Source organism: Bradyrhizobium sp. BR 10289 (genome assembly GCF_019455385.1).
Lineage (GTDB): Bacteria > Pseudomonadota > Alphaproteobacteria > Rhizobiales > Xanthobacteraceae > Bradyrhizobium.
Genome location: NZ_JACOFR010000006.1, coordinates 54,975 through 111,603, shown reverse-complemented (window position 1 = coordinate 111,603; position 56,629 = coordinate 54,975). Strand labels below are relative to the sequence as shown.

Here is a 56,629-nt window from a genome sequence, read left to right as displayed (position 1 = left end):
GACGATTTCTTCGCGCGCGTGCCCGTGGTGATGATCTCGCCGTCGCCGCGCACCACCTTCAGCGCCAGCACGCTGTCGCGCATGGTGCCGTAGCGCACCGCGTTGGTGCCGGAGGCGCGGGTCGAAGCCATGCCGCCGAGCGAGGCGTCCGCGCCGGGATCGATCGGGAAGAACAGGCCCTGGTCGCGCAGATGCTCGTTGAGCGCCTTGCGAGTGACGCCGGGCTGGATCACGCAGTCGAGGTCCTCGGCGTGCACCGCCAGCACCTTGTTCATGTCGCGCAGATCGATCGAGATGCCGCCGGCGGGCGCGTTGACCTGGCCCTCGAGCGAGGTGCCGGTGCCGAAGGGAATGACGGGCACGCCGTTCCTGGCGCAGATCCGCACCACATCCTGGATGTCGGCGGTCTCCTGCGCCATCACCACGCCGTCGGGCGGCTGGTTGACGATCCACGTGGTGGTATGGCCGTGCTGCTCGCGGACGGCCTGCGAGGTGATCAGGCGGTTGCCGAAGCGTGCGGCAAGCTGCTCCAGCGCGCTTGCCAGGGCTTTCGGCGCCGGCCGCGGCGGATTATTGGTGATGGTCGTACCCACGGAAAATTCCTCCCGACGAGAAGAGACCGTGGCAAAGGACATCTAACCGGTCAAGTCAAGCGACCGGACGCATAGCAGGGAATGAAACATGCCGGAGAGTGCCGCCACAGCCCCGAACGCCGAACCATTCCGCAGCTCGATCATGCAGATCGAGCCGCAATGGATCGACTATAACGGCCATCTCAACATGGCCTATTACAACGTGATGTTCGATCGGGCGATCGACGAGCTCTGGCTCGAGCTCGGCATGGGGCCCACCTACAAGAAGGAACGCCACGGCTCGACCTTCACCGCCGAATGCCATGTGCGCTATCTGCGCGAGATCCACCTCGGCGATCCCGTCCAGATCCTGGTGTGGCTGCTGGAGGCCGACGACAAGCGGCTGCATACGTTCGAAGAGATGCGGCATGCGACCGAAGGCTGGCTGTCGGCCACCTCGGAGAACATGTCGCTGCACATGGACATGACGGCCCGGCGGGTAGGGCCGTTTCCGCCCGATGTTCGGGAGCGCGTCGTCGCGGTCACCAATGCCCACCGCGCCGTTGCACGGCCCGAGGGCATCGGCCGCAGCGTGGCGATGCCCTCGAAGAAGTCGTAGGTCAGGTCTGGTTGGTTGCTCGTGGTTCACCTCTCCCCGACGGGGAGAGGTCGGATTGCGGAAGCAATCCGGGTGAGGGGCCGCAGCGCTCACTGAGACTGTAACCCCTCACCCGGATCGCATCTTGCGATGCGATCCGACCTCTCCCTGCGGAAGAGGTGGACAGCGCTAGATCCTGCGGCCGCGGGCAAGGCCGACCACGGCCGAGACTAGGAACAGGACGATCGCGATGAAGAAGATGATCTTGGCGATTTCGATCGACGCGCCGGCGATGCCGCCGAAGCCCAGGATACCCGCGATCAATGCGATAACCAGAAACGTCACAACCCAGCTCAGCATGGCGAAACCTCTGTCTTGATGTCTGTCTGCGATCGACGCGGCTGGCGCGCCTCACTTGCCCAAACAATCCTCTGGCCGGAACATTGGTTCCGGCCAGCTGCGGCCGGAAATTCGCCTGTTCGACAGGAACAAATCGCCCCGTCGCGCACGTGGAAAACCCCTCGCCGCCGCCCCATATAGGCAGTAATCCCTGTTAAGAAGGCTCCCTTCCGCCACCCCGCGGTGCCATCGTGGGGCCAATGATTCGCATGACCGAGCCGAGCAAGATCACAGCCGTCCCCGACCACCAGCCCGCAGCCGGCGGCATCGCCGCGCGTGCGCGCGCCTCGGTGGGCCCGAAATACCTCACCGGGCTCAATCCCGAGCAGCGCGAGGCGGTCGAGACGCTGGACGGCCCGGTCCTGGTGCTGGCCGGCGCCGGCACCGGCAAGACGCGCGTGCTGACCACGCGCATCGCCCACATTTTGAGCCAGGGCCGCGCCCGCCCGGCCGAAATCCTGTCGGTGACCTTCACCAACAAGGCCGCGCGCGAGATGAAGCACCGGCTCGGCCAGATGCTCGGTCACGCCGTTGAAGGCATGCCGTGGCTCGGCACCTTCCACTCCATCGGCGGCCGCATCCTGCGTTTCCATGCCGAACTGGCGCAGCTCAAGTCGAACTTCACGGTGCTCGATACCGATGATCAGGTGCGCCTGCTCAAGCAGCTGCTGCAGGCCGAGAACATCGATGACAAGCGCTGGCCCGCGCGCATGCTGGCGGGCCTGATCGACGGTTGGAAGAACCGCGGCCTGGCACCGTCACAGGTGCCGTCCGGCGAAGCCGCGATGTTTGCCAACGGCAAGGGCGGCAAGCTCTATGCGAGCTACCAGGAGCGGCTGAAGATTCTCAACGCCGCCGATTTCGGCGACCTGCTGTTGGAGAACATCCGCATCTTCCGCGAGCACCCCGATATTTTGCGGCAGTACCAGCAGCGCTTCAAATACATCCTGGTGGACGAATATCAGGACACCAACGTCGCGCAATATCTGTGGCTGCGGCTGCTGTCGCAGGCGCCGTCCTTCGCCTCTCCCCGCGTGCGGGGAGAGGCCGCATCGCAAAGCGATGCGGGTGAGGGGGACTCTCCAAGCACCGAACTCGTGGAGAGTCCCCCTCATCCCGACCTTCTCCCCGCAAGCGGGGAGAAGGAGAAGACACCCCACGTCAAGAACATCTGCTGCGTCGGCGACGACGACCAGTCGATCTATGGCTGGCGCGGCGCCGAGGTCGACAACATCCTGCGCTTCGAGCACGACTTTCCCGGCGCGAAGGTCATCCGCCTCGAGCGCAACTATCGCTCGACCGGCCATATCCTCGCCGCCGCCTCGCACCTGATCGCGCACAATGAAGGCCGGCTCGGCAAGACGCTGCGCACCGAGGACCATGACGGCGAGAAGGTCACGGTCACGGGCTCGTGGGATTCCGAAGAGGAAGCCCGCGGCATCGGCGAGGAGATCGAGCAGCTGCAGCGCCAGGGCGAGAAGCTCAATGAGATCGCCATTCTGGTGCGTGCCTCCTACCAGATGCGCGAATTCGAAGACCGTTTCGTCACGCTCGGCCTGCCCTATCGCGTCATCGGCGGCCCGCGCTTCTACGAGCGCGCCGAAATCCGCGACGCGCTGGCCTATCTGCGCGTGATCAATTCACCGGCCGACGACCTCGCCTTCGAGCGCATCGTCAACACGCCCAAGCGCGGCCTGGGCGATGCCACCGTACAGATGCTGCACGACCACGCCCGCAAGCGCCGCATTCCGCTGTTCGAGGCGGCGCGTGCCGTGGTCGAGACCGACGAGCTGAAGCCGAAGGCGCGCGGCTCCTTGCGCGATCTCGTCGCGCAGTTCGACCGCTGGCGCGCCCAGCGCGAGGTCACCGCGCATACGGATCTCGCCCAGATCGTGCTCGACGAGAGCGGCTACACCGAGATGTGGCAGAAGGACCGTTCGGCCGACGCTGCGGGCCGGCTGGAGAACCTGAAAGAACTCGTGCGCTCGATGGAGGAGTTCGAGAACCTGCAGGGTTTCCTGGAACACATTTCCCTCGTGATGGACCGCGAGGGCGGCGCCGAGGACGACGCGGTGTCGCTGATGACGCTGCATTCGGCCAAGGGCCTCGAATTCGACAACGTGTTCCTGCCCGGCTGGGAGGAAGGCCTGTTTCCGAGCCAGCGCACGCTGGACGAACAGGGCCGCGCCGGCCTTGAGGAAGAGCGCCGGCTCGGCCATGTCGGCCTGACCCGCGCCCGCCGCCGCGCCATGATCTATTTTGCGACCAACCGGCGCATCCACGGCACCTGGTCGACCACGATCCCGTCGCGCTTCCTTGACGAATTGCCGGCGGCCAATGTCGAGATCACGGAATCCAAGGGCGGCTCCGCCTGGGGCGGCACCGGCGGCTACGGCGCCTCGCGCTTCGACGACATGGAGGCGTTCGGCTCGACCTATTCGACGCCGGGCTGGCAGCGCGCCCAGGCAAGCCGAGAAGCCAACCGCAACCGCGGCGGCGGCCGCAACGGTGGTGGCAGCGGCGGCTTCGAGGAAGAGGCCGCGACGTTCTCCTCATCATCCGGGCCCGATTTCGGCAGCTTCTCCTCGCGCCGGCGCGGCCCGCTGACGATCGAAGGTGAGCTGGTCGCCAAATCGACCGGCACCACCTCGGAATTCTCGCTCGAAGACCGCGTATTCCACCAGAAATTCGGCTACGGCCACGTCACCAAGGTCGACGGCAATAAGCTCACCATCCATTTCGACAAGGCCGGTGAGAAGAAGGTCGTGGATAGCTTCGTGCAGCGGGCGTGACGGCGGCCTATGCCTCAATACGTTGCCATCATCGAGGACACGGACCCGGACGCCGTCAGTCTGTGGTTTCCGGATCTGCCCGGCTGCATCTCCGGCGGTGACGACATCGACGAGGCGCTGGAGAGCGCGCCCGATGCACTCGAATTCTACGCGCAGGAGCTGGCCGAGGACGGCCGGCAGCTTCCCCCGCCCCGGACACTGGACGAACTCAAGGCCAATCCGGAATTTGCCGACGACCTCCGGAAGCACACCGCCGTCCTGATCGAATGGCCGCCCCGCGAAGACGGCGAGGAGTGAGGACTGTTCGCCGCACTCGGCGGACCATCGACGGTTCTGGCCCGAACAGCCCTTGACCACCGCGAACTTCCCCGTATCAGATGCAGCCATGGTCCGGGGCATCACACTGATCTTGCTGGCATTGGTCATGCCGTCGCTTGCGGCGGCGGAGACCATGAGCTTTGGCGATTCGATCGGAAAGCTCGCGGCGAGTTGCGGCGCGGAAATCGTCGCCAATTGCCGCGGCGTCAATCCGGACTCCACCCGCCTGAAGGAGTGCCTGTCGCGCAACCGCGACGTGCTGTCGCCGCAATGCGCGAGCGACTATCTCGGCGTCTTCGACGCCATCCAGAAGCGCGTCGCCGCGCGCGTCACGGTGGCGAACGCCTGCCAGCGTGAGATCGTCAAGGTCTGCGGCGGCTCGACCAAGGAGACCAGCAAGTCGATCCCCTGTCTGGTCTCGACGCCCAAGGGCATCAGCAACAACTGCCTCAAGGCCGTCGACGACGCGGGGTATCGCTGATGCGGGCGACCAGAATTGCCATCACGCTTGGCCTTGTGCTGCTCGCGGGCGCGGCCGGCGCGCAGACGGCGGCGCCGACCCGCGACGACATCGTCGGCAAGCTCAACCATTTCGAACAGGCCGCCGAGATCGACCTTCCCGCGCTGAAGACGCAGGTGATGGAGCGCGCCAAGGCCAGGATCAAGAACGATCCGGGTCCCGTGAATCGTCCGCTGATCGCGCCTGATCTCGCGAACCTGCCCGCCTTCACCGCGCAGATCCAGTTCGACGCCGACACCCCGATCATCCAGCCGGCCTCCTACCAGACCGTCGGCCGCATCGCCGACGCACTGGTTCATTCCTCGCTGCTGCCCTACACGTTCCTGATCGTCGGCCATGTCGAATCCAATTCGAAGACGCGCGAGGCCAATGCGATCCTGAGCCAGCGCCGGGCCGACGCCATCCGCGACGTGCTGGTGAACACCTTCAAGATCTCGACCAAGCGGCTGCATCCGATCGGCCTCGGCGAGGAGCAGTTTCTCGACCGCGCGAAGCCGACCTCGGCCGTCAACGGCCAGCTGCAGATCCTGACCTATGCCAAGGTGCCCGAGGAAGCACCTGCGCATCCGGCTGCCGCCCCTGCGCCTGCGACGAAAAAGCCTGCCAGGAAGCGGTGAGCATCCGCCCCTCGGCGTCGGGCGGAACCCTTTGAAGTTCTGACCGTTTTGTGACCTTGTCTCACAGCGCGACAGCACGGTTTCGCGCGACACTCGCGCCGGTTTGTGCACTGCCCTGTCCGGTGCTATAGCCACTGTTCGTCGTCCCCGAACGCAATGCACGAGACCGAGATGGGTGGCTATTTTCAACGCCAACTAGCTGTTTATGTTGAATACCATCGCGATCCCCGGAACACGGCGATGCATGTGATCGGTATCCTCCTGCTCTTTACCGGGGCCGTCCTGCCGCTGACGCTGGTGAAGGTGCCGTTGTTCGGATTCGAGTTCAGCCTGGCCGTGCTGCTGGCCTTGCCGGTGCTGGTCTATTGGCTGCTGCTGGACGTGCCGCTCGGGATCGGCATTCTGGCGGTCTCCATCGTGCTGTTCTCGATCGCGACGACCATTGCCGCAGAGGTCAGCACCGTCATGTTGTGGGCGATTTTCGCCGCATTGGTCGCGCTCGGCGTCGCCGCGCAGACCATCGGCCACAAGGTTTTTGAGGGGCGCGAAGCCTCGTTGTTCACCTTTCCGTCGCACCTTTTGCTCGGACCGATGTTTGTCATGGCGAAATTGTTCATTGCGCTGGGTTTCCGCCGCGACCTTGCCGTGATTCTCGCGCCTCTTCCGACCAATTCCCTTTCAACCCGATAGCTCCAGAAGCGAAACAGCAAACCTTCTTCATGGCTCTCGTACTGGTTACCGGTGGCAGCGGTTTCATCGGACATCACCTCGTAGAAGCGCTCCGCGCCCGTGGGCAGCGGGTACGCGTTCTCGATGTGCGTCCGCCGGCTGCGGCCAATGCCGACGTCGAATATGTCCATGGCTCGGTGCTGGACAGCGCCGCGGTCGATGCTGCGATTGCGGGTGTCGATCAGGTCTATCATCTCGCCGGCCTGCCCGGCATGTGGGTGGCCAACAAGCAGGACTTTCACGAGGTCAATTGCCGCGGCACCGAAATCGTGCTCGGCGCCGCGATGACGCGCGGCGTGTCGCGCTTCCTGCATTGCTCGACGGAATCGATCCTGTTCCCCTATTCCGACCTGGGCGGCGTTCCCGCCGAGGAGGCGCTCCAGCCGGCCGATGCGATGCCCGGCGCCTATACACGCTCGAAATCACTGGCCGAGCATCATGCCGCGAAGGCGGCGGCCGCGGGCTTCCCGCTCGTGATCGGCACGCCGACCATGCCGATCGGCGCCGCCGACCATAATCTGACGCCGCCGACCGCGATGCTCTGGTACTTCCTCCAGAAGAAGGTGCAGCCGCATCTCAACTTCCTGGTCAACCTCGTCGACGTCCGCGACGTCGCGATGGGCCTCGTGCTGACCATGGAGCGCGGCCGCCTCGGCCAGCGCTACATCCTCGGCGGCGACTGCGTTCCGCTCGGCGACATCCTGCGGATGATGTCGGCGATGAGCGGCCGCCGCCAGTTCCCGGTCGTGGTGCCCGGCCGGATCGCGGAGCTCTCCGCGATCATGCTCGAATACATCTCCGACCACGTCACGCACCGGCCGCCGAACGGCACCGCCGAAGGCGTGCGCATCGCGCTCGCCGCGAGCGACCTTTCGATCGGCAAGGCCCGCAACGAGCTCGGCTACGCACCGCGTCCGATCGAGCCGGTCTTGCGCGAAACCATCACCCATCTGCTCGCCCGCAACGGCCAGCAGCCCTCTGGCGCCATCGAGCAGCACGCGCTGTCCTCGCGCGCGAGCTGACGCCGCCGCCCAACGCAAAGAACCTTCATGTCCTTCGATTTCAGCAAGCTTCTCTCCGTCGCCTGGGGCGGCTGGACCACGACGTGGCCGACCGAACTGCTGGCCCTGATCTGGCTCGCCTTCCTCGCCAGCTGGGTCGGCGCCTCGTTCTGGCAGGGACGGACCAAGAAGCAGGTCATGACGCTGGAGTCGCAGCGCTATCGCCTGCCGATCCTGGTTGGCGGCATCCTGTACACGCCGTTCATTGCGGAGATCCTGGGCTGGAAGCCACTCTGGGTGCTCGGCAACACCGGCATCGCCGTTGCTGCCGTCCTCTCCATCGCCGGCATCGCCTTCGCCTGGTGGGGCAGGCTGCATCTCGGAAAGTTCTGGTCCAACACCATTACCCACAAGGAAGACCACCGCGTCATCGACACCGGCCCCTATGGCATCGTGCGGCACCCGATCTACACCGGGCTGATCTTCGGCATGCTCGTGACCGGCGTTGCGATCGGCCTGGTGACGACGATCCTCGGCGCCATCCTGATCTCGCTCGGCATGTGGCAGAAGGGACGGATGGAAGAGGTGTTCCTGTCCAAGGAGCTCGGCGAGGACGCCTACGGCGCCTATTGCCGCCGCGTGCCGATGATCATCCCGTTCACCTCGCCGCGGTGACTGTGTAGCTCTTCGCCTCACGGGTGTCCCGGACGCGCTGCAGCGTGCAACGCTGCTGCGCAGAGCCGGGACCCAGAGACAAAGCATTGCATCGCTGTGAGATGGGCCCCGGCTCTGCGGCGCACCGGGAAGACGCGCTGCGCCGCGTCTGGGGCATGAGAGCGTGGTTTGACGCGCCCAGGAACCACCGCTCCGCTCGTCCGTTAGCCACCCGACACCTGCATCGACCGCAGAGCATCGAGCCATGTCGGACGCCTACGATTATTTCCGCGCGCATGCGATCGCCGCCATCCGCAAGGCACGGGCACTGCCGCCCGGTCGGCCGAAGCAGAAGCAGCGGACCGTGGCGCGGGTCTATCATCTGCTGTCGAGGGAGGCCGCGCTGGCGCCGAACGTCCATCATCTCGACGATTTTCGCGCGGCGCGGCGGCTGGAGCGGCAGATCGGCCGCTGATCTCCTCTCCATGCAAATTTGGTCGGGTGCCATTCCCGCGGAATAGGCCCTCGCGGCACACCACGCAGGTTGACGTCTGCCTCGTCAGCCAGTTGGATGCGCGCGCAAACAGGGGCCCTTCATGACGTTTTCCAGCATCTTCGCGCAGTTCGTCGCATTCATCGGCGGCATCGCGCTGCAATGGCGCAAGTTGACGGGCACCGAGTTCGCGCCCGCCTGGGGCCAGACCCCCGCCATCCCCGAAGCCAAGCCGCAAGGCGCCATTCCGACGCTGAAGATGCCGACCGCGCGCGGCTGGAGCGCGGGCCACAAGCCGACCACGGCGCCCGGGCTCAAGGTCAATGCATTCGCAACCGGCCTCGACCATCCGCGCTGGATCGAGGTGCTGCCGAATGGCGACGTGCTGATCGCGGAGGCGACGCAGATCGCAGGTGCCCCGCGCAGCGTGTTTCACTACGCCATGCAGGCGACGATGCGCCGCGCCGCCGCGCTCGGCGTCTCCGCCAATCGCATCACGCTGTTGCGAGACAAGGACGGTGACGGCGTCGCCGAAGTGCGCGGCGCCTTCATGGAGAATCTCAACCAGCCATTCGGCATGGCGCTGGTTGGCGACACGTTTTACGTCGGCAACACCGACGGCGTGATGGCCTTCCCTTACAGCGCGGGCGCCGACCGCATCACCGCGCCGGGCAAGCGGCTGACGACGTTCAAGCCGGCCGGCCACTGGACGCGCAGCCTGCTCGCGAGCCCCGACGGCAACAAGCTCTATGCCGGCGTCGGCTCGCTCAGCAACATCGCCGAGATGGGCATGGAGGTCGAGGAAGGCCGCGCCGCGGTGTACGAGCTCGATCTTGTCGCGGGCACGCATCGCATTTTCGGCGCCGGCCTGCGCAATCCGGTCGGGCTTGCGTGGGAGCCAACGACGGGTGTGCTCTGGACCGTCGTCAACGAGCGCGACGGGCTCGGCGACGAGACGCCGCCGGACTATCTCACCTCGGTGCGCGACGGCGGCTTCTACGGCTGGCCCTATTGCTACTGGGGCAAGACGGTGGACGACCGCGTGCCGCAGGATCCGGCAATGGTCGCCAAGGCGATTCAACCGGACTACGCGCTCGGCGGCCATACCGCCTCGCTCGGCCTGTGCTGGATGCCCGCAGGCACCCTGCCCGGCTTCGGCGATGGCATGGTGATCGGCCAGCACGGGTCGTGGAATCGCAGCAAGCTGTCGGGCTACAAGCTGGTGTTCATCCCGTTCGCGAACGGCAAGCCGTCCGGCCCCGGTCGCGACATTCTGTCGGGCTTCCTGTCCCCGGACGAGAAGGAATCCTACGGCCGCCCCGTCGGCGTCGTGATCGGCCCCGACAAGAAGTCGCTGCTGATGGCCGACGACGTCGGCAACGTGATCTGGCGCGTGACGGGGGCGTAAGACGAGATAGCGCCACGACGGGCGATCGCATACGTAATCCGTCATCCTGAGGTGCGAGTGATGGGGCGCAGAGCGCCCCATCGGAAGCCTCGAAGGATGTGCGGCCCCGATGCAGCCGGGCCCTCGCCCTTCGAGGCTCGCCGAAGAGGCGAGCGCCTCCAGCGACAACGGCTTCGCCGTTGCGCGGGGGTGACGGTGATAGAGCGCCTCCGCCCATCACGTCCCCACACACAGCGTGGCGCGCTGCTTCTTCAGCAGCGCGATCACCGACAGCGCCGTGATCAGGCCGGTCTTGGGATTTTCCGACGGGATGTTCTCGATCGACATCGAGAAGCGGGCCGAATCCGCCTCGACCTCGATGCGGTGAACGTTGCGCGTCACGGTCGGGTCGGCCCAGATCTGCACCATGGTGCGGTCTGGCCCGACGCCGGCCAGCGACAGCGCGACGGCAACGTTCAGATTTGCCGGAAAGCCTTTCGCCGCCTCACGCGCCGTGCCCTCGAACAATTTGAGCGGCTCGCGCAGACTGTCGATGTCGATCCCGTTCTGGACAATGAACGGCGCGCCCTTGAGCCCGTCGATCGGCTTGCGCGTCACCATCTTCACAGAATGGATGGTCCCGACCGCTGCGGCGTTGACGGCGTCGAGCCCGATCAGTGCGCCCGTGGGCACGAGGATGCGCCCGCCATTGGCGCGGGCGAGATCGACCAGATCGAAATTGTCGAGCAGGCCGCCGACGCTGACCACCACGGCAGCCTTGCCACGCTTCACCGCAGGCTCGACAATCGCGCGCAGCTGGCTGGTCGGCGCGCACTCGACCACGATGTCGGCGGCATCGCCGAGCTGGTCGAGCGGCAGGATCTTCGGCTGATGGCGCAGGCCGTTGATGAAGCCCTGATGCTTGACGGGATCGCGCATGGCCACGGCCGAGAGCTTCAGTCCCTCGATGCCCTGATCGAGCGCGGTCGCGATCTTGGCGCCGATCGAGCCCAGCCCGGCGATGGCCACCCGCAATTCACCCGAAGCATTCCGATCGGTCATCATCTTCCACCTTCTGTCCAGACCAGTGTCATAGCCGCTCACGCCTCCCGCGCATAGCTGCGCAGGCGCGCCTCCAGCACCGCCAGCATGGCATCGCGGGCCGGATCACGCGAGCCGCGCAGCCAGGCCGCCGCCAGCGGCAATCGCCCGACGGGCCCGCTCTGTTTCGGCCGCAGCGGCACGAAGTGCACACCCGTCACCGCCATCCGCGTGGTCCAGCGCGGCACGATGGCAACGCCGAGCTTGGTTGCGACGAGGTTGATGATGGTCTGCTTCTCGTCGGCGACCTGCACGATGCGCGGCGTGAAGCCGGCCTGCTCGAACAGTTTCATCGTGAGATCGTGGCTGTGCGGCCGCGAGCGGCGGTCCGGCACCAGCATCGCCTCCTCCGCAATCTGCGCCAATGTGATCGACCTGCGCTCGGCCAGCGCGTGCCCCCGCGGAAAGGCCACAATAGCGGTCTCCTGCAGCAGGTCGCGGAATTCGAGCCGCTTGTCCGGCTGCACCGGCGGGCGAACGAAAGCGAGATCGAGCGCGCCGGTCAAGATCTTCGGCAGCAGCCGGACCGTCTTGTCCTCGAGCAGTTGCACCGCGATGTCGGGATGCCTGTCGCGGAAATCGCGCAGCAGCGGCGGCAACAGACCGGCCGCCGCGCTGTCGATGGCGCCGACCCGGAGCCGCCGCGCGGCGCCCGCACGCGAGCGATTACGTAAGTTGTTCTCGACCGCCTCGACCCTGGCGAGGATGGCGCGGGCATCGCGCAGCAGCGTCGTGCCGTCGTCGGTGAGCGACACCGCGCGCGTCGTTCGCGCGAACAGCCGCGTGCCCAGATCCTCCTCCAGCAGCCTGATCTGCCGCCCGAGCGCGGACGGCAGCATCTGGAGCTGCTGCGCCGCATGGCCGAAATGCAGCTGCTCGGCCGCCGCTACGAAGCATCTGAGCTGATGCAATTCCATTTGCCATTCTCTCGTCTTTCGCGTCCGTGATTATATCATTTTTTTGTATAAACCAGCACCAATTGAGTATGCCTCCCGCCTAGGCCTAGGCTTGCCGCCTCACAACAACAAACCGGTGCTTTGGGGAGGCGAGGATGGCGAGCGAGATTCAGACGCGCGTGCTGCGCAAGATCACTTGGCGCATCGTTCCCTTCATCATGCTGCTGTACTTCGTGGCCTTCATCGACCGCGTCAATATCGGCTTCGCCTCGCTGACGATGAACAAGGACATCGGCTTGTCGCCCACGGTCTATGGTTTTGGCGCCGGCATCTTCTTCTGGGGCTATTTCCTGTTCGAGGTGCCCTCCAACATCATCCTGCACAAGGTCGGGGCGCGGATCTGGATCGCGCGGGTGATGATCACCTGGGGCATCGTCTCTGCCGCGATGGCATTCGTGCAGGGCGCGACCAGCTTCTACGCCCTGCGTTTCCTGCTCGGCGTCGCCGAAGCCGGCTTCTTTCCCGGCGTCATCCTCTACCTCTCCTACTGGTTCCCGGCACGCCAGCGCGCGGCGGTGACCGCATTGTTCATGGCGGCAGCCCCGCTCTCGACCGTGCTGGGCTCGCCGATCTCGGGCGCTCTGCTGGAGATGGACGGCCTGTTCGGCTTCAAGGGCTGGCAATGGCTGTTCATGCTGGAAGCGCTGCCGGCCGTGCTGCTCGGATTCGTCGTGCTCGTCTTCCTCACCGATCGCCCGGAAAAAGCAAAATGGCTTGCGGACGACGAGCGCCGCTGGCTGGTCGAGACCATGAACATCGAGACCACCAGCAAGGCTGCGACCGCGAGCCACAGCATCTGGCGCGGGCTTGCCGATCCGCGTGTGCTGGCACTGTCGCTGATCTATTTCGGCACCTCGGCCGGCCTCTACACGCTCGGCGTCTGGGCACCGCAGATCATCAAGCAGTTCGGCCTGTCCTCGCTTCAGGTCGGCTTCCTCAACGCGCTGCCGGCAACCGCCGCGGTCGTCGCCATGATCCTGTGGGCGCGCCATTCGGACCGCACCGGCGAGCGCACCTGGCACGTCGTCTGGGCCTGCCTGATCGCCGCCGCGGGCCTCGCCTATGCCGGCCTTGCAACCGGCGTGGTCGCGGTACTGGTCGCCCTCGCGCTGGTCAATATCGGCATCTCCTCGGCAAAGCCGCCGCTGTGGAGCATGCCGACGCTGTTCCTGTCAGGCCCCGCGGCGGCGGCCGGCATCGCCACCATCAACTCGATCGGCAATCTCGGCGGCTTCGTCGGTCCCGCCATCATCGGCTGGATCAAGGACCAGACCGGCAGCTTCGTCGGCGGTCTCTATTTCGTCAGCGGGCTCTTGGTTCTCTCCGCGATGCTGACCCTGCTATTGTCCCGCGCGAAAATCGCGCCCGTCGAACCCATCCCGCAATCCCGCTGATCTCTCACACGGAGCCTTCCCATGCGTACCCACTCGATCGCAGCCATTCCCGCCGACGGCATCGGCCCTGAGGTGATCTCGGCCGGTGTCCGCGTGCTGGAGGCGCTGGCCAAGCGCAGCGGCGACATCGCGTTCAATGTCAAGACCTTCGACTGGGGCTCGGACTATTACAAGAAGCACGGCGTGATGATGCCGGCGGACGGCCTCGCCGAGCTCAAGAAATTCGACGCGATCTATTTCGGCGCCGTCGGCGCGCCTGACGTGCCCGACCACATCACGCTGTGGGGCCTGCGCCTGCCGATCTGCCAGGGTTTTGACCAATACGCCAATGTGCGGCCGACCAAGATCCTGCCGGGCGTCGCCTCGCCGCTGCGCAATGTCGGCGTCGGCGATCTCGACTGGGTGATCGTGCGCGAGAATTCGGAAGGCGAATATGCCGGCATGGGCGGCCGCGCGCACAAGGGCCTGCCGGAAGAGGTCGGCACCGAAGTCGCGGTGTTTACCCGGGTCGGCGTCACCCGCATCATGCGCTATGCGTTCCAGCTCGCGCAGTCGCGCCCGCGAAAATTCCTGACCGTGGTGACCAAGTCGAACGCGCAGCGCCACGGCATGGTGATGTGGGACGAGATCGCCGCCGAAGTCGCGACCGAATTCCCCGACGTGACCTGGGACAAGATGCTGGTCGACGCCATGACCGTGCGCATGACGCTGCACCCGAACAGCCTCGACACCATCGTTGCGACGAACCTGCACGCCGACATCCTCTCGGATCTCGCCGGCGCGCTGGCCGGCAGCCTCGGCGTGGCGCCGACCGGCAATATCGATCCGCAGCGCCGCTTCCCCTCGATGTTCGAGCCGATCCACGGCTCGGCCTTCGACATCACCGGCAAGGGCATCGCCAACCCGGTCGCGACCTTCTGGACCGGCGCGCAGATGCTGGAGCATCTCGGCGAGAAGGACGCAGCGGTGCGGCTGATGAAGGCCGTCGAACGGGTCTGTGCCGCTGGCGTGCTGACGCCCGATGTCGGCGGCAAGGCGACGACGAAGGAAGTCACCGATGCCGTGATCGACGCGATCCACGGATCGAATGTTTAGGGGCTGAATGATTCCGGCACCGCGAACGCGAGCATCGTTCGCCGGGTTTACCACGGCGGGGCTCAGAAAAATTTCAGCCCCCCTCTTGAAACCAGAATCGTGTTTTTTTATTTTTTCGTGGCTGCCGAGAGGTGGCATTCCCCACGCCTGACGGGTCGGGAAAACATTGAGACGGGCACCGGTCGTGTCCGGTGCCGCTCGTATCCATTTTGCTCCTTGGAGGATTTGGCTATGCGCACTTACGATTTCTCTCCGCTCTGGCGTTCGACCATCGGCTTCGATCGCCTCTTCGACCTCGTTGAGACGGCACAGCGTGCCGGCGAGGACAATTATCCCCCCTACAACATCGAGCGTGTCAGCGACGATCGCTACCAGATTTCGCTGGCGATTGCAGGCTTTTCGCCCGACGAGATATCGGTGACGGCCGAGCAGAACGCTGTGACCGTCGAGGGGCACAAGGCCGACAAAACCGAGCGCGAATATCTCTATCGGGGCATTTCCGCGCGTCCGTTCAAGCGGCAGTTCAACCTCGCCGACTATGTCCAGGTGAAGAGCGCCGCGTTCGAGAACGGCCTGCTGAAGATCGAGCTGATCCGGGAAATCCCCGATGCCATGAAGCCGCGGCGAATCCCCATCAACCATGGCGCGCCTGCCGGCAGCGTGCATCAGCTCGAGAGCAAGGCCGCCTGAACTTCGTTGATCGGAGGGCTCGGTACTCCCGCCCGGTCGCCGGGCGGGATCTGTCCTGGCCGTCCATGTCGTGCCGTATTGCGAACCAGAGGTTTAGCGAAAGGAGAAGGGGACCTCTCATGATCGATCATGCCGACAACATCATCGACCTGAACGCGATATTGCATCCCGGCTCCGTCTACGATCATCCGCGCGACGTCGTGGCGGAGCCGGATTTGTCGATCGGCGAGAAGCGCGCGATCCTGGCATCCTGGGCCTCGGACGCAGCCAGAATCGCCTCAAACCCGGCGTCGAGAGAACTCCCCGGTTCGGACAAGGCGGTCACCATCGACGAAGTTCTCGAAGCCCTCGCTTTGCTCGATCACCATCCGAAGGGACCGCCCGGTGGCAAGCCGGTCCGCATCAGATCCGTCTCGCGAACCAGCCTCGCAGCCTAGCCAATCACTCAGCCGGTCACGACGATGATTGACGACCAACTCGCCCTGTTGTGCGCGCACCGCAGCAATATCGGCCGCTACCGGCGCTTGCTCAAGACCGAACTGACCAAGTTCGAGCGGCGGTTCATCGAGCGGCGCCTGTCGGAAGAGCGCGCCGCGATCGAAAAACTCTCGGCCTCCACCTTTCCGCTCGCCTTCAAAACTCCGAACACGGCGATCGGGAATACAACTGCGCTCCAGACCGCGAGCGCCCAGGGCTGACTGAGATGTCAGATAGCTTCCCCACATTCGAAGTGTTTTTGAAAAGGTGCGGGCGAAGGACATGGCGGTGGCGTGTTTGCTCGACGGAAGGACGCCTCGTTATGCAAGGGTCCGAAAATGGCCGGCCCGCTGCCAAATACGCCGCTGAGAGGGCCTTGTTTCTGACGCTTCTCACTGCGCCCTATCAACCTGCGGGCCAAGCCTCTGCGGCTCGATCCACCCCGGTGGCATCTGCATCGAGATGGTTGCCGCGGCATCCGTAAGGCCAGCCAGGCATGGGAGGCGTCTTATCGTCGCCCCTGCGGCACCGCCATCGCGGCCGCCGGCTCGGGCGGGGTCAGATGGCGCGGAACGATGATGGACTGGCCGGGGGTGAGCGGCGCGTTCTCCGCGAGCGAGTTGCTCTGCGCGAGCGTCCACAGCGGCACGCGGTTGGCTGCGGCAATGCTCTCCATGGTGTCGCCGCGGCGCACCGGCACCCGCACGCCGCTGTCCCACAATTCGACCAGCGTATCGCCGGGCACGAGATAGCGCAGCGGCACGGCATCGTCCTGGCTCTGCGCGGGGATGCGCGGCAGCTGCGTCACCATCTCGACAATCTGGCGGTGGATGTCGTCGGACTTCTCGATGTTGATGTGCGAGACGCGGCTGTTCTCCTTCAGGTCGTAGCTCGCGTAATGGCCGCGAAAGCCCGGCACGGCCACGACATCGCCGCCGCCGAGCACGCTGTCGGACAGGAAGATGTTGATGAAGCGTTCGACATTGAGCGGCACGTCACCGGTCGCATGCGCGGGGTCGATCGCGATGACGAGGCTGATCGGGATGTTCTCCTTCGCTGCCATCTCGGAGATGACGATCGAGCACAACCCGCCCATGGAATGGCCGATCAGCACGATCGGCGCCGGGCTTTCCTTGTAGCTGGCGATGGCACGATCACCGATCCACCGGCAGATGGTGAATTCATAGACGTTGGCCGAGAAGCCCGCTTTCGTCAGCTTCTCTTCGAGCCGGTCCATGCCGGTCGAGAAGATCGGTCCCATGGCGCCGCGGAACAGGTAGATCTTTGGCGGCGGCAGCGGCTCGACTGGAGCAGCAGGCGGCGGCGCAGGGGTCGCGACCGCCGTGCGCTTGGACTTGGCAGGTGAGGCAACGGCCATGCCGGGGCCCAGGGCGAGCAGCACAAGCGCTGCCAGCGCGACGACTCGCCTCAAATCAAGCATCAGTCCAGCAGTCCCATCACGGGAGAAAAAGGTCCCCTCGGGGCTTAGTGACCGCCGATTGGGTGGATTTTGGGGCACGGAACCGGGCCCGCGCCGCCCATCGAGCCATTGCATCCGGCATCAACTGAACGGAACCCACGACTGGGCTTCGCAGGCCTCGACGATCACCGAGCCCTGGATCCCCTTGTAGGCATCATCGTCGAAGAACACCGAATAGGCAGGGGCTGAGGGCCGAGCTTGCCTCACGCAGGCGAAATATGACCCCGGCCCGTGGTCGGTCGGACGGACGGCTGTCGTCTCGAGTGCTCCGGTCAGCTTGGCCTCAGCGGCTCCTTTCTTGATGCCGTCTTGCACCGCCTTCGCGCTCGGCGCGTGCGTAGGCTGATAGGCAGGTGGCGGATCCCCGCTCAATGCACATCCCGCGAGCAGGAGCGTCAGGACGACAGCCAGAGACCGGCCGAAGGCGGACCTTCGGTGCCCATACCGCGCCAGCTCATATCGTGGAGACATCGACTTGTCTTTCGGCGCCGGGCGCCTCACCCCAAGGTCAGAAAGACGCGGACGCAGCCCGCGACGGTGGCCAGCAACACGCCTACAGCCGTCATCCCCAATCCAGGCTCAAGCATTCCGTCCTTCTCGACCATCTCACCCCGCAACGGCGGATTATCACATAGGTCGGTCTAATAATCACTTTCACACCGGGACGTCACATCAAGCCTGCGTGGCTCCCACACGGCGATGTGAACACCCCGCTCGCGGGGCCAACAAAGCAGGCGTTGATTGAGGAGCACATACACCGACTGAAGCAAGTTCAGCGGCATCTCCCGCGGCTGCTCGGCGCGGATCTCCCTCACTGCCTGCTCTTGAGCCTCTCGCGATGCGCCGCCTGCTTGGCGCGGTTGCCGCAGATCGCCATGACGCACCATCGGCGCGCGCGCCTGCGGGTGTGGTCGGCGAAGAGCATGGTGCAGTTGTGGCCCTCGCAGGCCTTCACGTCCGTAAAATCTTCCTCGCAGACGAATTTCGCCATCGCCTCGCCGACTGGCAGCAGCAATGCTTCGGGCGATCGCCACCGCCGCTTCCTTTGCAGTGACAGGGGGCGGCGATCGCCGGGGCCGGCTTCGATCCGACCGAAGGTGTCGTCGCATTCCAACAAACTGTTCAATGGACCGAGCTCGCTGAGAGCCGCCGCCGAGAGCGGATGGCCAGCATGCTTGCGAACGAAGCCCCTGAACCATTCGCGCAAGCGGCGCGCCTGATCGGCGACCGCATCCAGCTCGGCCGGCGTCGCGCGCGCCTTCAATGCGTGCAGCTCCTCCGCGGGCACCAGCTTCGCCTGGGCCAGCCAGTCGATCAGGCCATCGCCATCGGCGAGCCAATCGACGGGCGTGTCGACCGGCGTCGCCACCGAATTGAGGAAATCGAGGCCGGGGGCATCGGCGATGAACATGGCGGGCGGGCGATCCATGAGCGGTCCCTTGGGAACTGACGCGGTTTTAGTAACCTGTAAACCGGCTATTGACAAGTTACCTTGCGGCCGCATAACCTGATTATCGGATTTAACAGGTTACATCCAGATGGAGACGAACATGGCGCCCGCCACCTATCGCACTGCAGACGCCGATGGCTTCAAGGTGTTCTATCGGGAGGCTGGCCTTGCCGGCGCGCCAAAGCTCCTGCTGCTGCACGGCTTCCCGAGTGCCGGCCACATGTTCCGTGACCTGATCCCGCTGCTGGCCGACAGGTTTCACATCGTGGCGCCGGACCTGCCCGGCTTCGGCCAGTCCGACATGCCTTCGCGCGAAACCTTCCGTTACACTTTCGATAATATCGCACGCGTGATCGAGCGCTTCACCGAAGTGATCGGCTTCGACCGCTTCGCGATCTACGTCTTCGACTACGGCGCCCCGACCGGTTTCCGGCTCGCGCTCAACCACCCCGAGCGGATCACGGCGATCATCTCGCAGAACGGCAACGCCTATGAGGATGGCCTCAGCGACGGCTGGACTCCGATCAAGGCCTATTGGCAGGACCCGTCACCGGCCAATCGCGAGGCGCTGCGCGGCTTCCTCACGCCGGAGGCGACACGCTGGCAGTACACGCATGGCGTCCCCGATCCGACGACGGTGTCACCGGACGGCCAGAACCTCGACAATTTCTATCTGGCGCGTCCGGGCTCGGACGACGTGCAGCTCGACCTGTTCGGCGACTACAAGAGCAACGTCGCGCTCTATCCCGCCTTCCAGGACTATTTCCGCAAGCACAAGCCGCCGTTCCTCGCGGCTTGGGGCAAGAACGACCCGTTCTTCATCCCGCCAGGCGCCGAAGCCTTCAAGCGCGACAATCCCAATGCGGTGGTGCAGTTCTTCGACACCGGCCATTTCGCGCTGGAGACGCATGCACGTGAAATCGCGGATGCCATTCGCGCATTCTTGAGGTGACCTATGCCACCGGCTCGCAAACGCCGGTAGCATCCGCTCTCATTGTCTGCCGGTGCTCGCGGAAGGCGCTGATCGCCATGTGCACGAGATGCAGCTTGCCCTTCACCGCGGGTGATATGTCGAACGGATAAGCGTCGCTCATCCCGAGGGAGCGGTTGAGTTCGTTGATGCCGCGAGAGAGCGGCGCCCACAGGGACAGCAGCGCTTCGAAGTCGCTCTCGAGATAAGGATCGGTCAGGGTCTGCCGGGCGCGCTCATCGAGGGAGAGCGGAAGACCCGCAACTGAATCGAGCGCGGAGACGATGTGAAGAAAATGCGCAAATGTCTCGGCCCAATCCTCCCAAGGATGGGACGTCGCGTATTCGCTGATGAATCCGGTCCGATCATAGGAGCGATCGACGCGGCCATGGTAGCTCCTGAGCGCAGCCTGGTAGTCATCCGTCTCGTCCCCGAAGATCAGCCTGAACGGTGCCTGCAACGTCGTCCCATGAACGAGAACGTCCCAATAAAAGTGACCGATCTCGTGCCGGAAATGCCCCAGCAGGGTGCGGTAAGGTTCGCGAAAGGCCACGCGGCGCTGCTCGCGTTCGACGTCGTCCGCTTCGGCAAGGTTCAGCGTGATGAGGCCGAAAAGATGGCCGGTCAGAATGGGACTGACCTCATCTGACAGGATATCAAAGGCCAGAAGCGAACCCGCTGGCGAAACCAGCGGCAAGCGCAGCCGGGCGAGATCGTAGACGAGGCGACGCTTGGCTTGCTCTACGCGGCGCCAGAGCATGACGTTTCTGGCACTGTCGAGGTTCGGTATGGTTCGGGTCAAACGGCAGGAGCGGCAATAGCCGTTCGGCCCCTCCGCAATCCAGTTGCAGCCGATGATCTCACGATTCCAGCAGGGTTGCGGGGCAGAAAGGCGCTCTTCCATCTTCAGATGGGAAGCATCAAAAATCAACTCGTGACCGCAACGAGCGCAGGCAACATGCTCAAACAATACGGCATGCCTGCATAAGGGGCAGAGAAATTCTCGCATGTTTGCAGTCCTACCGTCGTCTCGCAGCCGCGCGTGCTGGAGCACAGGTCACGCCACAACGAAATGTTAACCGCGCAGTTCCGCAAGACCCGATGCGCGGAACCTTTTACCGCTTGTTCCCGTTGCAAGCGCGCTAACTGGTTGAGGAGGACCAAACATGAAGAAGTTTGTATTGGCATGCACGCTCGCGGTAGCCGCGGTTACCGCCGCCCATGCTGCTACCACTACGGTGAAGTCAGCGCCGGCCGAAAGCTGGACCGTCACCAACTACTACAAACAGGCGGTTTATGATCCCAAGGAAAACAAGATCGGCGACGTCGACGATGTGCTCGTCGACAAGTCCGGCAAGATCACGGGCCTGGTCCTCGGGGTCGGCGGCTTCCTGGGCGCCGGAGAGAAGGACGTTATCGTTCCCTTTACGGCCGTGAAGACGGCGAAGAAGAACGACAAATGGTGGCTTACGATCGACGAGACGAAGGACACGCTCAAGGAAGCGCCGGGCTTCAAGTACGACAAGGCAAGCACCACCTGGGTGCCCGAGAAGAAGTAAGACCCCACAACAAGCAATGCCGCCGCCGACTATCTACTCGGCGGCGGCATGATGAGCGAGATGAAAAATCTCAGTTGCGCGGAGCCGTCGCCGCCGCGGAGCGCGCCGGACGCGGTGCCGCGCCGGATTCGGCGACGGGTGCCACTGGGGCGCGCGAACGCATGATGGCGGCGTCGATCTCGCCGATCACGCGGCGCTGGATCGCCTCGTTCTTGTCGATCGAGATGTGGCCGACGCCGGTGCCGCGCACGTCGACGTTGTCGAGCTTGCCGCGCAGGCCCGCTGCGGCGCGCACCGGCTCGCCGGGACCATCGCCGATATAGATGTTGATGTAACGCTCTGCGCCGCTCGAGAGCTTGGTCTTGAACACCGAGTCGAGGCCGATCGCGAGCTTCACGGGTACGCCGAGCTGGTTGAGCTTGGCGATCATGTCGGGCAGCGCGGTCGCACCGGAGGAATGACCGACCAGGATGATGGTCTTGACGCGACCGGCCCGGTAGTTGGCGGCCGCCTCATCCGCGAGCGAAGACCACGACACGAAGTTCGCGACCGTCACCGGAATGCCCTGTGCCTCGAGGCGCGCACCGATGGTGTCGAGGCCGAGCGAGAAGATGTTGAGCACGCCGCGCAGCAGGTAGACATGCGTGGTCTGAGCCGCCGTCTGGCTCGGCGCCGCCTTCGCGGTCGTCGGGCTGATGGCAACAGCTGACAGCAGCAGCAGGCAGGCCGCCCACAAACGGAGGGCGGACAATTGGCTGGTGCCGGCGGTGTGACGGCCGTTCGGTCTCATCGATCTTTTCCCTGGGGACATACGCATCGCGATTGGCCGGAATCGTAGCCACGGCCTGCTCGCAGACGCAACAAAGAGGCGCGTGAACGACAATCTTAGCCACAGCCCGTGACCATCGCGCAACACCTGCCCGAAACCTGCCACCGAAGAGCCGGTTTTGAGGCCATTTTTCTCCGGCCGATTGCGACCGGGCAAGGGCATTCCTATGTCAGGGCTCCGCTGACCTGCCCCCCGGCTGGTTCCAGCCTTCCCTTCCCCAGCCATTTCAGCCCGCGGCCACTATGTCCCCGATCATTTCCGTCGCCAATCTGTCGAAGACCTATGGGTCCGGCTTCAAGGCGCTCAAGAACGTCAATCTCGACATCAAGCGGGGCGAGATCTTCGCGCTGCTCGGCCCCAACGGCGCCGGCAAGACCACGCTGATCTCGATCATCTGCGGCATCGCCAATCCGAGCGAGGGCAAGGTTCTCGTCGGCGGCGAGGACATCCAGACCTCCTACCGCAAGGCGCGCTCGCTGATCGGCCTCGTACCGCAGGAGCTCCATACCGACGCGTTCGAGAGCGTCTGGGCGACCGTGAGCTTTTCCCGCGGCCTGTTCGGCAAACCGAAGAACCCTGCGCATATCGAGAAGGTCCTGAAGGACCTCTCGCTGTGGGACAAGAAGGACAACAAGATCATCACGCTCTCCGGCGGCATGAAGCGCCGCGTGATGATCGCGAAAGCGCTGTCGCACGAGCCGCAGATCCTGTTCCTGGACGAGCCGACCGCCGGCGTCGACGTCGAGCTGCGCAAGGGCATGTGGGAGGTGGTGCGCGCACTGCAGCAATCCGGCGTCACCATCATCCTGACCACGCACTACATCGAGGAAGCCGAGGAGATGGCCGACCGCATCGGCGTCATCAACAAGGGCGAGATCGTGCTGGTCGAGGACAAGGCGACCTTGATGCAGAAGCTCGGCAAGAAGCGGCTGACGCTGCATCTGCAGGGCAAGGTCGCGACGCTGCCGGAAAGTCTCGCGCACTACGAACTCGACCTCTGCGACAGCGGCGCGACGCTGGTCTACGACTACGACACCAAGGGCGAACGCACCGGCATCACCAGCCTGCTCAGCGACCTCCGCAACGCCGGCATCCGCTTCAACGATCTCGACACGACCCAATCGTCGCTCGAGGACATTTTCGTCGACCTCGTGAGGACGTCATGAATCACCGCGCCATCCGCGCCATCTATCTGTTCGAAATGGCGCGCACCTGGCGCACGCTGCTGCAAAGCATCGTCTCGCCGGTGGTTTCGACCTCGCTCTATTTCGTGGTGTTCGGCGCCGCGATCGGCTCGCGCATCAGCCAGGTCGAGGGCGTCAGCTACGGCACCTTCATCGTGCCGGGCCTGATCATGCTCTCGGTGCTGACGCAGAGCATCGCCAACGCCTCGTTCGGCATCTACTTCCCGAAATTCACCGGCACGATCTACGAGATCCTGTCGGCGCCGATTTCCTACTTCGAGATCGTCATCGGCTATGTCGGCGCGGCCGCGACCAAGTCGATCATTTTGGGGCTCATCATCCTGGCGACCGCCGGACTGTTCGTGCCGCTGCACATCCACCATCCGGTCTGGATGCTGGCCTTCCTAGTGCTGACGGCGGTGACGTTCAGCCTGTTCGGCTTCATCATCGGCATCTGGGCCGACGGCTTCGAGAAGCTGCAGATGATCCCGATGCTGGTGGTGACGCCGCTGACCTTCCTCGGCGGCAGCTTCTATTCCATCGACATGCTGCCGCCGACCTGGCGCACGGTCGCGCTGCTCAACCCGGTGGTCTATCTAATCTCGGGCTTCCGCTGGAGCTTCTACGAGATCGCGGATGTCAGCGTCGCCGTCAGCATCGGCATGACAACGGCGTTCCTGGTGATCTGCCTCGCCGTGATCTGGTGGATTTTCCGGACCGGGTACCGGCTGAAGAACTGATGTCGGCCGTCATTCCGGGACGTGCGAAGCACGAGCCCGGAATCCATTGTGCCGCAGTGTTGGTGGATGAATGGATTCCGGGCTCGCCCTTCGGGCGCCCCGGAAGGACACCTCACCTGTAGCAGTGGAAACGATGGTAGCCGTCATAGTAGCCGCGGCAGCGGTAATGGCGGTGATGGGGAATGCCGAACACGCCCTCCACCGCGCCTACGGCGCCGCCCACACCGGCGCCGACCGCGCCGCCAACGACGCCGCCGACAGGCCCGGCGATCCGGTTACCTTCATACGAGCCTTCCTGCGCGCCGCGCACGATGCCCTGGGCATGACCAGCTTTCGGCAAGGCCAGGAGAGCAAGAAGGACGGCGGCGGCTGCGAACAGCAGGCGGACAGGCAAGCCGGCCGGAGCGGCGGCGGCGGTAGCACGGACTTTGTTCATGTTCGGTCCTGGGACGTAGATGGCGGCGGACGCCGCCTTTTGCGGTAGGCCAGCATCAACGTCCGCGGCGGCCAAATGGTTGCGCCTTTGTGACGAATTGTCGGCGTTGTGAACGGATCGCCGCTCGCGAAAATGTCAGCACCGCTGCAAACGGCGCGGCACAAAGCGCCCTTGCTTACATCAGGTATCACGTTAACGATGGGCGTGCAGGCCGCTGGAACGGAAACCGGATTGCAGGCATATTGCAGGCCGGGGACGGAGAGCCGCGGCGCCTTGCACGAACAGGCCGGAGGCCAGAACTCACATGGGTTTCCCTCAAATGCGTTTCCAGATGCGTTCATATTTCATCGCTTTCACCTCCCTGATGCTTTTGAGCGCGGGCACCGCGCAGGCCAAGGTCGAGATCACCGTCGACAAGGACAATCAGCAGATGACCGTCGCCGTCGACGGCGTCGCGCGCTATCACTGGCCAGTGTCGACCGGCATCCCATCGCGCGAAACGCCGAACGGCTCGTTCCGCACCTTCCGCATGGAGGAGGACCACTACTCCAAGGAATTCGACGACGCCCCGATGCCGCACGCGATCTTCTTCACCAAGGTCGGCCACGCCATCCACGGCACGGACTCGGTCGGCCGGCTCGGCACGCCCGCCTCGCACGGCTGCGTGCGGCTGTCGCGGCAGAACGCTTCGACGCTTTACGCCCTGGTGCAACAGCAGGGTGTGCTCAATACCACGGTGACGCTGACCGGCTCGGCGCAGGTGGCGCTGGCACGCAATCCGCGCGGCCGCGCCAACACGGCTGTTGCCCGCGCCCCGCAGCAGCCTGCCGAGGAGCAATACGCCACGTCAGGCGATCCCGTGAACCTGGCTCCGCCGGCGCAGCCCGCCCGCCGCTACATGCCGCAGGACGACAACTACATCTATCCCGCCGACGGCAGCGATACCGGCGCACGTTATCCGGCGCCGCGCGGCACGCGCCCGCTCTATGACGCGCAGGTCTATCAGCAGCAGCCGCAGCAGTACTATAATCAGGGCTACGGCCAGCAGGGCACTTACTATCAGCCGCAGCCCCGGCAGCTTTATCAGCCGCGCGGCTACTACTATCAGAACTGAAACTATTTAAACGCGGCACCGCCGCGTTCGACGATCTTCCGCCCAGCATCGACGAAGGCGCCCGCTCGCGGCGCGAATCGGTAGCGCGACTGCCTGGCCGCGCCCTCGCGGGCGAGCGGATCGCCATCGTCGGGCCGGAGCATCGCACCCGGCTGCCGGCCGACCGTGTCGGCGAGATCTGGGTCGACGGCGCCAATGTCGCCTAGGCGCTACTCCCCATCCCTCAAGCGCCGGTACAGCGCGCCGAGGATGTTGGAATAATCGTCGGTCCAGACACGCACCCGGTCGTCCGCTTCGGTCAGCTCCCATGATTTGGACGACGCGAGCTTGCCGACATCCGCCTCCTCTCGCGCGGAGATGACGACGTCGGTCGAGAAGATGTAGTCGGAATCGCGGCCCGAATCTTCGTTATAGACCCAGCTTTTGAGATCGTTGGCGTCGGCGATGCCGACGACGACGGTCTCCAGATCGAGGTGCCGGTTGGAGACGTGCATCACCACCGCGCCATGCGGCGCGAGCTTGTCCTTGTAGATCTTCATCGCCTCTTCGGTGGCGAGGTGGATCGGAATCGCATCCGACGAATAGGCGTCGACGATGATGAGGTCGTAGACGCCATCCGGCTCCTTCGCGAAGGTGAGGCGTGCGTCACCGATCACCGGCTTCAGGCCCGGCATGCAGCTCGAGATGTAGCGGAAATTCTTCGGGTCGCTCGCCGCGTCGACCATCGACTGGTCGATCTCGAAGAATTTCCAGTCCTCGCCGGGCTCGGCAGCGCATGCGAGCGTGCCTGAGCCGACGCCGATCGCGGCGACCTTCAGCGGTGCGCCCTTGCGCTCGCGGATTGCGGTGACGGCCTGACCGATGCCGCCGTCCTTGTGATAATAGGTGATCGGCTCGGGCCGGCCGGTCACAGGCGTGCCATCATTGTTACGAAAACGCTCGGCGCCGTGGATGGTGGTGCCGTGCATCAGCACATGGAAGTAACCGCCGGGCGTCTCCACGATCTTGTGCACGCCGAAGAAGCTGCGCACCGTGGTGACGCGGCCTTCATCCGCCGGATAGATCCGGATCAAGGCCAGCGCGAGCGCGACAGTGGCAAAGATCTTCCAGCGGCCGGCATTGAGCGCAAGCGTCAAAAGCGCGGCGAGCACGCCGACAGCGCCGGCGACCCAGACGCGGTGGTCCTCGAACCAGGCCGCAACCGCGCCCGTCGTGTAGGACGGCGCCACCAGCGCCAGCGCGAGCGCGGCGAGCACCAGCCAGTACCATTTGACGATGCCGGCGAGGCGCTCATTTGCGGGCGGACGGCACAGCGCGGCGAGCGCGATCAGGATCGGGTATTCGGCAATCCAGGAGAAGGTGAAGGGCGCGACGAGGCCGGCAAAGAGGCCGCCGACCATGCCGCCGAACGACAGCGCGACATAGAAACCGGTGAGATATTTTGCGGCGGGACGGGTCCGTGCCAGTTCGCCGTGGCAGGCCATGGCGATGACGAAGAAGCACAATTGATGGCCGCCGAGCGTCAGCAGCAGATTCTGCTCGCCGCCGAAGGCCAGCAGCACGACCACACCCGCGATCGCGACCGGCTGCAGCATCAGCATCCATTTGTGCGGCAGCAACGGCCGCGACTGGAACACCACCACCCAGGTGAGCAGGTACAGCGACAGCGGCAGCACCCAGAGCAAGGGCGCTGCCGCAACGTCGGTCGAGATATGCGCGGTGACCGCGATCAGCAGGCCGGACGGCACCGCCGCGAGGAAGATCCAGCGCAGCCGCGCCACGAGGCCGGGCGCCGGCGCATGGACGTCCTCGGCTCGCGTGTCGACCACCGCCAGCTTTGGCGAGCGCAGCAGCAGCGCAGCGCAGGCGGCGATCAGGACAATCAGGAGGCCATACCCACCGGTCCAGAACCGGTTCTGCGTGTGCAGCGTGAACATCGGCTCCAGCAGGAACGGATAGGATAGCAGCGCCAGGAAGCTGCCGATGTTGGAGGACGCGTAGAGGAAATAGGGATCGTGCCCGGCCGGATGGCCGGTGCGGACGAACCAGGCCTGGAGCAGCGGATTGTTGGCGGCGAGCGCGAAGAACGGCAGGCCGATCGAGACCACGAACAGGCCGAGCAGCCAGAACGCGTAGCCCGACGCCGGCGGCTCACCATAGGCGGTGGCAATGCCGAGCGGCAGCGTGGCGAAGGCCAGAACCAGCAGCAGAAGATGCACCACCACCGGAACGATCCGGTTCCTCACCTGCATCAGCAGGTGCGCATAGGCATAGCCCGCCAGCAGCAGCGACTGGAAGAACACCATCGCCACCGACCACACCGCCGGCGAGCCGCCGAGCCGCGGCAGCACCATCTTCGTGAACAGCGGCTGCACGGAAAACAGCAGCAGCGCGCTGACGAAGATCGCAGCGGTGTAAACCGTCAGCAGCAGCCGATTGCGCGACGACGACGGCTGCTCCGTGGCGGCGGGTTGCACGATCGAATCCATGAAAGCTCCGGCAAAACTCCGGCGGGCGCCGGACCGGTGCAATGGAGCACACGGCGCCTGAACGGGCAATAAAGGCTGGCGTGATGTTGCAGCAAGGAATGCTTGATATACAGATGTCATTCCAGGGTGACGCGGAGCATCGAACGGGGAACCTCGAAATTTCGGGTCTGGTCCTGCGGGCCCTCCCGATATGACAGTGGAACGTCTTGAACTCGCCATGACCGAAACCGACGTCGTCATCATCGGCGCTGGCCATAACGGCCTCACCTGCGCGGCCTATCTCGCGATGGCGGGCCTGCGCGTGCGCGTGGTCGAGCGTCGCAAGGTGGTTGGCGGCGCCGCCGTCACGGAGGAGTTTCATCCGGGCTTCCGGAATTCGGTCGCGGCTTACACCGTCAGCTTGCTCAATCCGCAGGTGATGAATGATCTCGGGCTCGCCGAGCAGGGCCTGCGAATTGTCGAACGACGCGCGCAAAACTTCCTGCCCGCGCCTGATGGCAACTATCTCCTCACCGGCGAGGGGCGGACCAAGGCGTCGGTCGCGCGGCTCAGCGCGCATGATGCGGAGGCGCTCGACGGTTTTTCGCGCGAACTCGAAGACATCGCCGACGTGCTCCGGCAATTCGTGCTGCGCGCGCCGCCGAACCTGCTCGACGGTTTTGGCACGAACGCGATCCGTGAGGCGGTGAACGCGCTGCAGAGCGCCAACATCCTGCGTGGCCTCTCGCTGGAGCAGAGCCGGAGTCTGCTCGATCTCTTCACCCGCTCGGCCGGTGAGATGCTGGACGAGCGATTTGAACATGACCTCGTCAAGGCGCTGTTCGGCTTCGACGCCATCGTCGGCAATTACGCCAGCCCCTACGCGGCGGGCTCGGCCTATGTGATGCTGCATCACGCCTTCGGCGAGGTGAACGGCAAGAAGGGCGTCTGGGGCCACGCCATCGGCGGCATGGGCGCGATCACGCAGGCGATGGCGCGCGCCGCGCGCGACAGGGGCGTCGTGATCCACCTCGATGCCGGCGTGCGCGAGGTGATCGTCGAGCGCGACCGCGCCGTCGGCGTGGTGCTGGAGAACGGCGAGACGATCCGCGCAAAATATGTCGCGGCCAACATCAATCCAAAGCTGCTCTATACGCGATTGATCGCGGCCGACGCCCTGCCGCAGGATTTCCTCGCCCGCATCCGGCATTGGAAGAACGGCTCGGGCACCTTCCGCATGAACGTGGCGCTGGACCGCCTGCCCTCCTTCACCGCGCTGCCGGGTGAAGGCGATCATCTTTCCTCCGGCATCATCCTGGCACCCAGTCTTGGCTACATGGACCGCGCCTGGCTCGACGCGCGCGCGCATGGCTGGAGCAGGTCACCCGTCGTGGAAATGCTGATCCCCTCGTCACTCGACGAGACGCTGGCGCCCGAGGGCAAACATGTCGCGAGCCTGTTCTGCCAGCACGTCGCGCCTGAGCTGCCCGACGGAAAGTCCTGGGATGACCACCGCGACGAGGTCGCCGATCTCATGATCGCGACGGTGGACAGATACGCACCGGGCTTTGCGGGAAGTGTGCTCGGCCGCCAGATCCTCTCCCCGCTCGATCTCGAACGGCAGTTCGGCCTGTTGGGAGGTGACATCTTTCACGGCGCGCTGAGCCTGAACCAGCTGTTCTCGGCGCGGCCCATGCTCGGCCATGCCGACTACCGCGGCCCCCTGAAGGGCCTCTATCATTGCGGCTCCGGCGCCCATCCCGGCGGCGGCGTCACCGGCGCGCCCGGCCACAACGCGGCGCGGGCGATCCTGCGGGATCACCGCTCGCTGTTCGGAAGCCGTGGATAGGTCTGTGGATTTGTTGTGGACGGGCTCTTGAGAGGTCTGTGGTCAGGCAGGCGGCATCTGCACAACACTGAGCGGTGCAGGCTGGGGAGAGCCAGTGGAAAAGCTGGGGATGCACGGCGGGATAGACACTGAACAAGCCGCGGAGAACAAGCGGACATCCTGTGGGCAATTGCCGCGAGGCCCAAAACGACCTCGCCCGCCAGGGGCAATTCCCCTCGCGGGCGGTGATCGGGAAACCACCTATGAAGAAATCAGCCCCGGCTGGGAAATGGGAGGCAGAAATTACTTCAAGGAGCTGCTAATCGAACCGAACTTCTCGTTCATCGTGGTGCCCAGGCTGTTCACCACGGTGATGATCGCGAGCGCGATACCGGCCGCGATCAGGCCGTATTCGATCGCGGTCGCACCAGATTCGTCGGACCAGAACTTCAAAACCATGCGCTTCAAGTCTCGCCTCCATTTCTATTCCAGGGTGTGTTGGTTGGTTCCAACATCCGCAAACCTACGGGACACAACCTTTAATGGGGTTAATTCCGGAACTGCAAGTTATGCGGAAAATTGGGAACAAAAGTTCCAAAAATTGAACCCCATGGAACCCTGATGCAGCCTTCTCCCACTCATCGCGCCAGCTTCTCGATCGGGACCGAGGCGGCTGCCAAGCGCGTCGTCGACGTGCTCACGGAGGTCTTTTTCGAGGGCGATGCAGCGGTCGCCGCGTTCGAGAGGCCCGACGGACAATGGGACGTCACCTTGCATTTCGCCGAGGCGCCGGACCAGGAATTGCTGCGCGAACTCGTTGCGACGTCAGCAGGAAACGACATCGCTGCCACCCTTGTCTTCGACACGGTCGAAGCCAAGGACTGGGTCAAGGCGAGCCTGGAAGATCTCGTTCCGGTCCCGGCCGGACGCTTCGTCGTCCACGGCAGCCATGACCGCGACCGCGTCGCGCCGAACAAGCTGAAAATCGAGATCGAGGCGGCACTCGCCTTCGGCACCGGACACCACGGCACCACGCGTGGCTGTTTACTTCTGCTTGACCATGTCCTGAAGAGTTCCCGGCCGAAGCGCGTGCTCGACCTCGGTACCGGCACCGGCGTGCTGGCCATCGCCGCCGCCAAGGCGTTGCATCGCGCCGTGCTGGCCTCCGATATCGATCCGCCGTCGGTGCGAGTGGCGGTCGAGAACGCGACGCTGAATGAAGCCGGTCAATATGTGCGGGCGATCCGGGCTACCGGCTTTGCCGCCCCGGATTTCGCCAGATGCGGCCCGTTCGACCTGGTCCTGGCCAACATCCTTGCCAATCCGTTACGGCAGTTGGCGAGCCCGATGGCGCGGCACTTGGCGCCCGGCGCCCGCGTCATCCTTTCGGGCCTCTTGACCCACCAGGCCCCTGCCGTGATCGCCGCCTACCGCGCTCGCGGCCTCGTGCCGCTGCGGCATCTCAGGATCGAGGGGTGGAGCAGTTTGCTACTGAGGAAGGTGGGGTAAGGCGCGTCCGCGGCGGTGATGCGCTCCCTCGCCCCGTTCTTACGGGGCCGCGACGAGCTTCGCTCGCGCTGAGAGTGTTGGGGTGAGGGTCCTCTCTCACCACGCGAGATCGCTGTGAGACCTGTACCCCTCACCCGATCGCTTCGCGATCGACCTCCCCCCGCAAGCGGGGCGAGGTAAAGAACCACCCTACTCCGCCGGCTTCTCGTCCCGGCGTATCGCGCGCTCGCGTTGCAACGCGCGTCTGGCGCGGCGCTCGACGAAACGATCGATCATCTGGCTGATGAGACCGCGCGGCTTCTTGGGGAGTGTTGCGGCCGGGGCGCGGCGCACCGGCGGCGAAATCTTCTCAAACGTGAATGCTGGCATCGTGTGTCCCCTCGCCGTTGAGATGAACCACCTGCTCGAATTTCCCTGTTATCCGGACGAAGCGCAACTGCCGCATCCCGTACTCCACTCAAATTCGAATGGAACATTTTCAAGCACAGTCCATGCCAGATGAACGAGCAATTGCGTCTACATTGCGGACCGCTCGCCATGATCCTAAACTGAGCCATGTTCGAAGCACACTTCCAGACATTCGAAGAGCCCGAGGCCGGCGTCGCGTTGACGGCGCGCCTTGCCGCACTTCGCGAAGAACTCGCCCGCCGCAAGCTGACCGGCTTCGTCGTTCCGCGCGCCGACCAGCAGCAGAATGAATATGTGCCGCCCTCCGAAGAGCGCCTGGCCTGGCTGACCGGCTTTACTGGCTCGGCGGGACTGGCGGTGGTGTTGACACACGAGGCTGCGGTGTTCGTGGACGGCCGGTACACGATCCAGGCCGCCAAGCAGGTCGACGCCAAGGCTTGGGCGGTGGAATCGTTGATCGATCCGCCGCCGGAAAGCTGGGTGTCGGCACATCTGAAGGCCGGCGACCGCCTCGGATTTGATCCGTGGCTGCATACTTCTTCGGCAGCCGAGCGCCTGTCCGCCGCCTGCGCCAAGGCCGGCGCCGAGCTGGTCGCGGTCGACAGCAACCCGGTCGATGCGATCTGGCATGACCGGCCGCAGCCGCCGCTCGCCCCCGTCGCCGTGCACAGCCTGCAAAATGCCGGCGTTGCCGAGGCCGACAAGCTGGCACAGATCAGGAGCGAGATCGCCAGGCTCGGCACCGATGCGCTGGTGCTGTCGGACAGCCACGCGGTGGCCTGGACCTTCAACATCCGCGGCGCCGACGTCGCGCATACGCCGCTGCCGCTGTCCTACGCGCTGGTGCCGAAGGAGGGTCGCCCGACGATCTTCATCGATCACCGAAAACTCTCGAACCTCTCGCGCGACCATCTCGAGCAGTCCGCCGACGTGCGCGAGCCCGATGCGATGGCGCCGACGCTGATGGCGCTAGCCAAGAGCGGCGCGGCGATCTCGCTCGACAATGCCACCGCGGCCGATGCGCTGAGCCGGCTGATCACGAGCGCCGGCGGCAAGCCGGTACGCGGCAGCGATCCCATCGCGCTGCTCAAGGCGGTCAAGAACGCCACCGAGATCAAGGGCACGCAGACCGCGCACCGCCGCGATGCCGTGGCGCTGGCACGCTTCCTCGCTTGGGTCGATCGTGAGGCAGGAAGCGGCAAGCTCACCGAGATCGACGCGGTCGAGGCGCTGGAGACGTTCCGCCGTGACACCGGCGCTTTGAAGGACGTGTCGTTCCCGACCATCTCCGGCACCGGTCCGAACGGCGCCATCGTGCACTACCGCGTCACCCGCAAGAGCAACCGGCGCATCGCGCCCGGCGATCTGCTGCTGATCGATTCCGGCGCGCAATATGAAGACGGCACCACCGACGTCACCCGCACCATGGCGGTCGGCGAGCCGACGGAAGAGATGCGCGACCGCTTCACCCGCGTGCTGCGCGGGCACATCGCGATCGCGCGCGCTGTGTTTCCCGACGGCACAACGGGCGCGCAGCTCGACACGCTGGCGCGGCAATATCTCTGGGCCGCCGGCATCGATTTCGAGCACGGCACCGGCCATGGCGTCGGCAGCTATCTCAGCGTCCACGAAGGCCCGGCGCGGATCTCGAAGCTCGGCACCACGCCGCTGAAGCGTGGCATGATCCTCTCCAACGAACCCGGCTATTACAAGACCGACGGCTTCGGCATCCGCATCGAGAACCTCGAGCTGGTCGTCGAAGCCAGCATCCAGGGCGCCGAGAAGCCGATGAACGCGTTCGAGACGCTGACGCTGGCGCCGATCGACCGCCGGCTGATCGAGGTCGCCATGCTTGGCAAGGACGAGCTCGACTGGCTCAACGCCTACCATGCGCGCGTGCGGGCCGAGGTCGGCCCTGCGCTGGACGAGGCGACCAGGGCCTGGCTCGATCAGGCGACGGCGGAGTTGAAGGCGTAACGCGCATAGCACTAGGCGATTTGCGCAAGGCTGCTTCCCCAACACGACTGCCATGCCCCGCGGAGACGGGGCATCCAGTACGCCGCGGCTTCTCCCAATAAAACGACGGCCTCTGGCATACTGGATTCCCCGCCTTCGCGGGGAATGACATCTCATTTGTGGAACGAGCCCCGCGCCCAATCGGTCGCCATCGTGCCCGCATCATCACCGTCCCGAAATCCGAATGGCCGCATTCCGAAACGCCGATATCCGTCTTGCGTGAGCACGCTACAGTCGAATCGAATTCGAGAGACGGACGACGATGCACGGCATGATCAGCAGGCCGCCGGAGGCGGCAACAAAGGACATCGCGACCTCGCGCGTGGTGTTGCTGCTGCTGGTCGTCATGACCGGGATCGCGCCGATCTCGCTCTACATCCTGGTTCCGGCCCTGCCCGTGCTGGCGACGACTTTCGGCCGCGACATCTCGATCGCGCAGATGACGGTGTCGCTCTACATGGTCGGCATCGCGCTGTCGCAGCTGATCATGGGGCCGCTGTCGGACAAGTTCGGCCGGCGCCCGGTGCTGCTCGGAGGCCTCGCGCTGATGGTGGCGGCGAGCATCGGCTGCATTTTCGCCGAGACCCTGCCGCAGCTGATCGCCGCGCGCTTCTTCCAGGCGCTCGGCGGCGCCTCCGGCATGGTGATCAGCCGCGCCATCATCCGCGACATCTATCCGCGCGACCGCGTCGCCTCGATGATCAGCCTCGTGATCGCAGCCCTGATGATCGGCCAGATGGTGTCGCCGCTCACCGGCGGCCTGATCGAGACCGCATTCGGCTGGCGGGCCATCTTCTACGCCGTCACGATCGGCGCCATCGCGGTCGCCGCCGGCATCGCGATTGCGTTGCCGGAAACGCGCCGCGGCCGCGCCGTCGGGAGCGGCGGCTTTCGCAGCGACGTGGGCACCCTGATCAGGAGCCGCGCCTTCATCGGTTATGTGATGTGCCAGGTGCTGGCCTCGCAGATCATCTTCACCTTCGCCGGCGGCGGCCCTTACATCGTCGTGACGCAGATGGGGCGGACCAGCGCCGAATACGGCGCCTGGTTCGCGACAACAGGCTTTGCGTATCTCGTCGGCAATCTGCTCTGCGTGCGCTTTGCGCCCAGGCATTCGCTGGAGAAGCTGATCTGGTTCGGATTGGCCTTGCAGCTCTGCGGCAGCCTGCTGAATCTGCTCTGGAGTTTGACGGGCTGGAACGAGGCGCCAGCCTGGCTGTTCGGCACGCAGATGATCGTGATGGTCGGCAATGCCTTCGTGATGGCAAACTCCGCCGCCGGCGCCATCAGCATCCGCCCCGAGGCGGCCGGCACCGCGTCAGGCGCGATGGGTTTCCTCCAGCAGGGCATCGGCGCGCTGATGTCGCAATTCGGCGCCTACCTCGGCGGCCATTCCACAACGACGCTGCCGCTGACGTCCGCGGTGCTGGCGATCTCGCTGCTTTGCGCCTGCATGATGATCTTCGTCGTGCCGCGGCGGGAGATGGTGGTGAGCGAGGAATTGATCGAACAGGCGGAAGAGGAAGAGACGGGGATGATGTAGCTGTCGCCACTGTCATCACATGCACGGTGCCATCCCCCGCGAAAGCGGGGGATCCAGTACGCCGCGGCTTCTCGGTTCAATCACTGACGTCACGGAGTACTGGATCGCCCGGTCAAAGCCGGGCGATGACAGCGGAGCAAGAGGGGCAAGTGCGCCTCCCTCACTCCCCGATCAGCGCCAACCACTCATCTTCCGTCAGCACCTTGACGCCGTGCTTGTTGGCATCCTTGAGTTTCGAGCCCGCGCCGGGTCCGGCCACCACGAGGTCGGTCTTACTCGACACCGAGCCTGAGACCTTGGCGCCCAAGCGCTCCGCCGTCGCCTTGGCCTCGTCGCGCGTCATCTTTTCCAGCGAGCCCGTGAACACCACGGTCTTGCCGGCGACGGCTGAGTTGCTCTTCGGCTTCTCGGCGTCGACGATCTCGACCTCCTTGGTCAGGCGTTCGACAATGCCGCGGTTGTGGCTCTCGCCGAAATAGTCGGCGATGCTCTTGATCACGGTGTCGCCGATCTGGTCGAGCGCGTCCATCTCGGCCATCGCCTCCTCGTCGCCGTTGGCGACCTTGAGGCAGGCGTCGTGGAAAGCCTCCCATGAGCCGTAGCCGCGCGCCAGCGCCAGCGCGGTGGTCTCGCCGACATGGCGCATGCCGAGCGCATAGACGAAACGCTCCAGCGCAATTTTTCGGCGGCTCTCGATCGCCCCAAAGAGGTTGCGCACCGACGTTGCGCCGTAGCCCTCGATCTCCTCCAGCTTCAGTTTCGAGTTGCGCTTCTCCAGCGTGAAGATGTCGGCGGGCTCCTTAACCCATCCTTCGTCGAAGAAGTATTGGAGCTGCTTCTCGCCAAGACCGTCGATGTCGAAGGCGCGTCGCGACACGAACAGCTTGAGGTGTTCGATCTTCTGATAGGGACAGGCGAACTCGCCCGAGCAGCGGGCGCGGGATTCCTCTTCGCCGGCCGCCGTCTCCCCGCGCACAACGTCGGTGTGCAGCGGGCATGGGCACTTCTTCGGGAAGTGGTACTCCTTGGCGTTCTTGGGGCGCTTGTCGAGCACGACGTCGACAACCTGTGGAATCACGTCGCCGGCGCGCTGGATCACGACGGTGTCGCCGATCCTGATGTCGCGCCCCTCACGCAACACCTCGCCCTTGCTGCCGATGCCCTTGATGTAATCCTCATTGTGCAGCGTGACGTTCTGCACGATCACGCCGCCGACCCCGATCGGCTCCAGCTTGCCGACCGGCGTGAACGAGCCGGTGCGGCCGACCTGGATCTCGATGTCGCGCAGCATGGTCATGGCGCGCTCGGCCGGGAATTTGTGCGCGATGGCCCAACGCGGCGTGCGCGAGACGAAGCCGAGCCGTTCCTGCCAGTCGATCCGATCGACCTTGTAGACGACGCCATCGATGTCATAGTCGAGCCTTGCGCGCTCCTCCTCGATCTTCTGGTGGAAGGCGATCAGCTCCTCGACCGAGTGGCACAGTTTTGTCAGCGGATTGGTCTTGAAGCCGCAGCGCTCGAACCAGTGGATCATGCCGCTCTGCGTCTGTTCCGGCATCGCGCTCATCTCGCCCCAGGCATAGGCGAAGAAGCCAAGGGGACGCGAGGCGGTGATGGTCGGATCCTTCTGCCGCAGCGAACCCGCCGCCGAATTGCGCGGATTGGCGAAGATGGTGTCGCCGGCCGCCTTCTGCCGCTCGTTGAGCGCCAGGAACGCCTTCTTGGTCATGTAGACCTCGCCGCGCACCTCGCAGATATCGGGGACGTTGCGGCCTTTCAGCCTCTGCGGCACGTCTTCCAGCGTGCGGATGTTGGCGGTGACGTCCTCGCCGACCGCACCATCCCCGCGCGTCGCAGCTGTGACGAGTTCGCCGCCCTCATAGCGCAGCGACATCGAGAGCCCGTCGATCTTCGGCTCGGCGGAGAAATCGATCTTGTCGTCGTCGAGCTTCAGGAAGCGCACGATGCGGCCGACGAAGTCACGCACGTCCTCGTCCGCAAAGGCGTTGTCGAGCGACAGCATCGGCACGGAATGCGGCACTTTCCTGAAGCGTCCCGAGGGGGCGGCACCGACCTTCTGCGAGGGCGAATCGGCGCTGACGAATTCGGGAAAGCGTTTTTCGATCGCGTTGAAGCGCTGGCGCAGCGCGTCGTACTCGGCGTCGGTGACAACAGGCGCGTCCTCCTGATAGTAGCGCTCGTTATGCCCCTCGATCTCGAGCGCCAGCCGCATGTGCTCGACCTTGGCCTGTGCCTTGGTGAGATCGGCGACGTCGCGAGGCGGTGTTGCTTTTGATTTTGCTGCTCTGGCCATGGTGCTTGGATACGACGGAGCGGGCGGAGGGGTAAAGGCGTCTCATGCCCCGGACGCAGCGCAACGCGAAGCGGTGCGCTGCAGAGCCGGGGCCTATGTCGCCGTATTCTGGGTCCCGGCTCGCGCTGCGCGCGTCCGGGACACGAAGCCTAGCTCGCCGCCTTGAGCAGCCGCTCCGCGGCGGCCCTCGCCTCGGCGGTGATCTCGGCGCCGGCCAGCATGCGGGCGATCTCCTCGCGGCGGTGGTCGGCGGCGAGGGCATTGACGCGGGTGGCGACGCGCTTGCCCTTGTCGAGGGCATCCTTGGAGATGAGGAGGTGCTGGTCGGCACGCGCCGCGACTTGCGGGGCGTGAGTGACCGCCATCACCTGGACCTTGCCGGCCAACCGCGCCAGGCGCCCGCCGATGGCGTCCGCCACCGCGCCGCCGACGCCGGTGTCGATTTCGTCGAAAACGAGGGTCGGCGCGGAGCCGCGGTCGGACAGCACGACCTTGAGCGCCAGGAGAAAGCGCGACAGCTCGCCGCCGGAGGCGACCTTCATCATCGGACCCGGCTTGGTGCCCGGATTGGTCTGCACCCAGAACTCGACGCGGTCGAAGCCTTGCGGGCCCGGCGCGGCCTCGTCGGTAGCGACCTGGGTCATGAATTTTGCGCGTTCGAGCTTGAGCGGGGCGAGTTCGGCATTGACCGCCTTGTTGAGCTTCTCCGCCGATTTCTGCCGCGCCAGCGACAGTTTCCTGGCAGCGGCGGCATAGCGGCCATCGGCCTCGATCGCGGCCTGCTCCAGCTTCTTCAACTGCGAGGCGCCGGCGTCGATCAGCACGACATCAGCGGCGTATTGGGCAGCGAGTGCCGCGAGCAGGTCCACCGGGGTCGAATATTTGCGAGACGCCGCGCGCAGCGCAAACAGCCGCTCCTCGATGCGCTCGAGCTCGGCCGGGTCGAAGTCGGTCGCGGCCAGCGCGGCCAGCAGGTGCTGGTCGGCTTCCTCCAGCGCGTTGATCGCGATGTCGATCGCCTTCACCGCGGGCTCGACCAGCGCCGGCGAATTGACGCCGCGGCGCTCCAGCCGGCGCACGGCCGCCGACAGCGCGGCAACTGGCGAGTTGTGGCCGCCAACGACCTCCTGCGCCTCGCGCAGATCCGAGGCGATCTTCTCGCCCTGCATCATGGTGGTGCGGCGCGAGGCGAGCGAGGTCTCCTCGCCCTCCTTGGGCGCGAGCCGCTTCAGCTCGTCGGAGGCGTGGCGCAGATAGTCGGCTTCGCGCGCGGCGCGCTCCATGCCGGCGCGGTGCTCCTCCAGCGCGGTGTTGGCGGTGCGGCGTGCCTCCCAGAGGGCTTCGACCGCGGCGACGTCCTTCTCCAGGCCGGCAAAGGCATCGAGCAGGCGGCGGTGGGTGGCGGCGTCGACCAGCGCGCGCTCGTCATGCTGGCCGTGGATCTCGACCAGGGCGGTGCCGACTGCCTTCAGCGTCTGCACGCTGATCGACTGGTCGTTGATGAAGGCGCGGGTGCGGCCGTCGGCGAGCTGGACGCGGCGGAGGATCATCTCGCCGGTGTCGTCGAGCCCGTTCTCGGCGAGGATCTTCGCTGCGGGGTGATTTTTGGGGATATCGAAGACGGCAGTGACCTGCCCCTGCTCCGCACCATGGCGCACGAGGCCGGCGTCGCCGCGGCCGCCGAGCGCCAGCGCAAAGGCATCGAGCAGGATGGATTTGCCCGCACCGGTCTCGCCGGTCAAAACCGCAAGCCCGGGGGCGAATTCGATATCGAGCCGTTCGATCAGGACGATGTCACGGATCGACAGACGCGCCAGCATGGAACCAAATTTCCTAGCCGAGACCTAGAGGCCTATCTTCTTGAAGGCCCTGCTCATCCAGGAACCCTGATTCTCGCTCGGCTCGAGACCGCCGGATTTTACAAGATTATAGGCGTCCTTGTACCAGCGGCTGTCAGGAAAATTGTGGCCAAGCACGGCGGCCGCGGTCTGGGCCTCGCCGACGATGCCGATCGCCATGTAGGACTCGGTCAGCCGGTAGAGCGCCTCCTCGACATGGCGCGTGGTCTGGTACTGGGTGACGACGGTCTTGTAGCGGTTGATCGCCGCCGTGTAGTCGCGCTTCTGCGCGTAATAGCGGCCGACATTCATTTCCTTGCCGGCGAGCTGGTCGCGCGCGCCCTCGATCTTGGCCTTGGCCGAGGTCGCATATTCCGAGGTCGGATATTTGCGCACCACCTCTTCCAGGGAGGCGATCGCCTTCTCGGTGCGGCTCTGGTCGCGGCTGATATCCGGGATCTGGTCGTAATGCGAGGCGGCGATCAGGTACTGCGCATAGGCCGCATCCGGGCTGCCGGGATGCAGCGTGACGTAGCGGGTCGCCGCGCCGATGCATCCGTCATAGTCGCCGCCCTGGTAGGAGGCGTAGGCGGACATCAGCAGCGATTTGCGGGCCCAGTCGGAATAAGGATGCTGGCGGTCGACCTCTTCGAACTTCTTGTTCGCCGCCTTCATGTCCTTCTTCTCGTTCATGAGGTACAGGCCCTCATTGTAGATCTTGTCGGCGGGCTCCTCGACGAAGGTGTCGTCCTTGGCGGTGAACTTGTCCCAGAGCGCGCCGGTGCCGCAGCCGGCCAGCGGCACTGAAAGCACCATCAAGGTAACGGCCTGAAGCAGCCCGCGGACGAAAGGCGAGACCTGAAGATATCCGCGCGTCATACGCTGTGCCGACATGAGTTTAAGCCCTGACGCTCTCTAGCGCCGCCCTGTGATGCGGTGCCCGCCAGCCCATGAACCCCGTCATGGGCGCGAAATGATGCCGTGGTGCCTGCCATGCGACCACGCCGGTGTAACCGAAAAACGATCTTGAACCAACCGGATAGGCAGGCATTTCGCCCGGATTAAGGCGAATGTGCCGCAATCCTAGCCGATCATCGTTACCAGGAGTTTCCCGGAGAAAACGCCGGGCAATGGCCTCGAACCGCGGATCAGGAGACGTCCGGCCCGTAGGCGGCGGCAACCCGGCCGCCGACGATGCCGCGGCCGGTTTCGGCCACGGGACGCGTGGTGCGGCGGACAGCTTCACCCTCGACCACCCGCCAGGCGGTACGGTCGGCGAGCAGCGCGGTCAGGACGGCGTGGTTGAGCTTGTGGCCACCACGCACCGAACGGTAGGCGCCGAGCAGCGGTAGACCGGCCAGGGCGAGGTCGCCGATCACGTCCAGCACCTTGTGGCGGACGCATTCGTCGGCGTAGCGCAGGCCCTCGGTGTTGAGCAGCCGCTCGTCGTCGAACACGACGGTGTTGTCGAAGGAGGCGCCGAGCGCGTAGCCCGCGCTCCAGAGCCGGGCGACGTCGCACATCAGACCGAAGGTCCGGGCCCGGCCGACTTCGCGGCGGAAGCGTTCCGGGCTGAGCTCGAAGGCGTAGCTCTGCTGGCCGATGACGGGATTGGTGAAGTCGATCTCGACCTCGGCGCGGAAACCGTTGGCGTAGGGCCGGATTTCGCCGAAGGAGTCGCCGATCTTGACCGAGATCGGCTTCAGAACCTGAATCAAGCGGCGCTGCGCCGGCTGGGTGACGATACCGGCCTGATCGATCGCCGCGATGAAGGCCGCGGCGCTGCCGTCCATGATCGGCACTTCCGGACCATCGATCTCGATGGTGGCGTTGTCGACGCCCATACCCCGCAGCGCAGCAAGCACGTGCTCGGCGGTGGAGACCAGCGGTCCGTTGCGATCGCCGAGCACGGTGGCGAGATCGGTCGCGATCACCTGATCGGCGGTCGCCTGAACTTCGCGGTCACTTCCCTCAAGGCCTGTGCGGACAAAAATAAAACCTGCGTCGACAGGTGCAGGCCCAAGCGTGAGAGTGACTGGAAGACCGGAGTGAACGCCCACGCCTGCCACAGAGGCTTGCGCACGAAGCGTTGTTTGCCGGCTAAATTTCATCAGGAACCCGCCCCGCTACGACCCACTGCGACTTATACTCACCCGAACCGAGCGGCCAAGGCTCACTGAGCAAGGCCGCTGTCCGAATCCGTATCCCCAAGTCACGGCAAACCATAGTCACTGCCTCAAACAGCGCCAACTCACGCTTTTTTACCGATTGTTACCCCAAACCTGCCGTATTCGCGCCAAGGCTTAACCAAATTGCGCCGACGTTTTGGGTCGCTTCCGGCAGTTTTACTGAACCACTGAATACGTAATTAATGATTTAAAATCAGTTGCTTGGTCACGCAATCGGGATCGTTACGGAGAAAAAGGAAAGGCCCCGGCAAGCTTCCCGCCGGGGCCTCTTGGCATCTGCCTTATTGTAACAATCCTCAGGTCGCCTGACGCCGCAGGAAGGCCGGGATATCAAGATGGTCGTCACCCTGTGGCGACGGCGCAACAGGTGCCGGGCGGCCATGCATGTCCAGGCCCTGCGGGGCAGGACGGCGGGCATACTCAGATACCGGCTCGCTGGCCGCGATCTGCTGCGCGACGGTCTTCTGCGGGCGGCGATCGGGCAGCGGCGGCATCGCCGGACCTGCGGTACGGGCGGCGACCGGCGGCTCGCTCTCCTCGTCGCGGCGGCCGAGGCCGACATTGGCGAGGCGCTGGAGCAGCGACAGGCGGCTCTTCTGCGGGGTTTCTTCTTCCACCTCGCCGCGGGCCTGGCGAAGCTCGGCCTGGGCCGGCATCGGCAGCTCCTCGATACGCGGCATCCGCGGCGCGCGGGCGGGTGCACGCTCGGCCTGCGGCGGGATGAAGGTATCGGGCGTCATCGGCTCCTGCATCGCGACCGGGGCCATCTCGGGCTCCGGGAACAGGGTCGGCTTCTGCGCGATCGGGCGCACGGTGACGTCGCCATAGGTCTGCGGCGCGGGCGCCTGGGGGACCTCGGAGACGGCAGCGGCGATGGCGGCGAGCGCGGCGCGCTCGACGTTCGGACGCGGCGCAACGGGGGCGGCTGCGGCCGGCGCGGCCGCCGGGATCTGCGATTCCAGCTTCTGGGCGCGTTCGGCCAGGCGCTGGTTGTCGGCGCGGAGCCGCGCGGTGAGGTCGGCGAGACGGCTCTCGGCGGCCGCGGCCGGCGCCGCGGGCGCCTGCTGCGGAACCTGCGGCGCGGCGTTCGCAACCGGAGCCGAGGTCGCCTGGCTGTTGCGGGCGATCGCGGCCTGCTCGATGCCGGTGGCAACGACCGAGACGCGGATCAGGCCGTCGAGCGCTTCGTCGAAGGTGGCGCCGACGATGATGTTGGCGTCCTGGTCGACCTCCTCGCGGATGCGGGTCGCGGCTTCGTCGACCTCGAACAGCGTGAGATCCTTGCCGCCGGTGATGGAGATGAGCAGGCCCTTGGCGCCCTTCATCGAGCTGTCGTCGATCAGCGGGTTGGCGATCGCCGCTTCCGCGGCGGTCAGCGCGCGCTTGTCGCCGGAGGCTTCGCCGGTGCCCATCATCGCCTTGCCCATCTCGCGCATGACGGCGCGGACGTCGGCGAAGTCGAGGTTGATCAGGCCTTCCTTGACCATCAAGTCGGTGATGCAGGCAACGCCCGAATAGAGCACCTGGTCGGCCATCGCGAAGGCGTCTGCGAAGGTGGTCTTCTCGTTGGCGACCCGGAACAGGTTCTGGTTCGGGATGATCAGCAGCGTATCCACCACCTTGTGCAGCTCGGCGATGCCGGCTTCGGCGGTGCGCATGCGGCGGCCGCCTTCGAAGTGGAACGGCTTGGTGACGACGCCGACGGTGAGGATGCCCATGTCGCGCGCGGTCTTGGCGATGACGGGAGCAGCGCCGGTGCCGGTGCCGCCGCCCATGCCGGCGGTGACGAACACCATGTTGGCGCCCGAGAGATGGTCGCGCAGCTCGTCGATGACTTCTTCAGCGGCGGCCGCGCCGACGTTCGGCTGCGACCCTGCGCCGAGGCCCTGCGTGACCGCAGTGCCCATCTGCACGATGCGCTGCGCCTTCGACATGGTCAGCGCCTGCGCGTCGGTGTTGGCGACCACGAAGTCGACGCCCTGCAGGCCCGCCGTGATCATGTTGTTGACCGCGTTGCCGCCGGCGCCACCGACGCCGAACACGGTGATCCGGGGCTTCAACTCGTGAATATCAGGAACGTTGATGCTGATGGTCATGTTTGCCTCTCGATCACGCGCGCGTGGGTTCGCCCCGGCCACCGGCCGCGGGAGTTGGTGAAAATGAGAAATTGCGGAAAGCGGTCATCAGAAGCCCTCGCGTAGCCATCGTCCGACCTTTCCGAAATATCCGCCGGTCCCTGTCCTGACCTGCTGCCGCGTATGCCGCGGTTCGACATGTTCCTGGTGAACATATTGCGGGTAGACGAGAAGGCCGGCCGGCACCGCGAACGCGGCGTTCTTCGCCTCATTGGGCAGCCGGCCGAAACCGAGCGGACGTCCGACCCGCACGGGCCGGCCAAGAATGCGGGTGCCGAGATCGACGAGGCCGGTCAGCTGCGAGGCGCCGCCCGAGAGCACGACGCGGCCGTTCGGCTCCGAGGCGAAGGGCGAATCCTTCAGCTTGTCCCGAACCATTTCGAAGACTTCCTCGGCACGATGCTTGACGATGTTGGCGATGGTGGCGCGGGAGACGATCTGCGGCAGATCCTGCTCGTCACCGGCTGTCGGCACAGACATCAGCTCACGCGAGTCCGATCCGCCGGTGATGACGGTGCCGTATAACGTCTTGATTCGCTCGGCATCGGCAATGGTCGCCGAGAGTCCGCGTGCAAGATCCATCGTGATGTGTTGCCCGCCGACCGCAAAACCGGCCGCGTGCACGAAGCGGCCGCCGGAATAGACCGCGATAGTGGTGGTGCCGGCGCCCATCTCGACGACGGCGGCGCCGAGATCGGCCTCGTCGTCGGTCAGCACCGACAGGCCGGCCACATAGGGGCTCGCCGCCATGGCTTCGACATTGATGTGGCAGCGCTCGACCGCCAGCATCAGGTTCCGTGCCACGGTGGCGTCGCATGTGACGACATTCATATCGACACCGAACTGGTGGGCGACCATGCCGCGGGGATCGCGGATGCCCTTGACGCCGTCGAGCGTGTAGCCGACCGGCAGCGCGTGCAGCACGGTGCGGCCCTCGCCGGTGGCGTGGCGCATGCCGGTGGAGGTGACGCGGCTGACATCGGCCGGGGTCACCGCGCCGCCGCGGATGTCGGCGGCAGCCTCGACCAGCTGGCCGGACAGGCGGCCGCCGGAGACCGACAGCAGCACGGACTCGACCCGCACCTTGGCCATTTTCTCGGCGAGACCGACGGCCTGACGTACCGCCTGCTCGCATTCGCCTAGATCGACCACCGCGCCGGCCTTCATGCCGCGCGACTGGATCTGGCTATAACCGATCAATTCCACCGCGTGGGTGCGGCCGCGCAGGGCCTCGCTCGGCGCCGACGGCTTCAGCCGCGCGATCATGCAGGCGATCTTGCTGGTGCCGATGTCGAGGCAGGCGACGAGGCCGCCGCGCTTGTGCGGCATCGGGCGCGTCTTCGGCGTCTGGGTGCGATCAAGACCGGTCATGCAGCGTCCCCGGCCTTCTTTTTCTTCTTGTCCTTGAACAGATCTTCGCGCGCCTTGGCGGCGTCGTCGGACAGCTGCACCACCAGGCGATCGGGCAGCCGCATGTCGACGGCGACGATGTCTTTCGAGAACAGCCGGTCTTCCTTGTCGAGCCGCGACAGCATCGCCAGCGCGTTGCCGACATCCTGCTCGGGCAGGCGGATGTCGAGGCCGTCCTTGAGCCGGAGGTTCCAGCGCCGCTCGCCGACATAGATCGCGGCCTTGGTCACCGCATTGACCTGCGGATAGCGCGCCAGCAGCGCCAGGAAATCGCGGGCCTGGGTGTCGGCGCCCTTGCCGACCACGAGCGGCAATGTCAGGAACCGGCGCGAGACGTAGGGCTCGAGCACGGCGCCGTCATCGGCGATGACGGAGAGCCGGCCGGCCTCCTGCCACAGCGCGAACGCCTGGCGCTCGGTGATGTCGATCATCAGCCGGCCCGGATAGAGCTTCAGCACGGTCGCATCCGCGATCCAGGGATTGGCCTTGAGCTTCTCGCGGACCACATCGGCGTCGAGGAACAGCAGCGAGGAACGGCCGCTGACGCCGCCGATCGCCAGAATTTCGTCCTGGCTGAGCTGTTTGCGTCCGTTGATCACGACGGAGGTGATGCGGAAGCCCGCGGAATTGGCCATCGCGTTACGGGCATCACTGACCGCGGTGATGAAATCCTGGAGATGGCCGCCCTTGACGATGCCGAAGCCGCAGCTGCCGAGCAGCAGCAGCACGGTCATGGCGAGCCCGGCCCGGCGCGGTGCGTAGCGCTCGACCAGCGCGACGATGCGCGGCGGCGGCTCGCGTTCGATAACGGGCTTGGCTTTGGTCTTGATCTTGGCTTGAGCGGCAGCGCGCTGCTGCTCACGCTTGGCTTCGAGCTTCTGGCGGAACTTTTCTTGCACCCACTCGCGCAGAAGCACGACCGCTCCAATAGCGGCCGCCTTCAGGTCAGCTTGGGGCCTCAGCGATCTGAAAAGCGACCGGGTGAGGCTTCCTGCACGATCCATTGCACGAACTCGTCAACAGTTTTCCCGCGACATCGCGCGGGTCCTGGCGAACATGACGTGTCGAACTTGCCGGGCCGGGTGCTGGTCTTCAGCAGAAGAAGCCTCTCCCCTTCACTGCGCTCGCTGCAGGTGACATCACCCAAGCAGCTCACGCGCCGGCAGCCAAAACGCCATATGCGCCGCCAGCGTTAACCTTCGGATGTCCTGGTAAACAAAAGGTAAAATTCGTTAACGCCGGATGCTTTTTGCCCAGCCATGTGAGGCATTTATGCCGCGATCTCCGGCATTTTACCGGATTTGGGCCCCAAACCGGGCCGTTTTGCCGGTTTGGCCGTTAACCAGTCCTAATTATTTCCGGACGCCCCGCACGGCGAGCTCGATCAGGCCGCGCAGGAAGTCGACGAATTCGATGCCCTCGGCCTTCAGCGCCTTGGGGTAGAGCGAGGACTTGGTCAGCCCGGGCAGCGTGTTGGTCTCGAGATAGACGAGGCCCTTCTGCGAGACAATGAAGTCCGAGCGTGAATAGCCGGTGCAGGACATCGCCCGGTGCGCCAGCATCGCCTGCGCCTTGAGCGCGGCCGTAATCTCGGGCGAAAATCGCCCGGGGCAGATCTCCTGGGTCGACTTCAAGAGATATTTTGCGGCGTAGTCGAAATTGCCCTCGCCCGGAATGATCTCGATCGGCGGCAGCGAGATAATCGAGCCATCGCTGCGCTCCAGCACGCCGCAGGTCGCCTCGACGCCGGCGATGTACGGCTCGATCACATACTCTTCCTGCTTCGCCGCATTGCGGACCGCGACGAGATCCTGCTTCGCGTTGACGAAGATCAGGCCATAGCTCGAGCCGTCGCGCGCGGGCTTTGCGATCAGCCTGCCGTATTCCGCGAAGGCATTATCGATGTCGTCGAGCGCGATGTTGGCCGGCGGCGTCACGCCGCCGAGCGCGGCGAACCGCTTGGCGGCGATCTTGTCGAAGGCGAGATGCGAGGAGGCCGAGCCTGAGCCAGTGAAGGGCACGCCGCGCGCCTCGCACATCACCTGCAACTCGCCATTCTCCGCCTGCCCGCCATGCAGGCCGAGCACCAGCACACGACCTTCCGCCTTGGCCTGGTCGAGCGCCTGCGCCAGCGGAATGCCACGCGTGCCCGGCTTGAACTCGTCCTCGAACGGACGGGCATGCTCGAGCAGCTGCTTGGACTGCACCACATGCACCTTGTCCTCGACGTCCCACCACCAGAGATCGGCCTCCGGCAGCGCCTGATGCAGCGCCTGGGCCGAGGCGACCGAAACCAGACGTTCACGGTTGGCGCCGCCGAAGAGGATGGTAATGCGCATGTGCTCTCGTCGCCTGTCCAAATTAGCCGGGGATTCCGATCCGCTTGATTTCCCAGTGCAGCTCGATTCCGGAATTCGCCTTGACGCGTTCGCGCACGGTCTCGCCCAGCGTCTCGATGTCGTGCGCGGTGGCATCGCCCGTGTTGATCAGGAAGTTGCAGTGCATCTCCGAGACCTGCGCGCCGCCGACGCGCAAGCCGCGGCAGCCGGCGGCATCCACCAGCTTCCAGGCGGAATGGCCGGGCGGGTTCTTGAAGGTCGAACCGCCGGTCTTCTCGCGGATCGGCTGCGCTGTCTCGCGGTGGGTCTGCACCTCCGCCATGCGCGCGCGGATCGCCTCCGCATCCCGGATCTCGCCGCGAAAACGCGCCGAGGTGAAGATGATGGAGGGATCGACGCCGCTATTGCGGTAGACGAATTTCATGTCCGCATTGGAGAAGACGTGCCTGGTGCCGTCGCGCCCGACGCCGCGCGCCTCGATCAGCACGTCCTTGGTCTCGCCGCCATTGGCCCCCGCATTCATGCGCAGCGCGCCGCCGATCGTGCCGGGAATGCCGAAGTAGAATTCGAGGCCGCCGATATTGGCGGAGGCCGCCACTTCCGCCACGCGTTTGTCGAGGGCGGCCGCGCCCGCGGTGACGATATCGCCGCTCGTCGTGGCCTCGCCAAAGGCGCGCGGCGCAAGCCGGGTCACCACGCCTTCAATGCCGCCATCGCGCACGATGAGGTTGGAGCCGACGCCGACCACATGGACGGGGATGTCGCTTGCAAGACGCGCGAGGAAGTAAGCGAGATCGTCCTCGTCCGCCGGCGTGAACAACACCTGCGCCGGACCGCCGACGCGAAACCAGGTCAGTTCGGCGAGCGACTGGTTGGCAAGCAGCCGGCCGCGGAGGTCGGGCATTTCAGCTTTGAGGTCGGGCGTGATGTCGGGAAAGCTCACCGCCCTACCCCAGCGCCTTCAATTGGTCCGGCAAAGCGTAAGCCCATTGCGTGATGTTGCCGGCGCCGAGACACACGACGAGATCGCCGGACTTCGTCAGTCCCTTGATGATGCCAGGAAGCTCCGTAGCCGCCGGCAGCGGCACCACCTCGCGATGGCCGCGCGCACGCAGGCCGGCGACGAAATGATCGCGGTCGATGCCGTCGATCGGCGTCTCGCCAGCGGCATAGACATCCGCGACAACAACGGCGTCCGCATCGTTGAAGCAGGTGCAAAATTCCTCGAACAGCGATTGCAGGCGGGTGTAGCGATGCGGCTGCACCACGGCGATGATCTTGCCGTTGGTGGATTCCCGCGCCGCCTTCAGCACCGCCGCGATCTCGACGGGGTGATGGCCGTAATCGTCGATCACGGTGACGCCATTCCACTCGCCGGTCTTGGTGAAGCGGCGCTTGACGCCGCCGAAGCCGGCGATCGCCTTGCGGATGGCGTCGTCGGACACGCCGAGTTCGCGCGCGACCGCGATCGCGGCGGTCGCGTTGGAGGCGTTGTGGCGGCCCGGCATCGGCAGCATGAGATCGGCGATCTCGTGCACGGCGCCGGTCTTGCGATCGCGGAACGCGACCTTGAATTTCGATCCGCCGCCCATCGGCGTCAGGTCGAGCAATCTCGCATCGGCCTGCGGATTCTCGCCGTAGGTGATGATGCGGCGGTCCTCGATCTTGCCGACAAGGCTCTGCACCACGGGATGATCGATGCACATCACGGCAAAGCCGTAGAACGGCAGGTTCTCGACGAAATGGCGGAACGCGTCCTGCACCGCGTCGAACGTCTTGAAATGATCGAGATGCTCGGGGTCGACATTGGTGACGATCGCGACATCGGTCGGCAGCTTCAGAAACGTGCCGTCGCTTTCGTCGGCTTCCACCACCATCCAGTCGCCGGCGCCGAGGCGGGCATTGGAGCCATAGGCGTTGATGATGCCGCCGTTGATGACGGTGGGATCGAGCCCGCCGGCATCGAGCAGGGTCGCGACCATCGTGGTCGTCGTGGTCTTGCCGTGGGTGCCGGCGATGGCGACGCAGCTCTTCAGCCGCATCAGCTCGGCCAGCATCTCGGCACGACGCACCACGGGAATCCGGCGCTCGCGCGCCGCCATCAGTTCCGGATTGTCGCGCTTGATCGCGGTGGAGACGACGACGACCTCGGCACCGTCGACATTCTCGGCCTTGTGGCCGACCGAGACCTTCGCGCCCTTCTTGCGCAGACGGTCGAGATTGTAATTGTCGGAGGCATCCGAGCCCTGCACGGCATAGCCGAGATTGACCAGCACCTCGGCGATGCCGCTCATGCCGATCCCGCCGATCCCGACGAAGTGGATGGGTCCGATCTCGCGCGGCAGTCTCATGCTCTGTTCCCTGACCTTGCCGCCGGAGGGCGACATCTGGCGAAGGTCACGGCCAAATCAGCCGCGCCGTTCCTACTGGATGCCCCGCTTTGGAAGGCCAAGACAAGGGCTTTTTCGCGTCAGAGTCCCGCGACTTTGACCACCAGATCGGCCAGCCGCTCGGCGGCGTCGAGCCGGCCCGCCCCCTTCGCGGCCTTAGCCATCGCGGCAAGACGCGCGGGCTCGGCGGCGAAGCCGGAGATCTCGGATGCCAACCGGTCCGGGGTGAACTCGGTCTGCGGGATGCGGATCGCGCCGTCGACCTTGGCCAGCACGCCGGCATTGGCGAACTGGTCCTGGTCGATCGAGCCTGGCAGCGGCACCAGGATCGAGGGCCGACCGATCGCGGCAAGCTCGGCCACGGTGCCGGCGCCGGAGCGCGACACCACCAGATGGTTGGACGCCAGCCGCGCCGGCAGATCGGTGAAGAACGGCGCAAGCTCGGCCTTGATCTTGAGCTTGTCGTAGACCGCGCGCACGCGCGTCATGTCTTCATCGCGCACCTGCTGGGTGAGAACCAGCCGGCTCCATAGCACGGGCTCCAGCCGTTCGATCGCACCGGGCACGATGTCGGCCATGATGCGCGCGCCCTGGCTGCCGCCGACGACCAGTAACCGCAGCGGTCCGTTCACTTCAGGCGCAGCATAGGGCACGGCAGCCGCCGCGAGGACCGCAGGCCGCATCGGCGTGCCCACCGTCGTGGTCTTGCTGGCGAGCGCGGGATCGCGGTCGAGCACGCCGGGCAACGACGTCGCGATGGCCTGGACGCGGCTCGACAGGAAGCGGTTGGCGCGGCCGAGCACGGCGTTGGCGTCGTGGATAATGCCGGGCACGCCGGCGAATTTCGCCGCGACCAGCGGCGGCAGCGTCGGATAGCCGCCGAAGCCGACCACCGCGACGGGTTTCAACCGTTGGATCAGCCTGTAAGCGGACAGCGTCCCGGTGGCGAGCGTCAGCCCCGCATAAGCGAGCTGGAATGGATTGCGGCCGCGCGCGGTCTCGCTTGCGACGACGTCGATCATGTCCTTGCTGAACAGCCCGCTATAACGCAGTGCGCGCTCGTCCGTGACGAGGCGGACGCGAAAGCCGCGCCGGATCAATTCGACGCCGAGCGCCTCGGCCGGAAATAGATGGCCGCCGGTGCCGCCCGCGGCGAGAAGAATCAGGGGGGAGGTGGTCATGGAGATTAGTCTTACAAGGACTTTCCCGTCATTGCGAGCCGGCCACAAGGTTCGCGCCCCGGGCGCAGCGCAGCGCGCCGCCCTTCGCGGCGTGGTGCGCTGCTGAACCGGGGCCCATCTCTAGCAACATCGATGCAGCATTCTGGGTCCCGGCTCTGCGCTCCGCTTCGCTTCGCTTGTCCTGTACACGAGACCTGTTACGCGTAACTCCGCATCGCGTCGGCGTGGCCGCTGGCCTCGACCTCGGTGCGCGGGCGCAGGCGCGTCAGTGCCAGCATCATGCCGACACCGTAAGCCAGCGACACGATCGAGGAACCGCCGTAGGAGATGAACGGCAGCGTCATGCCCTTGGCGGGGATGAGCTGAAGGTTGACCGACATGTTGATCGCCGCCTGCACGCCGAACAGGATCGCAAGACCGGACGCGGCAAAGCGCGAGAACATGTCCTCATTGGCGTAGGCGCGCGACAGCGTCCGGATCACGACGAAGGCAAACAGCGCCAGCATGGCAAGGCACAGGATGATGCCGAACTCTTCGGCGGCGACCGCGAATACGAAGTCGGTGTGGCTGTCCGGCAGGCTGCGTTTGGCGATGCCCTCGCCCGGCCCTAAGCCGAACCAGCCGCCGTTGTAAAAGGCTTCCATGGCGGTATCGACCTGGAAGGTGTCGCCCGAGGCCGGATTCATGAAGCGCTTGATGCGGCCGGCGACGTGCGGGACGAACAGATAGGCGCTGAAGAGACCTGCTGCGGCAGCACCGGCAAGGCCGAACACCCAGATCATGCGCATGCCCGCGATGAAGAACAGCGAGCCCCACACCATCAGGATCAGCATGGTCTGGCCGAAATCGGGCTCCATCACCAGCAGCGAAACCAGCATCAACAGCAGCACCAGCGCCATCGAGGTCGCCGGCATCTCCGGCCGCTTGGTCGATTCCGCAAACAGCCAGGCGGCGATGACGACGAAGGACGGCTTTGCGATTTCGGAGGCCTGGATGTTGACGCCAAGCAGCGTGATCCAGCGCCGCGAGCCCTTCACCTCAGGGCCGATCGCGAGCGTCACCACGATCAGGATGATGCTGATCGTGAAGATGATCAGGGCCGAGCGGCGGATCGCGCGCGGCGACAGGAAGGAGACCCCGAGCAGCACCAGGAAGGACGGGAGGAGGAACATCACGTGGCGGCTGAAGAAATGGAAGGGATCGAGCCCGATGCGGGTCGCAACCGGCGGGCTCGCCGCCAGCGACAGGATCACGCCGGTCAGCATCAAGGCCAGGATGGCGCCCATCAGCGGCTTGTCGACGGTCCACCACCACTCGGAAAAGGGGGTGCGTTCTTCACGGGAGAGCATGGGCGGCCGCTTTCGGACAGAGATCGTCCATTGGTCGCCGAGGTTGGTTACCGCGGGGTTAAGGAATTGCGGATGTTCCGAGATGATCTCCGCTACCGCCCCAAAACACGCTGTCATGCCCCGGCTTGACCGGGGCATCCAGTACGCCGCGGCTCCTCGGCTTAATCATAACCGTCTCTGGGATACTGGGTCGCCCGGTCAAGCCGGGCGACGACAGCGGAGATTGTGGAGCAGCTGCCCTCACACCACCGGCTTCACACCGGGCATCGCCTGCACCAGCTCGCGGAACTTGGCGCCGCGGATCTCGAAATTGCGGTACTGGTCGAAGGACGCACAGGCTGGCGACAGCAGCACGACCGCATCGACGAGGCCCGAGGCCTCCGCATCGCGCGCGGCGTGCTCGACGGCAACATCGAGCGTCTGGCTGATCTCATGCGCGACTTGCGTGCCCAGCGTTCCCGCAAACTCCTGCGCGGCCTCGCCGATCAGATAGGCTTTTCGGATGCGCGGGAAGAAGCCGGTCAGGCTGGTGATACCGCCCGCCTTGGGCTTGCCGCCGGCGATCCAGAAGATGTCGGCAAAGGACGACAGCGCATGCGCGGTGGCGTCGGCATTAGTACCCTTGGAGTCGTTGACGAACAGCACATTGCCGCGGCGACCGACCTGCTCCATGCGGTGCGCCAGGCCCGGAAAGCTGCGCAAGCCGTTCTGGAGGACATCGAGGCTGATGCCCATCGCAAGCGCGGCGGCGGCAGCGGCAGCCGCGTTTTGCGCATTGTGCTGGCCGCGCAGCGAGCCGATGCCACCGAGCTTTGCGACTTCGCTCCGTGCCCCGCCCGCGGTACGCATGATGGTGCCATGCTCGACATGGATGCCGCTCGCCAGCGGGTTCTTCACCGAGATGCGCACCACATTCTTGCCGGCGCGGTCGAGCCGGTCGGCGATGTCGCGGCAAAAGCCGTCGTCGACGCCGACGATCGAAGTGCCGCCCGCCTGCACACCGGCGACGAGGCGCTCCTTCACCGCGGCGTAGTGTTCGATGGTGCCGTGGCGATCGATGTGATCCTCGCTGACGTTCAGCAAGATGCCGACGGAGGGATCGAGCGAGGGCGTGAGGTCGATCTGGTAGGACGACATCTCGATGACGTGGACGCGGCCCATGCGCGGCGGCTCCAGCGACAGGATCGCGGTGCCGATATTGCCGCCCATCTGGGTGTCGTAGCCGGCAACCTTCGTCAGATGCGCGATCAGCGCCGTCGTGGTCGACTTGCCGTTGGTGCCGGTGATGGCGACGAACGGCGCGTCCGGCGCGTGGCGGCGACGCTCGCGGCAGAACAGTTCGATGTCGCCTATCACCTCGCAGCCCACCTCACGCGCCTTCAGCACGCTCCAATGCGGCACCGGATGGGTCAGCGGCACGCCGGGCGCCAGCACGAGCGCGGCAAAGTTCGCCCAGGAGACGCTGCGCAGATCCGCGGTGACGAAACCGGCCTGTGCCGCCTTGGCGACGTTCTCGGCATTGTCGTCGGCGGCGATCACCTCGGCGCCACCCGCCTTCAGCGCGTGACAGGAGGCAAGCCCCGAACCGCCGAGGCCGAACACCGCGACCGTCTTGCCGGCGAATGATGTGACCGGGATCATCAGCGCAGCTTCAGCGTCGAGAGGCCGGCCAGCGCCAGCATCACCGAGATGATCCAGAAGCGGATCACGATCTGCGGCTCGGTCCAGCCGAGCTGCTCGAAATGGTGGTGGATCGGCGCCATCCGGAAGATGCGCTTGCCCGTGAGCTTGAACGACACCACCTGCACGATGACCGAGACCGCCTCCAGCACGAACAGGCCGCCGATCACCGCGAGCACGATCTCGTGCTTCACCGCGACCGCGATCGCGCCGAGCATGCCGCCGAGCGCGAGCGAGCCGGTGTCGCCCATGAAGATCGAGGCCGGCGGCGCATTGAACCAGAGAAAGCCGAGACCGGCGCCCAAGAGCGCACCGCAGAGGACCGCGAGCTCGCCGGTGCCGGCGACATATTTAATCTGGAGATAGTCGGCGAACACCGCGTTGCCGGCGAGATAGGCGATCATCGCAAAGCTCGCGGTCGCGATCATCACCGGCACGATGGCAAGGCCGTCGAGGCCGTCGGTGAGGTTCACCGCATTGCCGGCGCCGACGATGACGAAGGCGCCGAACACGACGAAGAACCAGCCGAAATGCAGCACCGTGTCTTTCAAGAAGGGAATCGTCAGCGCGGTCGAGGCGGGATCACGGTTCAGCCGCACCAGCGCATAGCAGGCGACCAGCGCGATCGCCGCCTCGATCAGCAGGCGCAGCTTGCCGCCGAACCCGCTCGTGGTCTGCTTGGTCACCTTGAGATAGTCGTCATAGAACCCGACGAAGCCGAAGCCGAGCGTCACCGCCAGCACGATCCAGACGTATGGGTTGAGCGGGTTGGCCCACAGCACGGTGCCGACCGTGAGGCCTGACAGGATCATCAGCCCGCCCATGGTGGGCGTGCCCTTCTTGGCGAGATGCGACTGCGGGCCGTCGGTGCGGATCGGCTGGCCCTTGCCCTGCCGGATACGCAGATGATCGATGATCCAGGGCCCGAACAGGAACACGAACAGCGCGCCGGTGACGATGGCGCCGCCGGTGCGGAAGGTGATGTAGCGGAAGACGTTCAGGACGGTGCGGAACGCACCCATGCTCGGAAATGTGTTGGAGAGCTCGATCAGCCAGTAAAACATTCAGTCGGTCCTATGGCGCCTTTGGCGCGCGGTCTTGGTCTCGGTCTCGACCTCAACGCGCCTCACGCGTATTCGCTGGTCTTCATCATGGGGTTGGGCGACCTCAAGACAACGGGCGCCCTCGCGCCACAACGGGTAGGGTCGGGAACGGCGCCTTCCAAGCAGTTTACGCCTTCGCCTGCAAGGCGGCCACTAGGCCCGGCACAAACTTGTTGACCCAGAACATCTTCTTGCTGCCCTTGACAACCACGACGTCGCCTGCCTTCAGCAGATTTGCGACCTCGCCGGCTCTCAGCGTCGCGGGATCGTCGTGCCAGCCGAGGCCCTTGCCTGAGGGCAAGACGTCATAGAGGTGGCGCATCAAGGGGCCGACGCAGTAGACGCCGTCGATGCCGTCGAGATGCCTGGCAAGGCCGGTGTGATAGGTCGGCGCATCGTCGCCAAGCTCCAGCATGTCGCCCAGCACCGCAATGCGGCGGCCACCGCTCATGTTGCGGGCCTGGAGGCTTTGCAGCGCAGCAGCGACGCTGGCTGGATTGCCGTTGAAACTGTCGTCGATCACGGTGATGCCGCCGATCGCCTGCTCGACGCCGCGGCCGGTCATGATGCCGACCCGGTCGAGCTTGATCGCCAGCGTCGCGACATCGAGATGGGCGGCATGAACCGAGGCGAGCGCGGCCAGCGCATTCTGCACGCGGTGCGGTGCGCCCGGCGTCAGGCTGAAGGCAATCTCCTTCTTGCCGATCGCGGCCACGACCTGCCAGCTTTCGCCATGCGGCGCGTGCTTGACCTCGTGCACCTCGGCATGTTCGCCGAAACGCACCACCTTGCCCTTCCATTCGGACGCCTTGAGTCCGGCCGGCAGCACCAGCACGCCGTCCTCCGGCAAGCCGAGCGCGATCGACACTTTTTCGTGCCTGATGGCTTCGAGCGAGCCGAGCTTCTCCAGATGCACCGGCTGGACGTTGACGACGAGCGCGACGGTCGGGCGCGTCAACTCGCTGAGCCGCGCGATCTCACCTCGCTGGTTCATGCCCATCTCGACGACCCAGAGACTGGCATCTGGCCGCGCATTGCACAGCGTCAGCGGCACGCCCCAGAAATTGTTGAAGCTCGAGGGACTCGCATAGGCGTTGGGATAGGCGGCCAAAAATTCCTTGGTGCTGGTCTTGCCGGCGCTGCCGGTGAGACCGATCACGGGACCATTGAAGCGCGCGCGAGCAGCGCGCGCGAGGCCCCAGAGGCCGTCGATCAGCGTGTCCTGCACGATGAGCTGGGGAATTTTGATACCCGCGATCTCGTGCGGCACGATCATCGCGACGGCACCTGAGGCTTCCGCCTTGTCCGCGAACTCCCAGCCATCGCGCGCGCTGGCGAAGGCCGAGATGAAGCCGCCACTTGGCGTGCCTGATA

At 65.3% G+C, this 56,629-nt stretch carries 51 protein-coding genes (2 of these 51 only partly in view); 24 read left to right on the top strand and 27 right to left on the bottom strand.

Translation table 11 applies throughout. The annotated features are described in order from the left end of the window. Nucleotides 1-593 carry the beginning of an FAD-binding oxidoreductase gene (locus HYH08_RS13270; RefSeq protein WP_220010250.1) on the bottom strand. The gene continues 832 nt to the left of window position 1, outside the view, so the window shows 593 of its 1,425 coding nt (coding positions 1-593); the start codon lies at nt 591-593; its stop codon lies off the left edge, out of view. Between the two features lie 88 nt (nt 594-681). Between HYH08_RS13270 and HYH08_RS13265 the strand changes: the two genes are divergently transcribed. Further along, a complete protein-coding gene (locus HYH08_RS13265) occupies nt 682-1,191 on the top strand; it encodes a thioesterase family protein (protein WP_220010249.1) in 510 nt (169 codons plus the stop codon). Nucleotides 1,192-1,359: 168 nt separating this feature from the next. On the opposite strand, the gene HYH08_RS13260 is transcribed toward HYH08_RS13265, so the two are convergent. Continuing rightward, complete coding sequence (locus tag HYH08_RS13260; RefSeq protein WP_129272547.1) at nt 1,360-1,530, bottom strand: DUF1328 domain-containing protein; 171 nt, start codon at nt 1,528-1,530, stop codon at nt 1,360-1,362. 239 nt (nt 1,531-1,769) lie between these two features. Between HYH08_RS13260 and HYH08_RS13255 the strand changes: the two genes are divergently transcribed. The 9 genes from HYH08_RS13255 to HYH08_RS13215 all read left to right on the top strand — a co-directional run bounded on the left by HYH08_RS13255 (nt 1,770) and on the right by HYH08_RS13215 (nt 10,101). After that, nucleotides 1,770-4,361 (top strand): ATP-dependent helicase, encoded by a 2,592-nt coding sequence (locus HYH08_RS13255; protein ID WP_220010248.1) that lies wholly within the window; start codon nt 1,770-1,772, stop codon nt 4,359-4,361. 9 nt (nt 4,362-4,370) lie between these two features. Further along, nucleotides 4,371-4,658, top strand: a complete 288-nt coding sequence (locus HYH08_RS13250) for a type II toxin-antitoxin system HicB family antitoxin (protein ID WP_220010247.1) — start codon at nt 4,371-4,373, stop codon at nt 4,656-4,658. A gap of 88 nt (nt 4,659-4,746) precedes the next feature. Beyond that, the gene (locus tag HYH08_RS13245; protein ID WP_220010246.1) at nt 4,747-5,160 is read left to right on the top strand and encodes a hypothetical protein; all 414 of its coding nucleotides are present in this window, start codon (nt 4,747-4,749) and stop codon (nt 5,158-5,160) included. Next, nucleotides 5,160-5,816: an OmpA family protein gene (locus HYH08_RS13240; protein WP_220010245.1), complete on the top strand. Its 657-nt coding sequence runs from the start codon at nt 5,160-5,162 to the stop codon at nt 5,814-5,816. Before HYH08_RS13245 ends, HYH08_RS13240 begins: the two co-directional genes overlap by 1 nt. A 171-nt stretch (nt 5,817-5,987) precedes the next feature. Next, a complete protein-coding gene (locus tag HYH08_RS13235) occupies nt 5,988-6,506 on the top strand; it encodes an Mpo1 family 2-hydroxy fatty acid dioxygenase (RefSeq protein ID WP_220010244.1) in 519 nt (172 codons plus the stop codon). Between the two features lie 29 nt (nt 6,507-6,535). Continuing rightward, nucleotides 6,536-7,567, top strand: coding sequence for an NAD-dependent epimerase/dehydratase family protein (locus HYH08_RS13230; protein ID WP_220010243.1), 1,032 nt, complete (start codon nt 6,536-6,538; stop codon nt 7,565-7,567). A 27-nt stretch (nt 7,568-7,594) separates the two neighbouring features. Further along, on the top strand, nt 7,595-8,221 hold the full coding sequence (locus tag HYH08_RS13225) for a methyltransferase family protein (RefSeq protein WP_220010242.1): 627 nt from the start codon (nt 7,595-7,597) through the stop codon (nt 8,219-8,221). Nucleotides 8,222-8,465: 244 nt separating this feature from the next. After that, complete coding sequence (locus HYH08_RS13220; protein ID WP_220010241.1) at nt 8,466-8,675, top strand: hypothetical protein; 210 nt, start codon at nt 8,466-8,468, stop codon at nt 8,673-8,675. A gap of 121 nt (nt 8,676-8,796) precedes the next feature. Beyond that, the gene (locus HYH08_RS13215; RefSeq protein ID WP_220010240.1) at nt 8,797-10,101 is read left to right on the top strand and encodes a PQQ-dependent sugar dehydrogenase; all 1,305 of its coding nucleotides are present in this window, start codon (nt 8,797-8,799) and stop codon (nt 10,099-10,101) included. 216 nt (nt 10,102-10,317) lie between these two features. Here HYH08_RS13215 and HYH08_RS13210 read toward each other — a convergent pair whose 3' ends face one another. Next, nucleotides 10,318-11,142: an aspartate dehydrogenase gene (locus HYH08_RS13210; protein ID WP_220010413.1), complete on the bottom strand. Its 825-nt coding sequence runs from the start codon at nt 11,140-11,142 to the stop codon at nt 10,318-10,320. A 38-nt stretch (nt 11,143-11,180) separates the two neighbouring features. Further along, nucleotides 11,181-12,098, bottom strand: coding sequence for a LysR family transcriptional regulator (locus HYH08_RS13205; RefSeq protein ID WP_220010239.1), 918 nt, complete (start codon nt 12,096-12,098; stop codon nt 11,181-11,183). Between the two features lie 134 nt (nt 12,099-12,232). Here HYH08_RS13205 and HYH08_RS13200 point away from each other — a divergent pair, with 134 nt between their 5' ends. The 5 genes from HYH08_RS13200 to HYH08_RS13180 all read left to right on the top strand — a co-directional run bounded on the left by HYH08_RS13200 (nt 12,233) and on the right by HYH08_RS13180 (nt 16,014). Continuing rightward, nucleotides 12,233-13,531, top strand: coding sequence for an MFS transporter (locus tag HYH08_RS13200; protein ID WP_220010238.1), 1,299 nt, complete (start codon nt 12,233-12,235; stop codon nt 13,529-13,531). A gap of 21 nt (nt 13,532-13,552) precedes the next feature. Continuing rightward, on the top strand, nt 13,553-14,626 hold the full coding sequence (locus HYH08_RS13195; RefSeq protein ID WP_220010237.1) for a tartrate dehydrogenase: 1,074 nt from the start codon (nt 13,553-13,555) through the stop codon (nt 14,624-14,626). A 231-nt stretch (nt 14,627-14,857) separates the two neighbouring features. Continuing rightward, entirely contained in the window at nt 14,858-15,316 is a 459-nt protein-coding gene (gene hspD / locus HYH08_RS13190; RefSeq protein WP_220010236.1) for a small heat shock protein HspD, read from the top strand. 119 nt (nt 15,317-15,435) lie between these two features. After that, nucleotides 15,436-15,753: a hypothetical protein gene (locus tag HYH08_RS13185; RefSeq protein WP_220010235.1), complete on the top strand. Its 318-nt coding sequence runs from the start codon at nt 15,436-15,438 to the stop codon at nt 15,751-15,753. Nucleotides 15,754-15,777: 24 nt separating this feature from the next. After that, entirely contained in the window at nt 15,778-16,014 is a 237-nt protein-coding gene (locus tag HYH08_RS13180; protein ID WP_220010234.1) for a hypothetical protein, read from the top strand. A 287-nt stretch (nt 16,015-16,301) separates the two neighbouring features. On the opposite strand, the gene HYH08_RS13175 is transcribed toward HYH08_RS13180, so the two are convergent. Next, on the bottom strand, nt 16,302-17,234 hold the full coding sequence (locus HYH08_RS13175; protein ID WP_220010233.1) for a LysM peptidoglycan-binding domain-containing protein: 933 nt from the start codon (nt 17,232-17,234) through the stop codon (nt 16,302-16,304). Nucleotides 17,235-18,084: 850 nt separating this feature from the next. Then, entirely contained in the window at nt 18,085-18,702 is a 618-nt protein-coding gene (locus tag HYH08_RS13170; RefSeq protein ID WP_220010412.1) for a CGNR zinc finger domain-containing protein, read from the bottom strand. Between the two features lie 121 nt (nt 18,703-18,823). Here HYH08_RS13170 and HYH08_RS13165 point away from each other — a divergent pair, with 121 nt between their 5' ends. Beyond that, the gene (locus HYH08_RS13165; protein WP_220010232.1) at nt 18,824-19,675 is read left to right on the top strand and encodes an alpha/beta fold hydrolase; all 852 of its coding nucleotides are present in this window, start codon (nt 18,824-18,826) and stop codon (nt 19,673-19,675) included. Nucleotide 19,676: 1 nt separating this feature from the next. Here HYH08_RS13165 and HYH08_RS13160 read toward each other — a convergent pair whose 3' ends face one another. After that, a complete protein-coding gene (locus HYH08_RS13160; RefSeq protein ID WP_220010231.1) occupies nt 19,677-20,702 on the bottom strand; it encodes a zinc-binding metallopeptidase family protein in 1,026 nt (341 codons plus the stop codon). A 157-nt stretch (nt 20,703-20,859) separates the two neighbouring features. Here HYH08_RS13160 and HYH08_RS13155 point away from each other — a divergent pair, with 157 nt between their 5' ends. After that, entirely contained in the window at nt 20,860-21,252 is a 393-nt protein-coding gene (locus tag HYH08_RS13155; RefSeq protein ID WP_220010230.1) for a PRC-barrel domain-containing protein, read from the top strand. A gap of 70 nt (nt 21,253-21,322) precedes the next feature. Here the strand turns inward: HYH08_RS13155 and HYH08_RS13150 are convergent, their stop codons facing one another. Then, nucleotides 21,323-22,042 carry a hypothetical protein gene (locus HYH08_RS13150; RefSeq protein WP_220010229.1) on the bottom strand — a complete coding sequence of 240 codons (720 nt, stop codon included), beginning with the start codon at nt 22,040-22,042 and terminating at the stop codon, nt 21,323-21,325. A gap of 281 nt (nt 22,043-22,323) precedes the next feature. Between HYH08_RS13150 and HYH08_RS13145 the strand changes: the two genes are divergently transcribed. After that, nucleotides 22,324-23,247 (top strand): ABC transporter ATP-binding protein, encoded by a 924-nt coding sequence (locus HYH08_RS13145; protein ID WP_220010228.1) that lies wholly within the window; start codon nt 22,324-22,326, stop codon nt 23,245-23,247. Then, a complete protein-coding gene (locus HYH08_RS13140; protein WP_220010227.1) occupies nt 23,244-24,005 on the top strand; it encodes an ABC transporter permease in 762 nt (253 codons plus the stop codon). The genes HYH08_RS13145 and HYH08_RS13140 overlap by 4 nt, the downstream gene beginning before the upstream one ends. 112 nt (nt 24,006-24,117) lie before the next feature. Here the strand turns inward: HYH08_RS13140 and HYH08_RS13135 are convergent, their stop codons facing one another. Beyond that, nucleotides 24,118-24,441, bottom strand: a complete 324-nt coding sequence (locus tag HYH08_RS13135; RefSeq protein WP_220010226.1) for a hypothetical protein — start codon at nt 24,439-24,441, stop codon at nt 24,118-24,120. Between the two features lie 331 nt (nt 24,442-24,772). Here HYH08_RS13135 and HYH08_RS13130 point away from each other — a divergent pair, with 331 nt between their 5' ends. Beyond that, entirely contained in the window at nt 24,773-25,555 is a 783-nt protein-coding gene (locus HYH08_RS13130; protein WP_228747807.1) for a L,D-transpeptidase, read from the top strand. Between the two features lie 209 nt (nt 25,556-25,764). Here HYH08_RS13130 and HYH08_RS13125 read toward each other — a convergent pair whose 3' ends face one another. Further along, the gene (locus HYH08_RS13125; RefSeq protein WP_220010224.1) at nt 25,765-28,044 is read right to left on the bottom strand and encodes a spermidine synthase; all 2,280 of its coding nucleotides are present in this window, start codon (nt 28,042-28,044) and stop codon (nt 25,765-25,767) included. A gap of 217 nt (nt 28,045-28,261) precedes the next feature. Here HYH08_RS13125 and HYH08_RS13120 point away from each other — a divergent pair, with 217 nt between their 5' ends. Continuing rightward, nucleotides 28,262-29,872: a phytoene desaturase family protein gene (locus tag HYH08_RS13120; protein WP_220010223.1), complete on the top strand. Its 1,611-nt coding sequence runs from the start codon at nt 28,262-28,264 to the stop codon at nt 29,870-29,872. Between the two features lie 282 nt (nt 29,873-30,154). On the opposite strand, the gene HYH08_RS13115 is transcribed toward HYH08_RS13120, so the two are convergent. Further along, entirely contained in the window at nt 30,155-30,310 is a 156-nt protein-coding gene (locus HYH08_RS13115) for a Flp family type IVb pilin (protein ID WP_144441701.1), read from the bottom strand. Nucleotides 30,311-30,472: 162 nt separating this feature from the next. Here HYH08_RS13115 and HYH08_RS13110 point away from each other — a divergent pair, with 162 nt between their 5' ends. Then, nucleotides 30,473-31,360, top strand: coding sequence for a 50S ribosomal protein L11 methyltransferase (locus HYH08_RS13110; RefSeq protein WP_220010222.1), 888 nt, complete (start codon nt 30,473-30,475; stop codon nt 31,358-31,360). Nucleotides 31,361-31,549: 189 nt separating this feature from the next. On the opposite strand, the gene HYH08_RS13105 is transcribed toward HYH08_RS13110, so the two are convergent. Continuing rightward, on the bottom strand, nt 31,550-31,729 hold the full coding sequence (locus tag HYH08_RS13105; protein WP_220010221.1) for a hypothetical protein: 180 nt from the start codon (nt 31,727-31,729) through the stop codon (nt 31,550-31,552). 186 nt (nt 31,730-31,915) lie between these two features. Between HYH08_RS13105 and HYH08_RS13100 the strand changes: the two genes are divergently transcribed. Together HYH08_RS13100 and HYH08_RS13095 are read left to right on the top strand one after the other, a co-directional pair. Beyond that, nucleotides 31,916-33,745 carry an aminopeptidase P family protein gene (locus HYH08_RS13100; protein WP_220010220.1) on the top strand — a complete coding sequence of 610 codons (1,830 nt, stop codon included), beginning with the start codon at nt 31,916-31,918 and terminating at the stop codon, nt 33,743-33,745. Nucleotides 33,746-34,046: 301 nt separating this feature from the next. Further along, entirely contained in the window at nt 34,047-35,327 is a 1,281-nt protein-coding gene (locus HYH08_RS13095) for a multidrug effflux MFS transporter (RefSeq protein ID WP_220010219.1), read from the top strand. Between the two features lie 160 nt (nt 35,328-35,487). On the opposite strand, the gene ligA is transcribed toward HYH08_RS13095, so the two are convergent. The 15 genes from ligA to HYH08_RS13020 all read right to left on the bottom strand — a co-directional run. Beyond that, nucleotides 35,488-37,641, bottom strand: a complete 2,154-nt coding sequence (ligA, locus tag HYH08_RS13090; protein ID WP_220010218.1) for an NAD-dependent DNA ligase LigA — start codon at nt 37,639-37,641, stop codon at nt 35,488-35,490. A gap of 149 nt (nt 37,642-37,790) precedes the next feature. Further along, nucleotides 37,791-39,461 carry a DNA repair protein RecN gene (recN, locus tag HYH08_RS13085; protein WP_220010217.1) on the bottom strand — a complete coding sequence of 557 codons (1,671 nt, stop codon included), beginning with the start codon at nt 39,459-39,461 and terminating at the stop codon, nt 37,791-37,793. 24 nt (nt 39,462-39,485) lie between these two features. Next, nucleotides 39,486-40,373 (bottom strand): outer membrane protein assembly factor BamD, encoded by an 888-nt coding sequence (locus HYH08_RS13080; RefSeq protein WP_220010216.1) that lies wholly within the window; start codon nt 40,371-40,373, stop codon nt 39,486-39,488. Nucleotides 40,374-40,627: 254 nt separating this feature from the next. Continuing rightward, nucleotides 40,628-41,590: a UDP-3-O-acyl-N-acetylglucosamine deacetylase gene (lpxC, locus tag HYH08_RS13075; RefSeq protein WP_220010215.1), complete on the bottom strand. Its 963-nt coding sequence runs from the start codon at nt 41,588-41,590 to the stop codon at nt 40,628-40,630. A 374-nt stretch (nt 41,591-41,964) separates the two neighbouring features. Further along, nucleotides 41,965-43,764, bottom strand: a complete 1,800-nt coding sequence (gene ftsZ / locus HYH08_RS13070) for a cell division protein FtsZ (RefSeq protein WP_220010214.1) — start codon at nt 43,762-43,764, stop codon at nt 41,965-41,967. Between the two features lie 87 nt (nt 43,765-43,851). Then, the gene (gene ftsA, locus HYH08_RS13065; RefSeq protein WP_220010213.1) at nt 43,852-45,174 is read right to left on the bottom strand and encodes a cell division protein FtsA; all 1,323 of its coding nucleotides are present in this window, start codon (nt 45,172-45,174) and stop codon (nt 43,852-43,854) included. Next, on the bottom strand, nt 45,171-46,217 hold the full coding sequence (locus HYH08_RS13060; protein WP_220010212.1) for a cell division protein FtsQ/DivIB: 1,047 nt from the start codon (nt 46,215-46,217) through the stop codon (nt 45,171-45,173). Before HYH08_RS13060 ends, ftsA begins: the two co-directional genes overlap by 4 nt. Before the next feature lie 348 nt (nt 46,218-46,565). After that, nucleotides 46,566-47,552, bottom strand: a complete 987-nt coding sequence (locus HYH08_RS13055; protein WP_220010211.1) for a D-alanine--D-alanine ligase family protein — start codon at nt 47,550-47,552, stop codon at nt 46,566-46,568. A gap of 22 nt (nt 47,553-47,574) precedes the next feature. Further along, entirely contained in the window at nt 47,575-48,495 is a 921-nt protein-coding gene (gene murB, locus HYH08_RS13050; RefSeq protein ID WP_220010210.1) for a UDP-N-acetylmuramate dehydrogenase, read from the bottom strand. Nucleotides 48,496-48,499: 4 nt separating this feature from the next. Then, nucleotides 48,500-49,903 carry a UDP-N-acetylmuramate--L-alanine ligase gene (gene murC, locus HYH08_RS13045; protein WP_220010209.1) on the bottom strand — a complete coding sequence of 468 codons (1,404 nt, stop codon included), beginning with the start codon at nt 49,901-49,903 and terminating at the stop codon, nt 48,500-48,502. Nucleotides 49,904-50,022: 119 nt separating this feature from the next. Beyond that, the gene (gene murG / locus HYH08_RS13040) at nt 50,023-51,123 is read right to left on the bottom strand and encodes an undecaprenyldiphospho-muramoylpentapeptide beta-N-acetylglucosaminyltransferase (RefSeq protein WP_220010208.1); all 1,101 of its coding nucleotides are present in this window, start codon (nt 51,121-51,123) and stop codon (nt 50,023-50,025) included. 197 nt (nt 51,124-51,320) lie between these two features. Further along, nucleotides 51,321-52,472: a putative lipid II flippase FtsW gene (gene ftsW, locus HYH08_RS13035; protein WP_220010207.1), complete on the bottom strand. Its 1,152-nt coding sequence runs from the start codon at nt 52,470-52,472 to the stop codon at nt 51,321-51,323. Nucleotides 52,473-52,712: 240 nt separating this feature from the next. Next, nucleotides 52,713-54,113 carry a UDP-N-acetylmuramoyl-L-alanine--D-glutamate ligase gene (murD, locus tag HYH08_RS13030; RefSeq protein WP_220010206.1) on the bottom strand — a complete coding sequence of 467 codons (1,401 nt, stop codon included), beginning with the start codon at nt 54,111-54,113 and terminating at the stop codon, nt 52,713-52,715. Continuing rightward, entirely contained in the window at nt 54,113-55,216 is a 1,104-nt protein-coding gene (mraY, locus tag HYH08_RS13025) for a phospho-N-acetylmuramoyl-pentapeptide-transferase (protein ID WP_220010205.1), read from the bottom strand. Before mraY ends, murD begins: the two co-directional genes overlap by 1 nt. Before the next feature lie 166 nt (nt 55,217-55,382). Beyond that, nucleotides 55,383-56,629: the 3' portion of a UDP-N-acetylmuramoyl-tripeptide--D-alanyl-D-alanine ligase gene (locus tag HYH08_RS13020; RefSeq protein WP_220010204.1), read on the bottom strand. It continues 133 nt past the right edge of the window; the window shows 1,247 of its 1,380 coding nt (coding positions 134-1,380); its start codon lies beyond the right edge, outside the window — the gene reads right to left on this strand; the stop codon is at nt 55,383-55,385.

What these genes read in the sequence shown, in the direction of transcription:
- HYH08_RS13265 (WP_220010249.1), top strand. Translation starts at nt 682, where the DNA reads ATGCCGGAGAGTGCCGCCACAGCCCCGAACGCCGAACCATTCCGCAGC.
- HYH08_RS13260 (WP_129272547.1), bottom strand. Translation starts at nt 1,530, where the DNA reads ATGCTGAGCTGGGTTGTGACGTTTCTGGTTATCGCATTGATCGCGGGT.
- HYH08_RS13255 (WP_220010248.1), top strand. Translation starts at nt 1,770, where the DNA reads ATGATTCGCATGACCGAGCCGAGCAAGATCACAGCCGTCCCCGACCAC.
- HYH08_RS13250 (WP_220010247.1), top strand. Translation starts at nt 4,371, where the DNA reads ATGCCTCAATACGTTGCCATCATCGAGGACACGGACCCGGACGCCGTC.
- HYH08_RS13245 (WP_220010246.1), top strand. Translation starts at nt 4,747, where the DNA reads ATGGTCCGGGGCATCACACTGATCTTGCTGGCATTGGTCATGCCGTCG.
- HYH08_RS13240 (WP_220010245.1), top strand. Translation starts at nt 5,160, where the DNA reads ATGCGGGCGACCAGAATTGCCATCACGCTTGGCCTTGTGCTGCTCGCG.
- HYH08_RS13235 (WP_220010244.1), top strand. Translation starts at nt 5,988, where the DNA reads ATGGGTGGCTATTTTCAACGCCAACTAGCTGTTTATGTTGAATACCAT.
- HYH08_RS13230 (WP_220010243.1), top strand. Translation starts at nt 6,536, where the DNA reads ATGGCTCTCGTACTGGTTACCGGTGGCAGCGGTTTCATCGGACATCAC.
- HYH08_RS13225 (WP_220010242.1), top strand. Translation starts at nt 7,595, where the DNA reads ATGTCCTTCGATTTCAGCAAGCTTCTCTCCGTCGCCTGGGGCGGCTGG.
- HYH08_RS13220 (WP_220010241.1), top strand. Translation starts at nt 8,466, where the DNA reads ATGTCGGACGCCTACGATTATTTCCGCGCGCATGCGATCGCCGCCATC.
- HYH08_RS13215 (WP_220010240.1), top strand. Translation starts at nt 8,797, where the DNA reads ATGACGTTTTCCAGCATCTTCGCGCAGTTCGTCGCATTCATCGGCGGC.
- HYH08_RS13210 (WP_220010413.1), bottom strand. Translation starts at nt 11,142, where the DNA reads ATGACCGATCGGAATGCTTCGGGTGAATTGCGGGTGGCCATCGCCGGG.
- HYH08_RS13205 (WP_220010239.1), bottom strand. Translation starts at nt 12,098, where the DNA reads ATGGAATTGCATCAGCTCAGATGCTTCGTAGCGGCGGCCGAGCAGCTG.
- HYH08_RS13200 (WP_220010238.1), top strand. Translation starts at nt 12,233, where the DNA reads ATGGCGAGCGAGATTCAGACGCGCGTGCTGCGCAAGATCACTTGGCGC.
- HYH08_RS13195 (WP_220010237.1), top strand. Translation starts at nt 13,553, where the DNA reads ATGCGTACCCACTCGATCGCAGCCATTCCCGCCGACGGCATCGGCCCT.
- hspD (WP_220010236.1), top strand. Translation starts at nt 14,858, where the DNA reads ATGCGCACTTACGATTTCTCTCCGCTCTGGCGTTCGACCATCGGCTTC.
- HYH08_RS13185 (WP_220010235.1), top strand. Translation starts at nt 15,436, where the DNA reads ATGATCGATCATGCCGACAACATCATCGACCTGAACGCGATATTGCAT.
- HYH08_RS13180 (WP_220010234.1), top strand. Translation starts at nt 15,778, where the DNA reads ATGATTGACGACCAACTCGCCCTGTTGTGCGCGCACCGCAGCAATATC.
- HYH08_RS13175 (WP_220010233.1), bottom strand. Translation starts at nt 17,234, where the DNA reads ATGCTTGATTTGAGGCGAGTCGTCGCGCTGGCAGCGCTTGTGCTGCTC.
- HYH08_RS13170 (WP_220010412.1), bottom strand. Translation starts at nt 18,702, where the DNA reads ATGGATCGCCCGCCCGCCATGTTCATCGCCGATGCCCCCGGCCTCGAT.
- HYH08_RS13165 (WP_220010232.1), top strand. Translation starts at nt 18,824, where the DNA reads ATGGCGCCCGCCACCTATCGCACTGCAGACGCCGATGGCTTCAAGGTG.
- HYH08_RS13160 (WP_220010231.1), bottom strand. Translation starts at nt 20,702, where the DNA reads ATGCGAGAATTTCTCTGCCCCTTATGCAGGCATGCCGTATTGTTTGAG.
- HYH08_RS13155 (WP_220010230.1), top strand. Translation starts at nt 20,860, where the DNA reads ATGAAGAAGTTTGTATTGGCATGCACGCTCGCGGTAGCCGCGGTTACC.
- HYH08_RS13150 (WP_220010229.1), bottom strand. Translation starts at nt 22,042, where the DNA reads ATGAGACCGAACGGCCGTCACACCGCCGGCACCAGCCAATTGTCCGCC.
- HYH08_RS13145 (WP_220010228.1), top strand. Translation starts at nt 22,324, where the DNA reads ATGTCCCCGATCATTTCCGTCGCCAATCTGTCGAAGACCTATGGGTCC.
- HYH08_RS13140 (WP_220010227.1), top strand. Translation starts at nt 23,244, where the DNA reads ATGAATCACCGCGCCATCCGCGCCATCTATCTGTTCGAAATGGCGCGC.
- HYH08_RS13135 (WP_220010226.1), bottom strand. Translation starts at nt 24,441, where the DNA reads ATGAACAAAGTCCGTGCTACCGCCGCCGCCGCTCCGGCCGGCTTGCCT.
- HYH08_RS13130 (WP_228747807.1), top strand. Translation starts at nt 24,773, where the DNA reads ATGCGTTCATATTTCATCGCTTTCACCTCCCTGATGCTTTTGAGCGCG.
- HYH08_RS13125 (WP_220010224.1), bottom strand. Translation starts at nt 28,044, where the DNA reads ATGGATTCGATCGTGCAACCCGCCGCCACGGAGCAGCCGTCGTCGTCG.
- HYH08_RS13120 (WP_220010223.1), top strand. Translation starts at nt 28,262, where the DNA reads ATGACCGAAACCGACGTCGTCATCATCGGCGCTGGCCATAACGGCCTC.
- HYH08_RS13115 (WP_144441701.1), bottom strand. Translation starts at nt 30,310, where the DNA reads ATGGTTTTGAAGTTCTGGTCCGACGAATCTGGTGCGACCGCGATCGAA.
- HYH08_RS13110 (WP_220010222.1), top strand. Translation starts at nt 30,473, where the DNA reads ATGCAGCCTTCTCCCACTCATCGCGCCAGCTTCTCGATCGGGACCGAG.
- HYH08_RS13105 (WP_220010221.1), bottom strand. Translation starts at nt 31,729, where the DNA reads ATGCCAGCATTCACGTTTGAGAAGATTTCGCCGCCGGTGCGCCGCGCC.
- HYH08_RS13100 (WP_220010220.1), top strand. Translation starts at nt 31,916, where the DNA reads ATGTTCGAAGCACACTTCCAGACATTCGAAGAGCCCGAGGCCGGCGTC.
- HYH08_RS13095 (WP_220010219.1), top strand. Translation starts at nt 34,047, where the DNA reads ATGCACGGCATGATCAGCAGGCCGCCGGAGGCGGCAACAAAGGACATC.
- ligA (WP_220010218.1), bottom strand. Translation starts at nt 37,641, where the DNA reads ATGGCCAGAGCAGCAAAATCAAAAGCAACACCGCCTCGCGACGTCGCC.
- recN (WP_220010217.1), bottom strand. Translation starts at nt 39,461, where the DNA reads ATGCTGGCGCGTCTGTCGATCCGTGACATCGTCCTGATCGAACGGCTC.
- HYH08_RS13080 (WP_220010216.1), bottom strand. Translation starts at nt 40,373, where the DNA reads ATGTCGGCACAGCGTATGACGCGCGGATATCTTCAGGTCTCGCCTTTC.
- lpxC (WP_220010215.1), bottom strand. Translation starts at nt 41,590, where the DNA reads ATGAAATTTAGCCGGCAAACAACGCTTCGTGCGCAAGCCTCTGTGGCA.
- ftsZ (WP_220010214.1), bottom strand. Translation starts at nt 43,764, where the DNA reads ATGACCATCAGCATCAACGTTCCTGATATTCACGAGTTGAAGCCCCGG.
- ftsA (WP_220010213.1), bottom strand. Translation starts at nt 45,174, where the DNA reads ATGACCGGTCTTGATCGCACCCAGACGCCGAAGACGCGCCCGATGCCG.
- HYH08_RS13060 (WP_220010212.1), bottom strand. Translation starts at nt 46,217, where the DNA reads ATGGATCGTGCAGGAAGCCTCACCCGGTCGCTTTTCAGATCGCTGAGG.
- HYH08_RS13055 (WP_220010211.1), bottom strand. Translation starts at nt 47,552, where the DNA reads ATGCGCATTACCATCCTCTTCGGCGGCGCCAACCGTGAACGTCTGGTT.
- murC (WP_220010209.1), bottom strand. Translation starts at nt 49,903, where the DNA reads ATGAGACTGCCGCGCGAGATCGGACCCATCCACTTCGTCGGGATCGGC.
- murG (WP_220010208.1), bottom strand. Translation starts at nt 51,123, where the DNA reads ATGACCACCTCCCCCCTGATTCTTCTCGCCGCGGGCGGCACCGGCGGC.
- ftsW (WP_220010207.1), bottom strand. Translation starts at nt 52,472, where the DNA reads ATGCTCTCCCGTGAAGAACGCACCCCCTTTTCCGAGTGGTGGTGGACC.
- murD (WP_220010206.1), bottom strand. Translation starts at nt 54,113, where the DNA reads ATGATCCCGGTCACATCATTCGCCGGCAAGACGGTCGCGGTGTTCGGC.
- mraY (WP_220010205.1), bottom strand. Translation starts at nt 55,216, where the DNA reads ATGTTTTACTGGCTGATCGAGCTCTCCAACACATTTCCGAGCATGGGT.